Source organism: Paraburkholderia xenovorans, assembly GCF_046030735.1.
Classification (GTDB): domain Bacteria; phylum Pseudomonadota; class Gammaproteobacteria; order Burkholderiales; family Burkholderiaceae; genus Paraburkholderia; species Paraburkholderia xenovorans_A.
Genome location: NZ_JAQQBV010000014.1, coordinates 57,672 through 114,654, shown reverse-complemented (window position 1 = coordinate 114,654; position 56,983 = coordinate 57,672). Strand labels below are relative to the sequence as shown.

General features: G+C 62.1%; 55 protein-coding genes (2 of these 55 only partly in view). 23 read left to right on the top strand and 32 right to left on the bottom strand.

The window, feature by feature from the left end; genetic code table 11:
- From cuyB to oxlT, 9 genes are all read right to left on the bottom strand, one after another.
- On the bottom strand, positions 1–1,144 hold the 5' portion of the coding sequence (cuyB, locus tag PQQ51_RS15995; RefSeq protein ID WP_408497760.1) for a cysteate racemase. The gene continues 329 nt to the left of window position 1, outside the view; 1,144 of the gene's 1,473 nt are visible here — the first part of the coding sequence; it begins with the start codon at positions 1,142–1,144; its stop codon lies off the left edge, out of view.
- Complete coding sequence (locus PQQ51_RS15990) at positions 1,141–2,418, bottom strand: dicarboxylate/amino acid:cation symporter (RefSeq protein ID WP_408497759.1); 1,278 nt, start codon at positions 2,416–2,418, stop codon at positions 1,141–1,143. The genes cuyB and PQQ51_RS15990 overlap by 4 nt, the downstream gene beginning before the upstream one ends.
- 186 nt (positions 2,419–2,604) lie before the next feature.
- Positions 2,605–3,513, bottom strand: coding sequence for a LysR substrate-binding domain-containing protein (locus tag PQQ51_RS15985; protein WP_408497758.1), 909 nt, complete (start codon positions 3,511–3,513; stop codon positions 2,605–2,607).
- 57 nt (positions 3,514–3,570) lie between these two features.
- Complete coding sequence (locus PQQ51_RS15980) at positions 3,571–3,885, bottom strand: helicase (RefSeq protein WP_408497757.1); 315 nt, start codon at positions 3,883–3,885, stop codon at positions 3,571–3,573.
- A 76-nt stretch (positions 3,886–3,961) separates the two neighbouring features.
- On the bottom strand, positions 3,962–4,393 hold the full coding sequence (locus tag PQQ51_RS15975) for a PAS domain-containing protein (protein ID WP_408497756.1): 432 nt from the start codon (positions 4,391–4,393) through the stop codon (positions 3,962–3,964).
- A 71-nt stretch (positions 4,394–4,464) separates the two neighbouring features.
- Positions 4,465–5,715, bottom strand: a complete 1,251-nt coding sequence (frc, locus tag PQQ51_RS15970) for a formyl-CoA transferase (RefSeq protein ID WP_408497755.1) — start codon at positions 5,713–5,715, stop codon at positions 4,465–4,467.
- A 26-nt stretch (positions 5,716–5,741) separates the two neighbouring features.
- Positions 5,742–7,484 (bottom strand): oxalyl-CoA decarboxylase, encoded by a 1,743-nt coding sequence (oxc, locus tag PQQ51_RS15965; RefSeq protein ID WP_408497754.1) that lies wholly within the window; start codon positions 7,482–7,484, stop codon positions 5,742–5,744.
- A 396-nt stretch (positions 7,485–7,880) separates the two neighbouring features.
- Positions 7,881–8,597, bottom strand: a complete 717-nt coding sequence (locus PQQ51_RS15960) for a GntR family transcriptional regulator (protein ID WP_408497753.1) — start codon at positions 8,595–8,597, stop codon at positions 7,881–7,883.
- A 305-nt stretch (positions 8,598–8,902) separates the two neighbouring features.
- Complete coding sequence (gene oxlT / locus PQQ51_RS15955; protein WP_408497752.1) at positions 8,903–10,240, bottom strand: oxalate/formate MFS antiporter; 1,338 nt, start codon at positions 10,238–10,240, stop codon at positions 8,903–8,905.
- Between the two features lie 319 nt (positions 10,241–10,559).
- Here oxlT and PQQ51_RS15950 point away from each other — a divergent pair, with 319 nt between their 5' ends.
- The gene (locus PQQ51_RS15950) at positions 10,560–11,528 is read left to right on the top strand and encodes a LysR family transcriptional regulator (RefSeq protein WP_408497751.1); all 969 of its coding nucleotides are present in this window, start codon (positions 10,560–10,562) and stop codon (positions 11,526–11,528) included.
- A 10-nt stretch (positions 11,529–11,538) separates the two neighbouring features.
- Here PQQ51_RS15950 and PQQ51_RS15945 read toward each other — a convergent pair whose 3' ends face one another.
- Positions 11,539–13,410 carry a hypothetical protein gene (locus PQQ51_RS15945; protein ID WP_408497750.1) on the bottom strand — a complete coding sequence of 624 codons (1,872 nt, stop codon included), beginning with the start codon at positions 13,408–13,410 and terminating at the stop codon, positions 11,539–11,541.
- Between the two features lie 333 nt (positions 13,411–13,743).
- On the opposite strand from PQQ51_RS15945, the gene PQQ51_RS15940 reads away from it, so the two are divergent.
- Positions 13,744–14,121: a hypothetical protein gene (locus PQQ51_RS15940; protein WP_408497749.1), complete on the top strand. Its 378-nt coding sequence runs from the start codon at positions 13,744–13,746 to the stop codon at positions 14,119–14,121.
- Positions 14,122–14,133: 12 nt separating this feature from the next.
- On the opposite strand, the gene PQQ51_RS15935 is transcribed toward PQQ51_RS15940, so the two are convergent.
- The gene (locus PQQ51_RS15935) at positions 14,134–15,057 is read right to left on the bottom strand and encodes a LysR family transcriptional regulator (RefSeq protein WP_408497748.1); all 924 of its coding nucleotides are present in this window, start codon (positions 15,055–15,057) and stop codon (positions 14,134–14,136) included.
- 97 nt (positions 15,058–15,154) lie between these two features.
- Here PQQ51_RS15935 and PQQ51_RS15930 point away from each other — a divergent pair, with 97 nt between their 5' ends.
- Entirely contained in the window at positions 15,155–16,321 is a 1,167-nt protein-coding gene (locus PQQ51_RS15930; RefSeq protein ID WP_408497747.1) for a mandelate racemase/muconate lactonizing enzyme family protein, read from the top strand.
- 88 nt (positions 16,322–16,409) lie between these two features.
- Here PQQ51_RS15930 and PQQ51_RS15925 read toward each other — a convergent pair whose 3' ends face one another.
- Positions 16,410–16,703, bottom strand: a complete 294-nt coding sequence (locus PQQ51_RS15925; RefSeq protein WP_408497746.1) for a DUF1330 domain-containing protein — start codon at positions 16,701–16,703, stop codon at positions 16,410–16,412.
- Between the two features lie 254 nt (positions 16,704–16,957).
- Between PQQ51_RS15925 and PQQ51_RS15920 the strand changes: the two genes are divergently transcribed.
- On the top strand, positions 16,958–18,130 hold the full coding sequence (locus PQQ51_RS15920) for a glycosyltransferase family 9 protein (protein WP_408497745.1): 1,173 nt from the start codon (positions 16,958–16,960) through the stop codon (positions 18,128–18,130).
- Between the two features lie 78 nt (positions 18,131–18,208).
- On the opposite strand, the gene PQQ51_RS15915 is transcribed toward PQQ51_RS15920, so the two are convergent.
- Positions 18,209–19,273, bottom strand: coding sequence for a HoxN/HupN/NixA family nickel/cobalt transporter (locus PQQ51_RS15915; RefSeq protein ID WP_408497744.1), 1,065 nt, complete (start codon positions 19,271–19,273; stop codon positions 18,209–18,211).
- A 202-nt stretch (positions 19,274–19,475) separates the two neighbouring features.
- Complete coding sequence (locus PQQ51_RS15910) at positions 19,476–20,057, bottom strand: thioredoxin family protein (RefSeq protein ID WP_408497743.1); 582 nt, start codon at positions 20,055–20,057, stop codon at positions 19,476–19,478.
- Between the two features lie 176 nt (positions 20,058–20,233).
- Here PQQ51_RS15910 and PQQ51_RS15905 point away from each other — a divergent pair, with 176 nt between their 5' ends.
- The 7 genes from PQQ51_RS15905 to PQQ51_RS15875 all read left to right on the top strand — a co-directional run bounded on the left by PQQ51_RS15905 (position 20,234) and on the right by PQQ51_RS15875 (position 24,950).
- On the top strand, positions 20,234–20,605 hold the full coding sequence (locus PQQ51_RS15905) for a GFA family protein (protein WP_408497742.1): 372 nt from the start codon (positions 20,234–20,236) through the stop codon (positions 20,603–20,605).
- Positions 20,602–20,724, top strand: coding sequence for a hypothetical protein (locus tag PQQ51_RS15900; RefSeq protein WP_408497741.1), 123 nt, complete (start codon positions 20,602–20,604; stop codon positions 20,722–20,724). The genes PQQ51_RS15905 and PQQ51_RS15900 overlap by 4 nt, the downstream gene beginning before the upstream one ends.
- Before the next feature lie 7 nt (positions 20,725–20,731).
- Positions 20,732–21,472 (top strand): response regulator, encoded by a 741-nt coding sequence (locus tag PQQ51_RS15895; RefSeq protein WP_408497740.1) that lies wholly within the window; start codon positions 20,732–20,734, stop codon positions 21,470–21,472.
- Entirely contained in the window at positions 21,469–22,827 is a 1,359-nt protein-coding gene (locus PQQ51_RS15890) for an ATP-binding protein (protein ID WP_408497739.1), read from the top strand. Before PQQ51_RS15895 ends, PQQ51_RS15890 begins: the two co-directional genes overlap by 4 nt.
- Before the next feature lie 196 nt (positions 22,828–23,023).
- The gene (locus tag PQQ51_RS15885) at positions 23,024–23,338 is read left to right on the top strand and encodes a DUF4148 domain-containing protein (RefSeq protein ID WP_408497738.1); all 315 of its coding nucleotides are present in this window, start codon (positions 23,024–23,026) and stop codon (positions 23,336–23,338) included.
- A 77-nt stretch (positions 23,339–23,415) separates the two neighbouring features.
- Positions 23,416–24,456: an alpha/beta fold hydrolase gene (locus PQQ51_RS15880; RefSeq protein WP_408497737.1), complete on the top strand. Its 1,041-nt coding sequence runs from the start codon at positions 23,416–23,418 to the stop codon at positions 24,454–24,456.
- A 47-nt stretch (positions 24,457–24,503) separates the two neighbouring features.
- Entirely contained in the window at positions 24,504–24,950 is a 447-nt protein-coding gene (locus tag PQQ51_RS15875) for an Ohr family peroxiredoxin (RefSeq protein ID WP_408497736.1), read from the top strand.
- A 15-nt stretch (positions 24,951–24,965) separates the two neighbouring features.
- On the opposite strand, the gene PQQ51_RS15870 is transcribed toward PQQ51_RS15875, so the two are convergent.
- The gene (locus tag PQQ51_RS15870; RefSeq protein ID WP_408497735.1) at positions 24,966–25,550 is read right to left on the bottom strand and encodes a hypothetical protein; all 585 of its coding nucleotides are present in this window, start codon (positions 25,548–25,550) and stop codon (positions 24,966–24,968) included.
- A gap of 538 nt (positions 25,551–26,088) precedes the next feature.
- Here PQQ51_RS15870 and PQQ51_RS15865 point away from each other — a divergent pair.
- Positions 26,089–26,724 (top strand): LysR substrate-binding domain-containing protein, encoded by a 636-nt coding sequence (locus PQQ51_RS15865; protein ID WP_408497849.1) that lies wholly within the window; start codon positions 26,089–26,091, stop codon positions 26,722–26,724.
- A 40-nt stretch (positions 26,725–26,764) separates the two neighbouring features.
- Here the strand turns inward: PQQ51_RS15865 and PQQ51_RS15860 are convergent, their stop codons facing one another.
- Complete coding sequence (locus PQQ51_RS15860) at positions 26,765–27,778, bottom strand: porin (RefSeq protein ID WP_408497734.1); 1,014 nt, start codon at positions 27,776–27,778, stop codon at positions 26,765–26,767.
- 655 nt (positions 27,779–28,433) lie between these two features.
- Between PQQ51_RS15860 and PQQ51_RS15855 the strand changes: the two genes are divergently transcribed.
- Positions 28,434–30,614: a hypothetical protein gene (locus PQQ51_RS15855; RefSeq protein ID WP_408497733.1), complete on the top strand. Its 2,181-nt coding sequence runs from the start codon at positions 28,434–28,436 to the stop codon at positions 30,612–30,614.
- Positions 30,615–30,717: 103 nt separating this feature from the next.
- On the opposite strand, the gene PQQ51_RS15850 is transcribed toward PQQ51_RS15855, so the two are convergent.
- Complete coding sequence (locus PQQ51_RS15850; RefSeq protein ID WP_408497732.1) at positions 30,718–31,533, bottom strand: DUF2182 domain-containing protein; 816 nt, start codon at positions 31,531–31,533, stop codon at positions 30,718–30,720.
- Positions 31,534–31,541: 8 nt separating this feature from the next.
- Positions 31,542–32,306 (bottom strand): DUF899 domain-containing protein, encoded by a 765-nt coding sequence (locus PQQ51_RS15845; RefSeq protein ID WP_408497848.1) that lies wholly within the window; start codon positions 32,304–32,306, stop codon positions 31,542–31,544.
- 131 nt (positions 32,307–32,437) lie between these two features.
- On the opposite strand from PQQ51_RS15845, the gene PQQ51_RS15840 reads away from it, so the two are divergent.
- From PQQ51_RS15840 to PQQ51_RS15810, 7 genes are all read left to right on the top strand, one after another.
- Positions 32,438–33,658 (top strand): helix-turn-helix domain-containing protein, encoded by a 1,221-nt coding sequence (locus PQQ51_RS15840; protein ID WP_408497731.1) that lies wholly within the window; start codon positions 32,438–32,440, stop codon positions 33,656–33,658.
- Positions 33,659–33,667: 9 nt separating this feature from the next.
- Complete coding sequence (locus PQQ51_RS15835) at positions 33,668–34,345, top strand: Vgb family protein (protein ID WP_408497730.1); 678 nt, start codon at positions 33,668–33,670, stop codon at positions 34,343–34,345.
- A 185-nt stretch (positions 34,346–34,530) separates the two neighbouring features.
- On the top strand, positions 34,531–35,331 hold the full coding sequence (locus PQQ51_RS15830; protein ID WP_408497847.1) for a DUF3348 domain-containing protein: 801 nt from the start codon (positions 34,531–34,533) through the stop codon (positions 35,329–35,331).
- Positions 35,332–35,341: 10 nt separating this feature from the next.
- On the top strand, positions 35,342–37,720 hold the full coding sequence (locus tag PQQ51_RS15825) for a DUF802 domain-containing protein (protein ID WP_408497729.1): 2,379 nt from the start codon (positions 35,342–35,344) through the stop codon (positions 37,718–37,720).
- Entirely contained in the window at positions 37,717–38,364 is a 648-nt protein-coding gene (locus PQQ51_RS15820; RefSeq protein WP_408497728.1) for an OmpA family protein, read from the top strand. Before PQQ51_RS15825 ends, PQQ51_RS15820 begins: the two co-directional genes overlap by 4 nt.
- The gene (locus tag PQQ51_RS15815) at positions 38,357–39,001 is read left to right on the top strand and encodes a DUF2894 domain-containing protein (RefSeq protein WP_408497727.1); all 645 of its coding nucleotides are present in this window, start codon (positions 38,357–38,359) and stop codon (positions 38,999–39,001) included. Before PQQ51_RS15820 ends, PQQ51_RS15815 begins: the two co-directional genes overlap by 8 nt.
- 176 nt (positions 39,002–39,177) lie before the next feature.
- Complete coding sequence (locus PQQ51_RS15810) at positions 39,178–39,624, top strand: hypothetical protein (RefSeq protein ID WP_408497726.1); 447 nt, start codon at positions 39,178–39,180, stop codon at positions 39,622–39,624.
- Positions 39,625–39,693: 69 nt separating this feature from the next.
- Here PQQ51_RS15810 and PQQ51_RS15805 read toward each other — a convergent pair whose 3' ends face one another.
- From PQQ51_RS15805 to PQQ51_RS15790, 4 genes are all read right to left on the bottom strand, one after another.
- Positions 39,694–40,335, bottom strand: coding sequence for a DsbA family oxidoreductase (locus PQQ51_RS15805; RefSeq protein WP_408497725.1), 642 nt, complete (start codon positions 40,333–40,335; stop codon positions 39,694–39,696).
- Between the two features lie 129 nt (positions 40,336–40,464).
- Positions 40,465–42,933 (bottom strand): TonB-dependent siderophore receptor, encoded by a 2,469-nt coding sequence (locus tag PQQ51_RS15800; protein ID WP_408497724.1) that lies wholly within the window; start codon positions 42,931–42,933, stop codon positions 40,465–40,467.
- A 189-nt stretch (positions 42,934–43,122) separates the two neighbouring features.
- Entirely contained in the window at positions 43,123–44,163 is a 1,041-nt protein-coding gene (locus PQQ51_RS15795) for a FecR domain-containing protein (RefSeq protein ID WP_408497723.1), read from the bottom strand.
- A complete protein-coding gene (locus PQQ51_RS15790; RefSeq protein WP_408497722.1) occupies positions 44,142–44,678 on the bottom strand; it encodes a sigma-70 family RNA polymerase sigma factor in 537 nt (178 codons plus the stop codon). Before PQQ51_RS15790 ends, PQQ51_RS15795 begins: the two co-directional genes overlap by 22 nt.
- A gap of 431 nt (positions 44,679–45,109) precedes the next feature.
- On the opposite strand from PQQ51_RS15790, the gene PQQ51_RS15785 reads away from it, so the two are divergent.
- Both PQQ51_RS15785 and PQQ51_RS15780 read left to right on the top strand, forming a co-directional pair.
- Positions 45,110–45,694: a hypothetical protein gene (locus PQQ51_RS15785; RefSeq protein ID WP_408497721.1), complete on the top strand. Its 585-nt coding sequence runs from the start codon at positions 45,110–45,112 to the stop codon at positions 45,692–45,694.
- Positions 45,695–45,706: 12 nt separating this feature from the next.
- Positions 45,707–46,153 (top strand): SRPBCC family protein, encoded by a 447-nt coding sequence (locus PQQ51_RS15780; protein ID WP_408497720.1) that lies wholly within the window; start codon positions 45,707–45,709, stop codon positions 46,151–46,153.
- Positions 46,154–46,265: 112 nt separating this feature from the next.
- Here the strand turns inward: PQQ51_RS15780 and PQQ51_RS15775 are convergent, their stop codons facing one another.
- The 10 genes from PQQ51_RS15775 to PQQ51_RS15730 all read right to left on the bottom strand — a co-directional run bounded on the left by PQQ51_RS15775 (position 46,266) and on the right by PQQ51_RS15730 (position 56,532).
- Positions 46,266–47,333 carry a quinone oxidoreductase family protein gene (locus tag PQQ51_RS15775; RefSeq protein ID WP_408497719.1) on the bottom strand — a complete coding sequence of 356 codons (1,068 nt, stop codon included), beginning with the start codon at positions 47,331–47,333 and terminating at the stop codon, positions 46,266–46,268.
- Entirely contained in the window at positions 47,266–47,763 is a 498-nt protein-coding gene (locus PQQ51_RS15770) for a YybH family protein (protein ID WP_408497718.1), read from the bottom strand. The genes PQQ51_RS15775 and PQQ51_RS15770 overlap by 68 nt, the downstream gene beginning before the upstream one ends.
- A 13-nt stretch (positions 47,764–47,776) precedes the next feature.
- Positions 47,777–48,277, bottom strand: a complete 501-nt coding sequence (locus PQQ51_RS15765; protein WP_408497717.1) for a YybH family protein — start codon at positions 48,275–48,277, stop codon at positions 47,777–47,779.
- 104 nt (positions 48,278–48,381) lie between these two features.
- A complete protein-coding gene (locus PQQ51_RS15760) occupies positions 48,382–48,735 on the bottom strand; it encodes a MarR family winged helix-turn-helix transcriptional regulator (protein ID WP_408497716.1) in 354 nt (117 codons plus the stop codon).
- A gap of 207 nt (positions 48,736–48,942) precedes the next feature.
- On the bottom strand, positions 48,943–50,133 hold the full coding sequence (locus PQQ51_RS15755) for a porin (protein WP_408497715.1): 1,191 nt from the start codon (positions 50,131–50,133) through the stop codon (positions 48,943–48,945).
- A 139-nt stretch (positions 50,134–50,272) separates the two neighbouring features.
- Positions 50,273–51,571 carry an MFS transporter gene (locus tag PQQ51_RS15750; RefSeq protein ID WP_408497714.1) on the bottom strand — a complete coding sequence of 433 codons (1,299 nt, stop codon included), beginning with the start codon at positions 51,569–51,571 and terminating at the stop codon, positions 50,273–50,275.
- Between the two features lie 37 nt (positions 51,572–51,608).
- Positions 51,609–53,018: a M20/M25/M40 family metallo-hydrolase gene (locus PQQ51_RS15745; protein WP_408497713.1), complete on the bottom strand. Its 1,410-nt coding sequence runs from the start codon at positions 53,016–53,018 to the stop codon at positions 51,609–51,611.
- A gap of 64 nt (positions 53,019–53,082) precedes the next feature.
- Positions 53,083–54,675, bottom strand: coding sequence for a carboxylesterase/lipase family protein (locus PQQ51_RS15740; protein WP_408497712.1), 1,593 nt, complete (start codon positions 54,673–54,675; stop codon positions 53,083–53,085).
- A gap of 362 nt (positions 54,676–55,037) precedes the next feature.
- Positions 55,038–55,508 carry a septal ring lytic transglycosylase RlpA family protein gene (locus PQQ51_RS15735; protein WP_408497711.1) on the bottom strand — a complete coding sequence of 157 codons (471 nt, stop codon included), beginning with the start codon at positions 55,506–55,508 and terminating at the stop codon, positions 55,038–55,040.
- Between the two features lie 202 nt (positions 55,509–55,710).
- The gene (locus PQQ51_RS15730; protein WP_408497846.1) at positions 55,711–56,532 is read right to left on the bottom strand and encodes a LysR substrate-binding domain-containing protein; all 822 of its coding nucleotides are present in this window, start codon (positions 56,530–56,532) and stop codon (positions 55,711–55,713) included.
- 128 nt (positions 56,533–56,660) lie between these two features.
- Between PQQ51_RS15730 and PQQ51_RS15725 the strand changes: the two genes are divergently transcribed.
- Positions 56,661–56,983, top strand: the start of a protein-coding gene (locus tag PQQ51_RS15725; protein WP_408497710.1) for an alpha/beta fold hydrolase. It continues 529 nt past the right edge of the window; 323 of the gene's 852 nt are visible here — the first part of the coding sequence; it begins with the start codon at positions 56,661–56,663; its stop codon lies off the right edge, out of view.

The following is a 56,983-nucleotide window of genomic DNA, read 5'->3' as shown; positions in this document are numbered from 1 at the left end:
GGTACACCGCGCTCGTGATCGTACCGGTCGTCGCCAGCAAGCCGACTTCGCGCAGCGTCGGAAACCGCGAGCGCACATAGTCGACGGTCACCGTCAGCATGTTGACGATCGGTACGTTCAGATACGGCTGGATCCGTTCGACAAACGCATGCGCGGTATTGCACGGAATCGCGATGATGTCCGCGTCGCCCGCCTCCAGCTTCTTGCATGTCGCGTACAAGGACACTGTCGGATCGGCGCCCTCGCCTATCAGGTTTTCAGTCCTGTCCGGAATCTGCGGATTCTGCTCGATCAATAGCTTGATGTGATCCTGGTCGCGAGCGGCAGGCGTACTACGCACGACTTTTTGCACGAAATCGACGGTGGCGGCCGGACCGACGCCACCCACCACGCCCACTTTGAAAACCCGGCCATGCCGCGCGTAATCGCCGGCCACCACGTATTGCGCGTAGACCTGATTCGATTCGATCAGCGGCACGTCAAGCGGACCGATCTGTTGCGCCACCAGGCCGATTTCCGTCAGGCCCGGCACGATCACCTCGGCGCCCTGCGCGATCAGATCCGCACAAGCCTCGCGCAACAGTTTCACCGGAATCTCGCCGAGGTTGCCGGTCTTGATTCCGTCTTCGCCATACACTGCGCGCGTAACCGGATCGATCTCGCCCGGCACGCACGAGCAGGGATACAGCACGTCGAATCCAGGCGCTGTGAAATAGCGCTCGAAAAGCCGTTCGCCGCGGATATAGTCCGACGTCAACACACCGATCCTGCGCGCGGCAGGAAACCGATGCCGCAGATGAATGCGCAGACCATCGAGCATGTCGACGATTTGCAGCGAAGAGTTCTCCTGCAATTCATCGATGAACGTATGGCTCAAAAAACACGGCAGCACGACGGTCGTGACGCCTCGCTTCTCGAAGTCGCGAATCGTATCGAAGATATAGAGCTTGCGTTCCGTGGTCGCGCCGCGAGACGCGCCCACATTTTTCAGCGGATGCTGCTCGAAAAGCACATCGAAATGCTCAGCGTCGCTCTGCGCCGGCGTCGCTTTCAGGAGCTTGAAAAACACATCCGCGCCGGCGAGCGCCCCAAGCCCGCCGACTACGCCAAACGAACGCCGGGACTGCAACTGCGTCACTGTCATTGCACTTCGCCCTGGAGTTGATCGAACTGTTGCGCGGCAGGCGCAGCGCTGCGCCGCGCTTCCCATTTGGCGATGACCGCGGTGGCCACGCTATTGCCGATCACATTGGTCATCGTGCGGCCCATGTCGAGAATCTGGTCGATTGCGAGCACCATGACCACGCCTTCTGCCGGCAGATGGAACAGCGGCGCGACCGCGGCCACCACTACGACCGAACCGCGCGGCACGCTCGCCATGCCTTTGCTGCTCAACATCAGCACCAGCAACATGAAGATCTGCTGCGACACCGGCATATCGATGCCGAATGCCTGTGCGATAAAAATCGCCGCGAACGACTGGTACATCATCGAGCCGTCGAGATTGAACGCATAGCCGAGCGGCAACGTGAACCCGACCACTTTCTTGTCGACGCCGAATTTTTCCAGTTGCTCGGTCAGCCGCGGATACGCGGCTTCGCTACTGGCCGTGGAAAATGCCAGCATCGCGGGCTCGCGAATCGCCTTGAGCAGCGCGCCCACCTGGCGGCCGAGAAACAGATAACCCACACCGACCAGCAACGCCCACAGCACGGCCAACCCAAGATAAAAAGAACCGATCAGCTTGCCGTAAGTGAGCAGCACGCCAAGGCCGCGCAGCGTCACGGCCGACGCGATCGCGCCGAACACACCGAACGGCGCGGCGCGCATCACGTAGTCGGTCAAACGGAGCATCACCGGCACGAGACCGTCGATCGCCTGAACCAACGCCATCACGCGCGGATCGTGTTTGAGCGCGCCCAACCCGAGGCCGAAGAATACGGAAAACACCAGTATCTGCAGGATGTCGTTACGCGCCATCGCATCGAGCAAACTGGTGGGAAACGCGTGAGTGAGAACATCCCTGAAGTTCAGCCCGGACGTGTTGAGGCCGGTGTTCACGTCGCCGGAACCCGCAACCATGTGCAGGCCCGCGCCCGGTTGCGTGAGATTGGCCAGCAGCAAACCCAACGCGAGCGAGGCCAGCGAAGCACAGACGAACCAGCCCATCGTGCGCAATCCGATACGGCCGACATCACGCCCGCTATCCATGCCGGCGAGCCCCGAGACCAGCGTGGCGAACACCAGCGGCGCGATGATCATTTTGATCAGACGCAAAAAGATATCGGTGACGATCGAAAAATAACCGGCGATAACTTTGGCTGCGGCGGGATCGGCGGCACTGCTGTGACACGCGTACCCCGCGGCCACGCCGAGCACCATGCCGACGGCGATATAAAGCGTCAGGCGGTTTTTCATGTTTATCCTTTTCTTCGTCGACTAGCCCAGGCGTTCTTCGGACGAACGCGTACCGCGCCCTTCTGTGTCGCCGGACAAAGAACGGCGCGCGAAAGACGTGAACGGATACTAGAGGCGAGAAAAATAAACGTGATGCGGGCTTGACATTGCGTTATGCGGCAGCCGCATAACGCCAATGGAGAAGTGTCAGCTCTCCACGCGAGATTCCAGATAGTCCCAGAGCGCCTTGACGAGCGGCATCTCGTTGGTGCGATCGCGATACAGCCGCAGTTGCAGATCGAGTTGCCAGGCCCGGCCGCCCGCGGGTATCAGCGAACCGTCGTTCAATTCCGTCTCGATCAGGCTTCTCGGCAACCACGCGACGCCCTCGCCGTTGAGCGCCAGCTTCTTGAGAACATCGGCCATGTCGGATTCGAAATGCGGACTCAGCACGGCTTGTTTGTCCGCGCGATGCAGCAGCAGGTTGAGGCAGCGGCCGAAATAGGTGGTCGCGCTATAGCCGATCAAAGGTATCGGATTAGCCGAGGTGCCGGGAAGCCTGAATCGCGGCGTCGAGCGCTGATTCGGCGTACAGACCGGCAGAAAGACATCGCGGCCAACCGTGAGATGCGGATAGCGCGCCGCGTCGAGATGCAGCGGCAACTCGGGGTGCTCGTAGGCCAGCATCAGCTCGCAGTTGCCGTTCACGAGCATCAGAATCGAATCGTGGACATTGGTCGGCACGATACGCACCCGCAATTCGCTGAACTGTTTCGGCAGCGAACGCAGCCAGTCCGGCACAAAGCCCACGGAAATCGCGTGACCGGCAGCAATCTGTAACCCGCTGCCCGCCATCCGCTGCTCGCTGCGGATGATCGCCCGCGTGTCGAACAGCTTGCCGAGCATGTCTTCGGCGGCTTCGCGAAACAGTCTGCCTGCGGGTGTCAGCGTGGGCGGATACGAACTCCGGTCGATCAATTCGGCGCCGATCCACTGTTCCAGCGCCTGAATCCGGCGGCTCAGCCCGGATTGCGTGACGTTGCGAACTTCAGCCGCCCGCGAAAAGCTCTGGTGCTGGGCGAGCGCGATGAAATCTTCGATCCACTTGACTTCCACTTTGGCTCCTCCCGGAACGGGCCAAGTTCGCGTCAGGGCTCCTGGCCGACAATCCGCTTACGCGTCTTTCAGCCAGGGCATCTCCACGGGCGACACGACCAGTTGCCGCGCGTCCCGTTTCAATTCGAAGATGAAGCCGACCAGAATCATCGAGTCGGCGTAGGGGATCGGGAATACATGGGGATTGTCGGCGGAACGCAGCGGATGCGCAGGCGTATCGGCGGTGCTCGCGGCGTTCGCGCGGACGCTTTCCAGCTCGTCGGCCATGGCCTGTCCGCTGACTTTCAGCACGCGGCTACGCAGGTCGCTGTAGGGTTCGATGCGCGCCCCGTCTTCGTTGTACTCGGGCACTTCGTAGATGAACCAGGACATGTGCGTCTCCTGAGAAAGGGCGGCCATTCTAGCAGGGGACGTATTTCGACACGCGGGTACACGCGTGTGGCGGGACTTACGCGCCCGCCGACGCCTCCAGTTCAGCCAGACGTTTGCGCAACGCACGCTCTTCCTGAAAGCGACTGGTTTCGTCGCGGATCACGGCGACAATGCCGGTCAGCTCGTTCTGCGGCGAATGGAGCAACGCGACCGTAAAAGCAATCGACAGCGCATTCCCGCTTTTATCTACTGCGGGAACCCGTAACACGTCGTTGCCATAACGGGTCTGGCCGGTCGCCATCGTCTTTTGATAGCCGTCCCAATGACGGCCGCGCAAGCGCTCTGGAATGATCAGATCGAGCGACTGGCCTAGCGCCTCGCTCTGCGTAAAACCAAACATGCGCTCGGCTGCGGGATTCCACAGTGTGATGTTGCCACCCGCATCGGAAATGATCACCGCGTCGCCGATCGCGTTGACGAGTTGCTCGAAATCGATTGCTTCCTGCATCGCGCTCTCCGGAAGTAACAATCACGAATCGGATACGGCGCCGCCATCAGCGCCGTATCCGCGAGTACGAATCAGACCGCCTTGACCTCGTGCAGGTTGAAAATCTCCTGCTTGCTGTAGCCGAGGCTCGCGAGTACTTCGTCCGTATGTTCGCCGAGCAGCGGCGACGCGGTGACTTCCGGCTTCAGGTCCGAGAACTTGATCGGGCTGCCGACCGTCAGATACGTACCGCGTTTCTTGTGCGGCACTTCGACGATCGTGCCGCTAGCGCGCAACGACGGATCGTTGGCCAGTTCTTTCATCGTCAGCACCGGCGCGCACGGAATGTCGAACTTGCGCAGGATGTCGACCGCTTCGAACTTGGTCTTATCGGCGAGCCACGCTTCGATCGTGCCGAAGATCTCGAAGATATGCGGTTGACGCGCCTGCGCCGTCTTGTACGCGGGATCGTCGATCCATTCGGGTTTGCCGAGCGCCTTGCAGATCGGCTCCCACGCATGGCCCTGAATCGTGAAGTAGATGTACGCGTTCGGGTCCGTTTCCCAACCCTTGCACTTCAGCACCCACCCCGGCTGACCGCCGCCGCCCGCATTGCCGCCGCGCGGCACCACGTCGCTGAATTCGCCGTGCGGATATTGCGGATACTCCTCGAGATAGCCGACACGTTCCAGCCGCTGCTGATCGCGCAGTTTCACGCGGCACAGATTCAGCACGCTATCCTGCATCGACACGGCGACTTTCTGACCCTTGCCGGTTTTGTCTCGGCCGATCAATGCGGTCAGAATGCCGATCGCCAGATGCATGCCGGTGTTGCTGTCGCCGAGCGCCGCAGCGCTGATAGTCGGCGGACCGTCCCAGAAACCCGTAGTGGATGCCGCGCCGCCCGCGCATTGTGCGACGTTTTCGTAGACCTTCAGGTCGTCGTAGTGATGGCCGTCGCTGAAACCCTTTACCGACGCGACGATCATCTTCGGATTGAGTTCGTTCAGCCGCTCCCACGAAAAACCCATCCGATCCAGCGCGCCCGGACCGAAGTTCTCCACCAGCACGTCGGATTCGCGAATCAGCTTCTCGAGTACTTCCTTGCCTTCGGGCTTCTTGGTGTCCAGCGTCAGCGACTTCTTGTTGCTGTTGAGCATCGTGAAGTAAAGCGCGTCGGCGTCGGGAATGTCGCGCAACTGATTGCGCGTGACGTCGCCCGAGCCCGGTCGTTCAACCTTGATCACGTCGGCGCCGAACCACGCAAGCAACTGGGTGCACGCAGGGCCCGCCTGAACATGGGTGAAGTCGATGATCTTGATGCCTTCGAGTGGTTTGCTCACTTTGGTATCTCCGTGGTTGCTCTGGATCACTTTTTCATCGCCGCGCTTTGCGGATTCAGATTGGTCAGGCGGCCGCTTTCGGTGCCCGCCGCTTCGTCGATTACGGCATTGATCAGGGTCGGCTTGCCCGATGCAATCGCTTCGAGCAGCGCGCTGGTCAATTCCTCCGGCGTGGTCGCGTGACGGCCGATGCCGCCGAACGCTTCGATCATCTTGTCGTAGCGCGCGCCCTTGACGAACACGGTCGGCGCGACGTCTTTGCCGCCCGTCGGGTTCACGTCGGTGCCGCGATACACGCCGTTGTTGTTGAACACGATCGTGCACACCGGCAAGTCGTAGCGGCAGATGGTTTCGAGTTCCATCCCGCTGAAGCCGAACGCGCTGTCGCCTTCGATCGCGACAACCGGTTTGCCGCTCGTCACTGCCGCGCCGATCGCGAAGCCCATGCCGATACCCATGATTCCCCACGTACCGGAATCGAAGCGTTTGCGCGGCTCAACCATGTCGATGATGCTGCGCGCGTAGTCGAGCGTATTCGCGCCTTCATTGACGACGTTGATGTCGGGGCGCGTCTTCAGCACATCGCGGATCGCCCGCAACGCGCTGTGGAAATTCATCGGCGACGGGTTCTTGTCGAGCGTCGCGGCCATCTTCGCGAGGTTCTTGCTCTTGCGCTCGGCAATCGCGCCGGTCCACTCGGCGTTCGGCTTCGTGTACGTCGCGTCGAGCCCGGCACGCAGCGCCGCGACACACGAGCCGATGTCGCCGATCACCGGCGCGGCAATCGCGACGTTGCTGTCGATCTCGGTCGGCGAAATGTCCACCTGCACGAAGCGCTTCGGTTCCGCGCCCCACGTCTTGCCCTTGCCATGCGACAGCAGCCAGTTCAGACGCGCGCCGATCAGCACGACGACGTCCGCCTCCTGCAACACGAACGAGCGCGCCGCCGACGCCGACTGTTCGTGCGTATCGGGCAGCAAGCCCTTGGCCATTGACATCGGCAGATACGGAATGCCGCTTTGCTCGACGAACGCGCGAATCTCGGCGTCGGCCTGCGCATAGGCCGCGCCCTTGCCGAGCAGAATCAGCGGACGCTTTGCGCTCTTCAGCACGTCGATCGCGCGCTTGACCGAGTCCGGCGCGGGCAACTGCTGCGGCGCCGCGTCGACTACTTTGACCAGCGACTGCTGCGCTTTCACCGCGTCCAGCGTTTGTGCGAGCAGTTTGGCGGGCAAGTCCAGATAGACGCCGCCAGGACGACCCGACACCGCGGCACGAATCGCGCGCGCCACGCCGATGCCGATATCTTCGGCATGCAGCACGCGGTACGCGGCCTTCGCGTACGGTTTGGCCGCATTCAGCTGATCCATTTCCTCGTAATCGCCCTGCTGCAGATCGACGATCTCGCGCTCGCTCGAGCCGCTGATCAGGATCATCGGAAAGCAATTGGTGGTCGCGTTGGCAAGTGCCGTCAGGCCGTTCAGGAAGCCCGGTGCCGACACCGTCAGGCAGATGCCCGGCTTCTTCGTCATGTAGCCGGCGATCGCCGCCGCGTTGCCCGCGTGCTGTTCGTGGCGAAAGCCGATAAAGCGCATTCCTTCGGCCTGGGCGAGCCGCGCGAGGTCCGTGATCGGAATGCCGACCAGTCCGAAGATGGTGTGGATGTCGTTCAGTTTCAGTGCATCGATGACGAGGTGAAATCCGTCGGTCGTTTCGCTCGCCTGCTGTTTCAAGGTCTCTTCTGCTGCGGTGCTGTCAGCTTCTGCCATGACGTCTCTCCTCCGTGGCCGGGCGTTGTGTGATTCGTGATATACAATATTCCACACACAGTATTAGTCAAGCGTCATTTTTGAAGTGCTGAGGTTTGCTGCATTGCACTTCGTCGCGGCGGTCGGCATTTAAAGCGAAGGCAGGTTCAAATGTTTGCGTCGCACAAGGGGCGCGTAGCGGTTGAACTGAGTCGATCGCGGTTTTTTTGATCACGACTCTCGTGAGTAGCGAGCGCAAAAAAGTACTCCGCCAGCAGGAAAACGCGTTTGCGAAGGACAATAAAAAAGCACTGCAACGCTCCACGCGTTGCAGTGCTGATTCATTCTTATGACGCATGCAGGCCGGCTTTCTCCTTCTCGAGAAAACTCACGTCGCGCTACATGACTATCTGCCGCTCAGTCGAGAAAGTCGCAATTGGCTTCGACAAAAGCCGCCAGCGCAAGCGAATGCTCTCGCACGAGACTTTCCACGAGTTCTGTATCGCGCCGCTCCAGCGCTTCGATAATGCGCATGTGATCGACAATCGAGCGCGATGCCCGGTCGCTTTGCGAGATCGTCATCTTGCGAATCGCGCGGACGTGTACGAACAGATTCTTCATCGTATCGAGCAGAATTCGCGATTGCGACAATTGCACGATCGATTGATGAAACGCGATGTTCGCTTCCGAATACTCGTCGATGTGCTCAGCCGGCGTGGTATCGCGGAAGTTGTCGAACATGCGTCTCAGCGCGTCGATCTCGGCGTCCGACGCGCGCTGCGTCGCAAGGCGCGCCGCCATGCTTTCGAGCGCGGCCCACATGTGAATCATGTCGACGATTTCTTTCTTCGTTTTGCGCTGGATGTAGATACCGCGGCGCGGCACCGTGCGTAGAAACCCTTCCTGCTCGAGTAACGTCATCGCTTCCCGAACCGGCGTACGGCTGACGCCGAGCGCTTCCGTCAGTTCTTTTTCGTCGAGCCGGATTTCTTCACGCGAGCGATAGATGTCGGCCTCGGCGATCGCCTGTTTCAGTTTGGCGTACGCCTGGTCGCGCAGCGAAGCCGTTGCGCTGATCGGCACGAGCGTCAATGACGGCGCCACGGAAAAAACATCGGTTTGCGTATCAGCCATTGACTGTGCTTCCCGGTTTGAGAGGACTCGTTGAGGGCCACGCGGAGGTCACAAAATATATTCAATACCATATATCACATACACATATTCGTCCAGTTAGTGTAATCCGCTATCATCGCGGACGCGGGTATACCGCGCACCATTCGCGCTACTTCTATATGAAGGGAAGTGGAAAACGCAGAAAACGACCTGGGCGGCGCGCCACAGGTCGCAAGTCACGAGAGCGCGCCGTCGAACGCGGCGCGTGGATTGTGTTGCCGCCGCGGCAGCTTATCCCGCGACGGCAAGTCAGTTGGCTCGTCAGTTCATTCGGAGGGCCCGCCCGACGCCGGACGCAACCGCGCTTCGGCCACCACCCCGCCGCCGACCGGCACCGCGACCGTGTTCTCGATCCAGCGCTTTCGCATCGGCGCGAGCACGAACTTCGCGCACACCGCTGCCGCGATCGAGACCACCGCCGCCGAGATAAACACCGTCCCCCACCCGCCATTCGCCGACAGCACTGACGCTATCGGCACGAGCATCGAAGCGGTCCCCTTCGCGGTGTAGAGCGTGCCCGCATTGGCCGCCGCATATTTGCTGCCGAAGGTGTCCGCGCAAGTCGCCGGAAAGATCGAGAAGATCTCGCCCCAGCACAGGAACACAGCCGCCGCGAAGAACATGAACGCGTACGGATTGTGGCCGAACTGCATCAAGCCGAGCAACGCGACGCCCTCGCCGAGAAAGATCATGAACATCGTGTTTTCGCGGCCGATACGGTCCGACAGAAAACCGCACAACGGACGCGTGAAGCCGTTGCACAGATTGTCGATCGACAAGGCCATCGTCAACAGCGGCAGCGTGATGCCCATCAGGCTCACCGGCAATGTCTCGAAACCGAATTCCTTCGCGATCGGCCCGAGTTGGGCAGTCGCGATAATGCCGCCGGCCGCGACGAACACGAACATCAGATACAGCACCCAGAAAAGGGGCGAACGGATCATCTGGCCTGGCGTGTAGTCGATCTTGGTGGCAACGACGCGCTTCGCCGCAACAGCGGTAACGGGAGGCTTCGGCCGGATCAGCAGGGTGGCGAGCAGCAGAATGCAGACGCCCTGAAAAATGCCGAAGAACATGAACGTGTATTCATAACCCGAGCGCTGGATCATGTTGGCGATCGGAATCACGGTCACGGCCGCGCCGGCGCCGAAACCCGCGGCGGTCAAACCGGCGGCGAGGCCGCGCTTGTCCGGAAACCATTTGAGTGCGGTGCCGACGCAAGTGCCGTACACGCAACCCGCGCCGATGCCGGCGATCACCGCCGCGACGTAGAGCGCGACGAGGCTGCCGGCATGCGCATCGATGATCCAGCCGAGCGCCGCGCACAACGAGCCGCCGATCACGACCGGCCGTGGCCCGAATTTATCGACGAGCCATCCTTCCACGGGAACAAGCCACGTTTCGGTCACGATGAAAATGGTGAACGCGGTCTGAATCGCCGCCTGTCCCCAGTGGTGCGCATGGTCCATTGGTACGACGAACAGCGTCCACGCGTATTGCAGATTCGCAACCAGTCCCATGCAGACGATGCCGATCGCTAGCTGCACCCACCGGTTATGTATGAACGGCGTACTGCCGCCCTTGGCCGCATTGGAATAGCCCATGTCTTACGTCTCCTGGAATCTCCGTCGCGCTCGAGCGGCACGTTGGACTTACGTATTCGAGAATCGCTTTACCGCCAGCAGATATGCTGCAGTGAAGCGGCCATGGTCGGCCAGCGGGGTTTGCATCAACGTGCTAAAGCACACGCGCACTAACGAAAACCCTTAGTTCGCGATTCGCGCGACGACTGAATAAAGTAGTTGCGCGAGCAGCGAGTCTGAGGGCATGCTGCGCGAGAACGGCAATCAGTGAAAGTTAAAACATTTTATGGTTTGTATTAGGCATCCCTAATATATGGTTTGCCCTTACTGGGTACGGTCCATGAGAAATGCCACGCTGCGTCAACTGAAGATCTTCGAAACGGTGGCCCGTCACCTGAGTTTCTCACGGGCCGCCGACGAACTCTATCTCACGCAGCCCGCCGTCTCCACTCAGCTGAAACAGCTAGAAGAGCATGCAGGTCTGGCGCTCTTCGAGCAGCTCGGCAAAAAAATCTATCTGACGCCCGCAGGCTCGGAGATGCTGCACTACGCACGTTCGATCATCGACCAGTTCCGCGAAATGGATGGTGCGATGGACCGCTTGCAGGGCATTGCGGGCGGTCAGTTGAATGTCGCGGTGATTAGCGCCGGCGACTATTTCTTTCCGCGTCTGCTAGGCGAATTCGCGCGCCGCAACCAAGGCGTGCGGCTCAATCTCGCGGTGCACAATCGCGAGGAACTGCTGCACCAGTTGGCGCACAACCTGACCGACCTTGCGATCATGGTGCGCCCGCCACGCGATCTCGACACGCTCAACGAATCGTTCGCCCCGCATCCGTATGTGATCGTCGCTCCGCCGCTGCATCCGCTCGTCGGCAAAAAGCGCATCTCGCTCGCGACGCTCAGCAAGGAGCCGTTTATCGTCCGCGAGAAGGGTTCGGACACGTGGCATTCGATGCAGGAGAGTTTCGCGGGCGGCATCGGCCGGCTCAATGTGGCGATGGAGATTCGCAGCACCGAAACGATCAAACAGGCGGTGATTGCCGGCATGGGCATCGCCTTTCTGTCCGCGCATACGATCAGCCTCGAATTACAGGTCGGTAATCTCGCTGTGCTGGACGTGGCCGGTTTTCCAGCGATGCTCGACTGGTATGTGGTGCATCGCAAGAACAAGCGTCTACCTCCCGCTGCGCTCGCGTTCAAGGAGTTTCTGATCCGCGAAGGCGCTGCGCAGATCGCGGCGATCACTCATATCGATGCCGATCTGCTGCGTGGGCGGGATAAATGGGCTGAGAAAGCGCAGGTTTAGTACGGCGCCCTCACGGAAGCGCACCCGAAGCGTCCCTGCTGGCCAGCAATGCGATCAGGCTTGCGTTCTGGTTCGCCTTGAGTTCTTTCGTTATCTGACCAAGCGCGTGTCGCTGCCGGTCAAAGAACTCACGGGGACTACGCATGGTCGGATGGCGGTGGAATGCGTCAAGGAACGCGGACAAGACCGTCTTCAGGTAAAACTCGAGGTTCGCACACAGCAACGTCGCATCGACCACGCGCTGCGCGCTATGCACAATGTCGCAGCGGGCTCGATAAATTCGCTGAACATGCCAGCGCAGCCTCCGTTCGTGATTGTTCAGCGCATCGAGGATCCGATGGTGGGTTGAAATCATGGCGAGAAATCGCCTGGTACGGAACCAGATAAAAGGGTGCGTACTACACGCAGCTTCTATCGCACGCTTCATGGCGGGGTCCTGCAAGACGTTGTAGAACGCCGATAACTTCATGCTGCCCAATTCCAGCGGCTCACCCGCGGCGTCGCGCAGATCGATCTTGAGATCAACCAATGCCGAGCGCAGCGCCGTGAGGTGCTTAGGCAGATAGGACATTGCCACTGTCGGCGCCAGAGAGTTTTCAACACCCTCGCCGATGCCTCCTCCACCGCCAATGCCTTTGACGAGGAATTCCACGGCGGTCCACCAGTTAACCAGCTTGTTCTCGAAATTTGACGTCTCGGCACCGACCCGATACAGCCTGAATGTCGAATAGATGCGATCCTTCGCGTCCGCTGAAAGCGTCCCGCTGCCAACCAGTTCCTGCAGACGGCGCATGAACTCCTCCAACTGCTCAGCGGTAAGTGACGAATCGGGATTGGGAACCGTGCCCGGCAATGGCAGCAGCATATGCCGGCCTTCCTTGGCCAACAGGAAGCTGTTGGAAAGTTGGACGTTCTTCCGCTCATAGTCATAGCGGACGACATCAAGGACCTGCCCGATCCGATCACCCGCGACCGAACCGGCTATCCGCCCGTCCTGCGCGTACGCAGTCGTTGTAGCGAACAGTCGGCCTCCGCTAGCCGACGCAAACCGGCGGACATAGTTGCTTGACTTCGGGCCGATCTCGGGAGGCTGCATGCTGAACTCGATGTCGCCCACACGAGCAGGAAAGTAATCAGGCTTACTGACGTTGCTGATCGAAAACGTGACCCGGTATGGCTTCGGCTGTGAACCAAGCCGCTGGAACACCTCACCAAGAGCTTCACTGAAGACATATGCCGACGTTTCAGCCACCTTCTCAACGTTGGGCAACAACATCAGGCGGTACAACATGAACAGAGACTCAAAGCTCCAGCCCCGGTTAATCAGGGTGCTCAACAAGGTCGACGTCACCTTCTCGATTTCACCGAGTTTTGACTCGATGTTCTCAAGTTCGGGGGAGGCTTCCTGTACAGACAATTCATGTTCCAACCATGACACGCAACGGGCGATGAAATGGTCGTCGAGCGCCTTTTCCAATTCCCGTCCGAAAGCGTCGATCAGCGAATGATGTCTTGCGACCGCCGCGCCCCAAGCTTTTAGCACTTTCGATTCATCCGCGTCCTGACCGCTTTGCTTTGGCCGAGCTTCGGTCAGAATGGAAATGAGGTGGCCAGCAGACACTCGAAATACCTCATCCGACATGATGATATGGTCAGAGAGGATTTCTACCGCTTCGGCAGTGACCCGACCCACATCGCCTTCATTTGCGTGTCCACCCTCAACCATCCGAAGCAGTTCCCGCAGAATGTTCAGCGGGTTCATGGCTCGCACACGGAACGCATCCAGTGATGCTTCATGCACAAGGTTGAACCAGCACTCGCAAAAGAAATGCTGACGCGCTGTGAGGCCGTGCTGCTGCACGATCCGCTGATCAATCCGCATCGACTTGCCGCTAGAAATGAAAGCGGTTATTCTAGCGGCTCAGTCGGCTGACAGTAGCTGGCAACGGAAAAAAGGGGTCAGGGCTTGTTGGCCTGGACGTGTTCCGCAGCATTCTCCGCCCCGCCTATGTAACGGCCCGCTCAGACAGCGGGCCGTTTTTTTTCCTAGTCAGGATGCAGTTGCCCCCGGTTTCGCCCGTCTCGTTTTCATCGCAAGCGGCCTTGGCGCCCACGCATAAACAAAACACTATCGTTTTTCACAATAACTTTAACTGTCGCTTATTTGTGGCCGCTTCTATTCTTGGTCCATGCCATCTGCCTGAAGGAGACGACCATGAACCCCACACAAGCCGACGCCCACGATGCCGAAATCCACGCGCAACTGTGCGCGTACAACGCCGCATTCGACGAACTCGGTCTGCGCTTTCGCTGGGACGCCTACACGTTGGTGTCGCTCGCCGCGATCGACGGCGAGCAGGCGCGAGTGGCCGCGTACATCGAAACACATCACGCGCATTTGCTGAACGCGTATAGCGCCGAATTTCTAAGCCAGGCCATTCTCGAGAAGAAGAGCGCGCGCTATCCGGCGTGTCTGACGTTGCGTGTCGAGAGTGCGCCGCCACCGCTTCAAACGGCGCGTGCCGCGCATCAGAACGCGAGATCCGATCTCATGCGCTACGACGGGGAACTGCCGGCACTCGCAGGTATTTAAGCGCTGCCGATATCATGACGCGGCATGCACGCCAACGGCAGCGGCCGCGTTAAACCGCTCGACGAGAAAATCGATGAACGCCCTCGCCCGCGCGGACTGATTCCGCTTGTTCGGGTAGTAGACGAACAGGTCCGCCGACGGCTGCACGAATTCCGGCAGCACGACGCGCAGCCTGCCGCTTTCCAGGTACTTCGCGAGATCCCATTCCGAGCGGATCAGGATGCCGTGGCCGTCGAGCGCCCAGCCGAGAACGATATCGCCATCGTTGCTCGACAGCATCCCGCGCACCTTGATCGCTTCGTTACGACCTTTGTGCGTCAGGCGCCAGATTCCATAAGCATCGTCGTTCTGACGATGAACGATGCACTGGTGATCCGCCAGGTCGGCCAGGCTACGAGGCGTGCCGTGCTGCTCCAGATAGCGCGGCGAGGCGCACAGAAACCGGCGATTCGACATCACCCGTCGTGCGTTGAGCCGCTTGTCGGGGAGCGAGCCGAAACGGATCGCCAGATCAACCCCGCTTTCCACGAGATCGATCGGCCGGTCGGTGACATCGAGTTGCACTTCGACATGCGGATAACGCTTCGCAAACTCGGAGACGAGCGGCGCGATCGTCGTGCGGCCGAAGCCCAGCGTCGCATTCACACGCAACAAACCGCGCGGCGCCGAACGGCTCGACGACACCGCCTCTTCCATTTCCCGAATCTCAGCGAGGATCCGCGTGGCGTGATGCAGATAGGTCTCGCCTTCCGCGGTGAAGCTGATGCTGCGCGTGGTGCGGTTGACGAGCCGCACGCCGAGGCGCGCTTCCAGTTGCGCGAGCCGTTTGGTCGCCGCGGGCGGCGTCAGGTCGAGTTCGCGCGCGGCCGCGCTCAGATTGCCGTGACGTGCGAGCAGCACGAAAAACTGCAACTGCGAAGCGATATCAGTCTTCACCATAAGTTAATAAAGAAGTGATTTTCAGTGAATCATAACGCCATCTTTCGCGAATAACCTAGCGTCTCCTTCTACCGCGATGCCATCTGGAAACACCATGAGAATCGTCGAAATCCGCGAAAAGACCGTCCCGATCAGCTCGCCGATCCGCAATGCCTACATCGATTTCAGCAAGATGACGCTGAGCCTCGTCGCCGTCGTCACCGACGTGATCCGCGACGGCAAGCCGGTGATCGGCTATGGCTTCAACTCCAACGGCCGCTACGGCCAGGGCAAGCTGATGCGCGAACGTTTCATTCCGCGCCTTCTCGAAGCCGACCCGGCCACGCTCGTGAACGATGCCGGCGACAACCTCGATCCGCACAGGATCTGGGCCACGATGTTCACCAACGAAAAGCCGGGAGGCCACGGCGAACGTTCGGTCGCAATCGGCACGATCGATATGGCGATCTGGGACGCCGTCGCGAAGATCGAAGGCAAGCCGCTCTTCCAGTTGCTCGCCGGGCGCTACGGCAACGGTCAGCCCGACCGCAAGATTTTCGTGTACGCCGCGGGCGGCTATTACTACCCGGGCCAGGATCACGGCAAGCTCAAGGACGAGATGCGCAGCTATATCGACCGCGGCTATACGGTGGTGAAGAAGAAAATCGGTGGTGCGTCGCTCGACGAAGACCTGCGCCGCATCGATTCGATCCTGGGCGTTCTCGGCGACGGCCAGAAGCTTGCCGTCGATGCGAACGGCCGCTTCGATCTCGACACCGCCATCCGCTACGCGAAAGCGCTGTCGCAATACGATCTGTTCTGGTACGAAGAAGCAGGCGATCCGCTCGATTTCGAACTGCAAGCGACGCTGCGCAACTATTACGACAAGCCGATGGCGACCGGCGAAAACCTGTTCTCGATGCAGGACGCCCGCAACCTGATCCGCTACGGCGGCATGCGCGCCGACCGCGACTGGCTGCAATTCGACTGCGCGCTGAGTTATGGCCTCGTCGAATATCTGCGCACGCTCGACATGCTGCATCAGCACGGCTGGTCGCGCAGCCGCTGCATTCCGCATGGCGGTCATCAGATGTCGCTGAATATCGCGGCCGGTTTGGGACTCGGCGGCAACGAATCGTATCCGGATCTGTTCCAGCCGTATGGCGGGTTTCCTGACGGCGTCGCGGTCGAGAACGGGTACATCACGATGCCCGACCTGCCGGGGATCGGCTTCGAAGGCAAGGCCGATCTGTATGCGGAGATGCTGAAGCTGTCCGCTTGAGATGCCGCGTTCGTATCACGACGCGCGCGTGAGTCCGAACACAAGACATCGAGTGTGCCGGCCGTTCATGACCGGCACACCGTTCACATCATTCCGCGCCGCGAACGATGCGCAGATCACGGTCGGCGCCGTCGCCCAATGCCTTCAGCGCCTGCTGGTAGGCATCGCTTTCATAAGCGGCGACGGCTTCTTCGTAAGACGGAAACTCGATCACCACCGTGCGTTGCGTCAGGCCTTGTTCGCGCACTTCCTCGGCCGCGGTCCGCACGAGGAACTTGCCGCCGGAAGCGGCCACCGCGGGGGCCGCGATCTGCGCGTACGCTGCCAGCTTCGCCGGGTCCTTCACCTCACGGTACGCGGTCACCCAATATCCTTTGCTCATTCGAATCTCCTGGTTTGAAGCAAGAAAGCCCTTGCTGTGTCGAAAGCATTACTGCCGAAAACTACTCGCTGGAAACTGCTGCGGGAATTATGTCACGTGAAGGCATGCGTCGACGTTTCGAGCGAGCCGCACCCTTCACGCAGTGGCGGAATCGGCCAGCACGACCTCCACGGCTCTGTACGGACCGCCACAGACTCCGCGACAGCGGCCGGGCACAATCGGGGCGATGTCCTTCATCCCACGTCGGAGTCACAATGGGTTGGAAAAACCTGCTGATCGAAACGCCGGTCTGGGTGATGGGCCGCTTCTATCCGCCCCGCTTCGACCCGCATCGCGCGACGCCGCGCGAGATTCTGGTGCTGCGTCCGAACGACTTCGGCGAACTGCTCACCACCACGCCGCTTTTCGAAGCGCTGCGCAAACGCTTCCCGGCGACCCGCCTGATCGCCGGCGTCGGCAGTTGGGGGCGGCCGATTCTCGAGAACAATCCGTATATCGACGAAATCGTCGAAATCGATGCGCCCTGGAATAACAAACTGGTCGAAGACCGCTCGCATCGCAACGTGCTGCGCTTTCTGTGGCGCTCGCCGCAAGTCGCGGCGCTGCGTGCGCGCGGCGGTGTCGATGTCGGTATCGACGTGCTCGGCAGCTACATGGGCGCACTGCTGATGATGCGCGCGGGCGTGCGCTACCGGATCGGCGTGCGCGGCTATCGCGGCGGCTGGAGCGGCTGCCAGGCATACATCGACTTCGCGCGGCGTCAGTCTGGCCGCGCCGCGCTTGCGCAGGGAGAATTGCTCGGCGCAACGACATTGCCTGAAGCACGCCCGCAACTGTTCCTGACCGACGAAGAACGCGCCCATGCCGCGCAAATCTGGAAGACGCCGGTTGCGGGTCGCCGCACGCTACGCGTGCTGGTCGGTGTCGGCGCCGGGGTTCCGACCAAGGCGTGGGATGCCGGCCAGGTCGGCGCCGCGCTCGCGCGGGTCGCCCAGTCGTGGGAAGCAGAAGATGAGACCGGCGATATCGTGATCGTCGGTAGCGAGGCCGATCGGGCGCGCGCTGCCGAAGCGATCGCCGCAGCCGGACCGGCTGTGCCGGTGCGCTCGCTGGCGGGTGAATTGCCGATGCGCAGCGTATTCGCGCTCGCTGAAAATGCGGATCTGGTGCTGACGAATTCGTCGATGCTGATGCATGTCGCGGCCGCGTTTCGTCGTCCGACAGTGGCTGTGATCGGCGGCAGCATTACGCGGCCCGAAGTGCACGACGCGATCTGGGGCTATCCGCCGCCTTATCGAAGCGTCGCGCCCGAGCACTATGTGGCAGGCCAGCACGCGCGAAACTGGCCGGATGTCGAACGGGTCGTGCAAGCGATCTTGCAGACGCTCGGCGAGAAGCGCGTGGGTGTCGGCGCGGCGACGGATTAAAAGCTGCCCACTGCACGGTGTACGGCGGTGTACGGCCGCGCATGGCGACCAGACCGCCAGCGCCAAGCAAGCAATCAATCAAGCCTGCGTCGACCCCGCATCCATTTCGTCGAACCGCTTCCATTTGTAGAACGCCGCCGACACCAGCCAGCTCACGATAAACACGCCGACGATCACATATCCGATCACACCGAAATTGTCGTTGAGACTGCCGATCAGGTCCCAGAAGCGGCCGGTCAGTTGCAGTTTGTCCGCGACGAGACCCAGCCCCTCGATGCTGCCCACCAGCAACGCGACCACGACCGAAATCGTCGTGATGGTGATGTTGTAGTACAGCTTGCGGATCGGTTTGACGAAAGCCCAGCCATACGCGCCCAGCATCAGGATGCTGTCGGTGGTGTCGACCAGCGTCATCCCCGCGGTGAAAAGCACTGGAAACACCAGGATCGACCAGATCGGCATGCCTTGCGCGGCCCCAGCGGCGGAAATGCCGAGCAGGCCGACTTCGGTCGCGGTATCGAAACCCAGGCCGAACAGAAAGCCCAGAAAGTACATGTGCCAGCTTTGGGTGATCAGGCGGAACAGCGGCCGGAAAATGCGCGCGAGAAAGCCGCGGTCGGCAAGCAGCAAGTCGAAGTCTTCGTCCGCGTAAGGCTCGCCGCGCCGCACGCGCCGGAATGCGCGGATCACCGAGCGCAGGATCACCAGGTTCATCAGCGCGATCGCGAACAGGAAGAGCGTGGACACCACCGTGCCGATCAGGCCGCCGATTTCCTTGAAGCCGGCCATCCGGGTTTGCAACGCCATCGCGGTGGCCGCGATGCCCACCGAGGCCAGCACCACAATGGTCGAATGTCCGAGCGAGAACATCAGGCCGACCGTGATCGGCCGCTTGCCCGCCTGCATCAGCTTGCGCGTGACGTTGTCGATCGCGGCGATGTGGTCCGCGTCCACCGCGTGCCGCAGGCCGAACGAATAGGCCAGCAGGCTCGTACCCATCAGCAGCGGGTAATGGTGAAAGGCCGCGAACGCCCAGACCCACGCGCCGACGTTGAACGCGATCAGCAACAGATAAAGACCGCCGACTTTCTGGCGCAGATTGCCCTGTTCGTCGCCGAACAGGGCCTTGATGAGACCGGCCATCGAAACTCCCTGATAGATAAGGATGCATCGCGGCGGCGGAACGGCCCCGGCCACGTTACGGCCAAAGATAATACCTTTGCCAAAAAAATCACACCAAATCGCGTTCGTCCCAGACATAAACCCAGCGTGCTGAAACAACGCGTGGCATTGCTGTCAACGGCGGCAACAAAAGGGCTTGCACCGCGAACCTCGCTGCCACGATTCACGGCGTTTCCGCGAGCAACGCCTTGATCTTCGCCTCGGTCTGTTCGTAATCGCCTTCGCCGAAATGCGTATACGCCACGTGCCCCTTCTTGTCGACCAGATAGAACGCGGGCCAGTACTGGTTATCGTAAGCACTCCACGTCGCATAGCGGTTGTCCTGGGCGACCGGGAACGTAATGCCGAGGCGCTTGATCGCGCTGCTGACATTCGTCGTGCTGCGCTCGAACGGGTACTCCGGCGTATGCACGCCGACCACCGCCAGTCCCTGGTCCCTGTACTTCTGATCCCAGCTCTTCACGTACGGCAGCACGTGCAGGCAGTTGATACACGTATAGGTCCAGAAATCGACCAGCACGACCTTGCCGCGCAACTGCTGCATGGTCAGCGGATCGCTATTGAGCCATTTGTCGATGCCGGTGAATTCCGGCGCGACAGTGCTGTGATTGATCCGGCTTGACGCGGAACCGGCGTCGGCGTCCGCCAGCGGGTTGCCGACCAGACCGGAGAGGGCGGCGGCGCTGGCCGCCACGGTAGCCACGAGCAACGCGGCAGTAGTGACGATTTTGAGTCGGGAGATCATGACAGGCCTTCCTTTGATGAACATGGCCGTATTGGACCGCCCGCACGTATCTGGCTTGTGTCGCCGACGCGCCGCGGGTGCAATGTTTTGTGTCGCGCGGGCGTCCAGATACATTGCGATACAAAGCGTCGCGCGGACTGGGCTATAAAGCAGCCATTCCTATTGTGGAGAGCCGTATGAACACCGAAACGCTGCACGGGTCCTGCCATTGCGGCACCGTCAAATTCGAAGTCCGCACCGCCGTCGTTCCCGCCGAGCGCTGCAATTGCAGCCTGTGCCGCCGCAAGGGCGCGTTGATGACGCCGCCGTTCGCCGCCGGCGAGCTGACCATCTTGCAAGGCGAAGAAGCGCTGACGTTGTACCAGTTCAACACGCGCACCGCGAAGCACTACTTCTGCAAGCACTGCGGCATTTATCCGTTCCATCAGACGCGCAAGGACCCACGGCTGTGGCGGGTCAACATCGGTTGCCTGGAGGGTGTCGACCCGTATACGCTGGAGGCCGGCGTAGCCAATGGCGCCAGCTCGTCGGTCGTGGAGGACGCATGAAACGGCTGATGACGATTCTCGCCTTTCTGGCGGGCGGACTGGCTGCGGAACTGGCGCACCCGGTGCAGTGTTCATTGATCAACTCAGCCGGAGTGCGAGTCAATCGTCGAAAGGATTGAGTCATTGATGGAAAACACCGATCACGTGCTGATCGTCGACGACGATCGCGGCATCCGCGAACTGCTCGCCACCTATCTCGAGAAGAACGGCATGCGCGTGTCGCTGGCCGCGAACGGCCGGCAGATGCGCACGGTGCTGGAACAGGGCGCGCCGGATCTGATCGTGCTCGATCTGATGCTGCCCGGCGAAGACGGCCTCGTGTTGTGCCGCGAACTGCGCGCCGGCAAGTTCCGCGCGGTGCCGGTACTGATGCTGACCGCGCGCAGCGAAGAGACCGACCGGATCGTCGGACTGGAAATGGGCGCCGACGATTACCTGGCCAAACCGTTCGCCGTGCGTGAGTTGCTCGCGCGCATCCGCTCGGTGTTGCGCCGCGCGCGCATGCTGCCGCCCGGCATGCAGGTGACGGAGAGCGCGCCGATGATCGGCTTCGGCGATTGGCGGCTCGACACCACCGCGCGTCATCTGCTCGACGCGCAAGGCACGATGGTCGCGTTGAGCGGCGCCGAGTACCGCTTGCTGCGCGTGTTCCTCGATCATCCACAACGGGTGTTGACGCGCGATCAACTGCTCAATCTGACGCAAGGCCGCCAGGCCGACGCGTTCGACCGCTCGATCGATCTGCTGGTGAGCCGCTTGCGGCAGCGCCTGCAGGACACCGCCCGCGAACCGCGCTACATCAAGACATTGCGTAGCGAGGGCTACGTTTTCTCAGCAGCAGTGATCATGCTGGAAGGCGACTCATGAAAGCGAATGCAAATGCGCTGCTCAATTGGGATTGGCACTGGAACTGGCCGCGCACGCTCTTCGCGCGGCTCGCGCTGATCCTGTTCGTCAGTCTCGCGCTGGTGCAAACGCTGTCGGTCTGGCTCACCCGAACCGAGCGCGACCAGACCATGACCAACGTGATGATGGGTTACATCGAACGCGAGGTGACGAGCTCCGTCGCGCTGCTCGATCATTTGCCGGCCGACGAACGCGCCGCGTGGCTGCCGCGACTCGCGCGGCGCACTTATACGTTCGTTCTGAGCCCAGGCGTCGCCGGCGCGCCGCCGGATGCGAAGCTCTCGGAACGCGTCGCGCAATCCATCGCGGACGGCATCGGCAAACGCTATCCGCTCACGGCCAATGCGGTGCCGGGCGACCCGGACCGCTTGCAGGTTCATCTGCAATTGAGCGACGGCACGCCGCTCACGATCGACTATCACCCGATGCCGAACGCGCCGCTGTCGCCGTGGTTGTCGGTGGTGCTGGTGCTGCAACTGGTCGTGCTGGTCGCCTGCTGCTGGCTGGCCGTGCGCCTCGCCACGCGCCCGCTGAGCCAGCTCGCGCGCGCGGCCGACGCGCTCGGTCCCGACCTGAAGGCCGAGCGCCTGCCCGAAAACGGACCGGACGAAGTAGCACGCGCGGCGCGTGCATTCAACGCGATGCAGGAACGCATCAGGATGGTGATGACCGAGCGCTTGCAGATTCTTGCGGCGATCTCACACGATCTGCAAACGCCGATCACGCGGATGCGTTTGCGCGTCGACGTGATGGACGACAGCGCACAAGGCGCGCGGCTGCAACAGGACCTGCAGGAAATGGAAACGATGGTCAAGGAAGGCGTGACCTACGCGCGCACGATGCACGGCGCCAGTGAAGCGCCGTTGCGCATCGATCCGGACGCGCTGTTCGACAGCCTGGTCTTCGATTACGTCGATGCCGGCAAGGACGTCACGCTGCACGGGCGCATCGACGCGCCGTTGATCACGCGGCCTCAGGCATTGAAGCGGATCGTCGGCAATCTCGCCGATAACGCGCTGAAGTTCGGCGGCTCGGCCGAGATCCGCGTGGCCGCGGCGCCGGGCGGCGACGTGACGGTCGCGGTGCTCGATCGTGGGCCGGGGATTCCGGTGGAATCACTGAAAGCGGTGTTCGAACCGTTCTACCGGCTCGAAGGATCGCGCAATCGCGGAACCGGCGGCACCGGTCTGGGTCTCGCAATCGCGCGGCAACTCGCGCTGGCGATGGACGCCACACTGTCGCTGCATAACCGGCCCGACGGCGGCCTCGAAGCGCGGCTCGTGTTGAAGCGCGCGCAACCCACTCCTCATCCTTGAGTCGATTGCACAAACACCCGTTGTGTATCTCAATGTATCTGCGCCGTAGATAAATACATAACGTTTCACTGGCCCCTCTTTCCAGACACAAGCCAGATACGTCAGAGAGTTTTAATACTTCCACGCCAGACGGTCTGGCATCGCAAACGCCACCTGCATAAAGGCGTTTGCGCAAACTCTCTCTGAGGTGGAAATCATGAAACTCGTTCAATCGCTGATGGTCGCCGCTGCGCTCGCTCTGCCGGCTTTGTCGTTCGCACAATCCAATGCACCGCTTTCGCGAGCCGACGTGCGCGCGCAACTGATCGAACTGCAAAAGGCCGGGTACAAAGTCGGCACCGACGATCTGCACTACCCGCAGAACCTCGAAGCCGCCGAAGCGCGGCTGAACAACCGGAGCAACGCTTCCGCATCGTCGTATGGCTCGTCGAGCGCCGGCACGTCCGCATCGGGTTCACGCGCGGCCGCCACGGATGCATTCGGTCCGAACTCGATCTACGCCAAGCCCTGAGGCCGATCGGCGCTCATCGCAAGCGCGTAAGGATCGGTCGGCGTATCTGTGTAGTCAATCTTTAAGGAGAATCAACGATGTCGGATCAGATCAATCTTCGCCGTCGTCGTCTGCTCGGGACGACGGTTGCGGGTATCAGTTTGATGGAGTTGGGCCTGAGCGGACTCGCCAACGCGCAGTCGAACGGCGCGACGGCGAACGCAGCGGCCACGCATCCCACGTCGTTCGAGCATCTTCGCCAGGTCGACATCGGCACGCTCAGCATGGGCTACGCGGAAGCCGGCCCGCGCAACGGCCCGGTCGTGATCCTGCTGCACGGCTGGCCGTACGATATCTACAGCTTCGTCGAAGTCACGCCGTTGCTGGCTGCCGCCGGCTACCGGGTGATCGTGCCGTATCTGCGCGGTTACGGGACCACGCGCTTCCTCTCCGCGGACACGCCCCGCAACGGCCAGCAGGCGGTTGTCGCCGTCGACGTGATCGCGTTGATGGATGCGTTGAAGATCGACAAGGCGATCCTCGGCGGCTTCGACTGGGGCGCGCGCACGGTGAACATCATTGCGGCGTTGTGGCCGGAACGATGCAAGGCGATGGTGTCGGTGAGCGGTTATCTGATCGGCAGTCAGGAAGCGAACAAAAAGCCGCTGCCGCCGAAAGCCGAACTCGCGTGGTGGTACCAGTTCTATTTCGCAACGGAGCGTGGCTACGCCGGTTATGAAGCGAACCGTCACGACTTCAACAAGCTGATCTGGCGTCTCGCGTCGCCCAAATGGAATTTCGACGATGCGACCTTCGACCGTTCCGCCGAGTCGTTCAACAATCCTGACCATGTCGCGGTGGTGATTCACAACTACCGCTGGCGCCTCGGGCTCGCGCAGGGCGAACCGCAATACGACGCACTCGAAGCGCGTCTCGCCACCGCGCCTTCCATTCCGGTTCCGACGATCACGCTGGAAGGCGACGCGAATGGTGCGCCGCATCCGGAACCCGCGGCCTACGCGAAGAAGTTCACCGGCAAGTACCAGCACCGCAATATCGAAGGCGGCATCGGCCACAACTTGCCGCAGGAAGCGCCGAAGGCGTTCGCCGATGCGCTTGTCGACGTCGTTCGTCTTTGAGCGCACACGTATCACACGAACTCATATTTTCAGCAAAGGAATCCATCATGACCACGATCGAAAAAGTTATCTTCTCGGGCAATACTCACACCGTCGTCAACCATGAACCGGACGCTCAACGCGGCGAACACGGTGTGGTCGACATCAAGCTGTCCGCGCCTGGCGGCGAGCACTATTCGTTCATCGCCGTCGACGCGCATCCGAGCGCCGAGCAGTTGTTCGCGGGCGCATGGTCGGCGTGCTACATCGGCGCGCTCGGCATCGCGGCATCGCTGAAGAAGATAGAGTTACCGGTCGACGCTGCGGTCGATATTCAGGTCGACATCGGGCAGACCGGCTCCGCGTGGTTTCTCGGCGCGCACTTCACGGTTCGTTTGCCGGGACTCGCACAGCATGTTGCCGAAGCACTCGCGAATACGGCTCATCAGATCTGCCCGTATTCGAAGGCCGTGCATGGCAACATCGATGTCGAAATGAACGTCGTTGCGGCGTGATTCGAGCCACCCGCTTCACGGCGATGCCGGTTTCGCGCCGCTCGGGTCCGGCGGCGGCAGCGCCGGATCGAGTTTCGCGGACTCCTTCACCAGTTGCTCCGTCATCGCGGAAGCAACCGGGTTCGAGCCGGGACGGTAGGGATCGCTACGGCTCGCCTGGTAGGTGTCGGGCTGGCCAGGTTGCTCCACGACAACGCGACCCGGTAGCTCCGGCGGCGGCAACGACGGATCGAGTTTCGCGGACTCCTTCACGAGTTCGTCCGTCAACGCCTGCGCCACCGGATTCGAACTGTGGCGATACATGCCGTCACGCCGGTTTTCACCACGCGATGCGATGCGCGCTTTCACACCGGTAGACCCGTTGAAATCAGGCGGCGTTTCCGGCTTCGCCGGCAATTGCGCGGCCATGCTGGCCGGCGGCTCGGGTTGCGCGGTGACGGCCACGCTCCCCACCGTCACATGGCTATCGCCGAAGCGCGGATCGGTCGCGGCCATCACGGTGCCACGCGTCGCGCCGTCGGCGTCGTCCGAACGGCTACTCTTTTGCAGCAGCAGAAACGCGCCGAAAATCAGCTCGACGACGAGCACGGCAGCAATCACAGATGTGCGTACATTCCTCATATCAACCAACGGTTCGGTCAGGTATTGCGCTTGGATGGATGACGGCTGTCCGCTCGGAAAGCGTCGGACGGCGGATTCGCAGTTGTGAGCCTGCGATAGCGATGGGGGACGTTCTGCGCGACCCGCGCACGTTGACATTCCAGCGGCAATGGTCCGGCGAATCGGGCACCGGACGGCACTGGACATCGCTCGTATGCTAATGCGAAAAAATGGTCTGTGCCGTAGATCGCATCGCGCGAACGGAACGGTCGCGAAACTGCAACCAGGCTGTGTGCATGCGTGCCATCAAGGATGACAGCGGGAAGCGACGCGACATCCGGCTCGGGAGCGTGACTCTCCCGTCCGGCATCGTCGGATATTTGTCGGCAACGAACTAGAGGTCGCGTCGATCAGTACGCGCCTTCCACCAGATGGGTCGGTGCGCCATTCACATAATTCTCGGCGTGTAGCTCGCCATGCAGGACACCGGCTGTCGTCGCTGCCATAGGTTTCCAGTTCTTCGTCGGCGACGCGCGAGATCGGCCGCGCCGCGAAGAGCGACATCCTCACGATTCACTGCACGCCGAGTTTCGCGACGCAATGGCTGATGCCGCGTATCGCACGTTTCAGCGCCGCGCATCCGGATATCGACGTGCGCTTGAATGCGTCATCGGCGGCGGTGGATCTGATCTCGGAGGCGGTGGATATCGACATCCGCTACGGTCCGAGAAAACTGCAACCGGCCGGCACGATGGTGCTCGAACTGCCGCCCGAAACTATCGTGCCGCTGTGCTCGCCCGCGTTCCTCGAAGGCGAGCATCCGCTGCATAGCGTCGCGGATCTGCAGCACCATCCGCTGATTCATAGCGAAGGGTGCCTCGTAGGCTGGCGCGACTGGATGCGTCTTCATCGCAAGACGCGGCTCGATATCGGACGCGGCCCACGCTTCGACCGCTCGTTCATGGCGATCAGCGCGGCCGTGGATGGTCTCGGGGTCTGCCTCGAAAGCCTGCTGCTCGCGCAACGCGAACTGGAAACCGGCAGGCTGGTGGCGCCGTTCGGTCTCGACGGCTTACCGGTGCACGGCTATACGCTGAACCTGTTGAAGTCGCGCGCGGAGTTGCCGAAGCTGCATAGTTTTCAGGACTGGTTGTTCGCGGAACTCGCGAAGTGATGCATCAAATGTTGCCCGAAGCGAAATCGAAACGCGCGGGTTAGAACCGCTGCAGGAGTCCGAGCTGCATTCCCTTGACTGGTGCGCCGGGATACGCAACCGGCAAACCCGTCACGTTCACACCGCGTAGCGTGAAACTCGCCTGGTCGTGATTCGCGAGATACGCGGCGCTGAAGTAGAACATCAGCTTCGGCGACATGTCGTATTCGAGCGCGGCACTGAACTGATCGGCACTCGCGCCCGCGCCGGAATAATCCCGCACATGCGCATAACCCAGCGAGGCCCGCGCGCGCGGCGAAAACGCGTATTGCGCGGACAATGCGCCGCCTGCGCCGTGATAAAACGGGCTGCCGCCGTCGCCGTTGAAAAATGCGAGCCAGACGCGGAACCGGTCCACCGCATACGTCGCGCCGCCAAGATTCGCACGCAACGCGCCGGCGCCATGCGTTTGCTGACGCGCATATAAAACCTTGAACGACTCGATCCGATAGGCGGCGGTGACGAAGTAGCCGTCGATACCGCTGCCGTCGTTCTCCGACGCATCGCGCGTCGACATCATCACCGTCGCATCGAACCCACCGATCGACGGCGACAGATACGCAATCGCATTGTTCGCATACGGGGTGATCTTCGACAGATTGTTGAGTCCGGATGCGATCGTGCCCGCGCCGAATGCATCGAGATTGCCTTTGAACGGAATGTAGAGCGGCGAGTATTGACGGCCCACCCTCACTTCGCCCCACGTGCTGCGCGTGCCGATCCACGCCTGCCGGTTGAACAGCACGCCTGGGGTTTGCAACGTGCCGTCGGCACTGCTGAAGCCGTTTTCCAGCGTGAACACGAGGTACGTGTCGCCACTCAACTGTTCGCTGCCGCGCAGTCCGACACGCGAGCCGCGATACGCGCCCGAGTCGACGCGCGCGGCCCAGCCGGAACCGGGGTTGGTCACTTCGACACTGGTATCGAACACGCCGTAGAGCGACACGGTGTTGGTGCTGGCTTCGTCCGCCCATGCGCCATGCAGGCCGCCGAGCATTCCGGCACACAGGAACATTGGGCGGGTCCACCGGATGCGGCGCGTCACCGGAGCCCGTTCGTGCGAGGTTCGCGCCGCACCCGCCGCGCCGCCGACGACACCCTGCCGCGCACGGAGAAAGTGTGCGCGTGGAGGTGATGGGAAGGTAAAAGTCCGATGAGCATGCGGACAGTCTAAACGGACATTTCTCGCAGTGGCGCGATCGGTTTCGAGTTTGACGGGCTCTCACGCTTTCAACAGGGAGATACCTCACTTGCCATTTTCAATGAGATATGATCTCCTACGACTTACAGAATATTTCCGTAATCGAAATTGAAACAACGCGAAAGTCGTCGCGGGGTATTCCTTTGCCTGTCGATTCGTTGAAATAACCGTCCAGTAAAGCGTAAACCCGAATGGATGGATTTTAAGGCGCGACTCGACACTGAGTCGAATACACGCACCGCAGCAAATTTCGCGACTTTTGTTGTATGACAACTGATAAATAAACGATCAAAAGCTGTTTTACACCACGAGAAAACAAGCAAAAGCCGCAAACGTTTTCGAGTGAAAACCCATCGCCCCAGGTTCTAGTCGCCGGTTCGCCAAAGGAGGAGACAACCAGAAACAGAACGGCTTCAAAACAAATGATGCTTTCGACATCGATCAAATCCAAAATTCGGAGACAACACAGATGCTTTCGTCAAAAAGAACGACCCGTGCCTTCGTGCTCAGCACACTCGCGACTGCCCTTCTCGTCAGTGCATGCGGCGGCGGAGTCAGCGACCCGGCCGCGCCTACCCAACCGGTCGCGGACGACCCGTCCCACGGCGGCGCCGTTTCCCTCAACGGAATTGTTTATGGCGCGCCGGACACGAGTGTTCAGGCAGCAGCGGGCGTCCCCATCACGATGATGGGACAGATGAGAGCGCTGTTCGATCTCATCAAGAAATCCCCTGATTTCACGCAGGTGGTGATGGATCTCGGCGACGGCACCCCCGTCCACGTACTCGACACGAACACCGGCGACAAATTCCTGCCCGGCAAGCTGGCACTCGGCCTGTCGTGGATACTGATCGACATGAAAGCGAAGGGCGATCCGAAATACGCGGACTACCTCGCCACGTACCAGAAAATCACGACGGCGATGATGGCGCCGAACGGCGCCAATTACCTGTATGCCAACACGTCCTGGGGCGAGTACTACTACCTCGTCGCGCTGAATAACTTCAAGGCGCACGGAATGCTCAACGAAGTGTTCAGCGACGCGATGCTGACTACGTTGCAAAACCGTCTGACCTTCTGCGACATGTTCGGCCCCGACGCCAGCGGCAAAACGAATACGTGCCCGGCTGCCGGCGTGCCGATCGACGTCGCGTCGCTCAATACCGCGCAAAACTACTATGCGGTCTCGTACGGGATTGCCGGACTGCGTCAGAAGCTCGGCTGGAGCAACCTGAGTTTTTCGTCGACGACCGACCCCAAGGTTGCGTCGATGGGTGCGCGCGACGCGCTGCTGTACACGCTGACCAACCACATTCGCAACGACTCGTCGGGCGGCTTTTCCGACGAAGCGTCGAACACGCACACCACCTATTACGATCAGGCGCGCTTCGATCGCTACAGCACGTTGCTGATCGGCGAAGTGACCGAGCGGACCCTCGAGATGGGCAACGAAGCGAATTTGACGCCTGAATTGAAGGGGTATTTGCGCAAGTCGGTCGATCTGATCCTGCCGCAACTGAACGCCAACGGCCAGGGCTTCAATTACGGCCGCTCGATCGGCCCGTACGGCGATTCGGCATTCATGGAAGTGCTGACCGCAGCCGCCAATGCGGGCGTGTTGACGCCGCAGGAAATGCAGGTCGCCTATGCGTTCATCTACAAAGCGGCTTATCGCTTCGACACGTACTGGTACGACCCGACCTTGCCGACGCCGTCGGTGAACATGTGGGTGAAGGGTCGCGGCACCGATACGTATCGCGGCAAACCGCGCGTGATGGGCGAGAACTTCAGCCTGTTGCATCAGTACATGTATGTGAACGCATGGTGGAGCAAGCTCGGTTTCGGCGGCAAGGCGCCGATGTCCGACACCGATCTGCAGACTTACCTGAACGCAAAACCGCATTACACGCTCACCTGGTACAACCAGCCCGGCGATACGGCGCACCCATATAACGCGGCGCTGATCACCGTGCGCGACGGCAAGCGCGTGATCAACCTCAATCTGAGCCAGGCACCCGACTACAACTCGTTCACGCCGTACTATCCGGTGCCGTTCTCCGACAAGCTGATCTACGGCACGACGGATCTGGGCTACGCGTTGCTGATTCCGCAGGTCACCTATAACGGCAAAACCTACATTCCGGTCACGTACTACAAGAATCTGAATGTGCAGGAGAGCAATGGCCAGGTCGTGGTGTCGTTCGATACGGCCAAGTTCAGACAGGCCACGAAGAATGCGGCTTACACGACGGACCTCGATCTGCAGGTTCACACGGTGCTGACCTTCGCGAAAGGCACGATCTCGCGAACCGATACGCTGAGCTCCGCCACGCTCGCCGGCAACCTCGCGGTCGAGACGGACTTCACGTCGTTCGCCGATTTCGCCAACACCAAGGCAAACGGCGACGGTGTGTCGGTCAGCTATGCGAACAGCAGCGCGAGCAGCAGTGCGACGGGTTACGGCACGACGGGCTTCGACAACTGCGCGCTGTCTAACTTCGAGATGGCGGGCGGCGTCACCAATCCGTTGTCGACAACGCCGATCGGGCAACTGCACTCGAATTTCGCTTGCACGACGCTGCCGTTCGCGTTGACGGGCGGAGCGAATCGCACGTTCAGCTGGACGTTGAAGTACGCCGACGCGAGTTAATCACGCGGATGAACATGCCGGCCTTCTATTCGACGAGGGCCGGCATGCGGATATCAGCCGCGTGGTTGGTTTTCGTTTCGATAAGCCGTGTCCGCAACGAAGCTTACAACGCTCGCACGAGCATCAACATGGCCGCCGCGATCGCTATACCGCCGATCGCTCGAGCAACCCGCTCGCCGTGCGGCAGAAGACGCTCGGCAGTAATCGCGGCGGTCACCGCGCCCATGATCCGCAAGTCCATCACGCCGGTGACGAGCAGAATCGTCGTCAATCCAGCGCAGCAGTAGCAGCAATGCAGCCCGAGTTGCACGCCGTGTCGCCAGGCCGCTGCCGACGTCGGCAGCATGTGGTCGCCACACATCGGCGATGCACGGCAGCATGCGAGCCGCCGCGCCTTCCACGCAGTGAACTGCAACACGCCACACACTACGACGACCACGCCGACCGCAAACGGAACCTCACGCGCCAACGCGGCCATCCGCATTTCCATCGACGCCAGCGCGGCGCCCAGCGGAAAGGCGAGCACACCGAACGCCGTCCACACAGCGAAGTAACCTGCACCCACGATCACGGTGAGCCACGCAACACGCGACTCGCCCGCCGCGCTTACGGCCTTGCGATAACGCCACAGCATCGGCATCAACGACGGCAGCATCATCGCCACCGTCATCACGACCCACATGCCGACGAACGACGCCGCGACGTCACGCCACGTCTGTCCGCACATCCGCAGCCACGCCATCGACATGGTCCAGCCGCCGGGCATCGGCATGCCGCTCATCGTCGACATCGACGTGCAACATAAGACCGTCGCCGCGACGCCGGTCACGAACAGCAGACCCGATACGCCGACGAAACTGCGCTGCGAAGCCCCGCGCCGCGAAGCCATCCGTTCGCCGATTGCGCTAACGCCGCTCATGATCCGCCTCAGCGCCGTTCGTATTCGTCGTGACGCTTCCACCAGACACCCGTCTCGTTGCGCCCTTTCGGCGCGCGGTCGAGCCATTGATACATGCCCCAGATGCCATCCACGCCGCGCGCGTAAGTGGAATACGCGTGATAAACCACGCCGTCTTCCAGCACGAACGTGCTCAGGCCCGGCCGGTCGCGCGAGTACGTTGCCGGATCGGTGCCGCAGGTGTCCGCGAACTGCGCGACGGGTTCGGGCACCTCCGCCGCGTCCATCGCGTGGCCGCCGCGCTCGTAGTTGTATTCGATGCTGCCTTCGCGCTGCTGCGCTTCGGTGAACGAGATGTTGAAGTCGAAGTTGAAATCGCTGCCGTTCGACGAAGCCCACGGAAACGTCCAGCCCATCCGCCGCTTGTAGTCCTGCAACTTCGGCAGCGGCGCGCGCGAGATCGCCATCAGCGTAACATCGTGATTCGCCAGATGAATCGCGAGTCCGTCGAAGCCGTCTGCGATCGACGAGCACGACGGGCAGCCCGCCTTGTAGTCCGGCCCGAACATGAAGTGATACACGAGAAGCTGCGAACGTCCTTTGAAAAGCTCGGCGAGCGACGCGCGGCCCTCGTCGGTCTCGAAGCGGTACGACTTGTCGATCCGCACCCACGGCAATGCTTGCCGTTGCGCCACCAGTTCGTCGCTCCGACGCGTGAGCGCCTTCTCCGCTTTCAGCAGATCGAGCCGCGCCGTCAGCCATTCTTCGCGCGTGCCGGTTTTGTGTGTCGTCATCATGATCGCTCCTTAGGTGTCCTTCGCCGTCTGCTGGTTTGTCAGGACGACGTTGGGGTTGTCGGTCGTGATAGATTAGTTCCGGACCTCGAACGGTGGGAGTGACAAGTGTGGCGGGATTCGAAACGGCCATGGACGCGCTAGTCACAGCGGCTGCCCGCGCGCTCGCCCAAGGCGATCCGCTCGGCGCGCTGAAGCGGGTCGCACTGCGCGACGACGCTTCCTCGCTCGCGCTGCGCGGCATCGCGATGGCCCAGCTCGGCGACTTCGTGCGCGCGCGGGCGCTGATGCGCGACGCGGCGCACGCGTTCGGTCCGCGCGACGCGGCGGCTCGCGCCCGTTGCCTCGTCGCCGAAGCCGAAATCGCGCTCGCCTCGCGCGACCTCGCGTGGCCGCCCACCACCCTCGACGCCGCGCGTGCGACGCTCGAAGCACACGGCGACCGCGTGAATGCCGCGCATGCAAGCTACCTCGAAATACGCCGTCTGCTTCTGCTCGGCCGCCTCGACGACGCCGAACGCAAGCTCGCCGCACTCGACCCGATGCGCGTGCCGCCCGCGCTGCGAGCCGCGCATGAACTGATCGTCGCGGGGATCGCGCTGCGGCGTTTGCAAACCGGTCTCGCCCGCACCGCGCTCGCGCAGGCCGGCCGCGCCGCGCGTCAGGCCGGCATTCCCGCCTTGATCGCCGAAGTTGAAAGCGCGGCGCGTCTGCTCGAAACGCCTGCGGCGCGCCTGATCGAGCGTGGGCACGAACGCCCGCTTCTGCTCGAAGACGTCGAGGCATTGCTGCGCTCGACAACGCTGGTCGTGGATGCATGCCGCTATGTCGTGCGCAATGCGGACACCGTGATTGCGCTTGCGAGCCGCCCGGTGCTGTTCACACTCGCTCGAACGCTTGCCGAGGCATGGCCGCACGATGTGTCGCGCGACACACTCGTCGCACGTGCATTCCGGGCCAGACATGCCGACGAATCGCATCGCGCGCGTTTGCGCGTCGAAATCGGCCGGCTGCGCGCGATGCTCGGCACACTCGCCGAAGTCAGCGCGACGCGGAGCGGCTTCGTACTGGCGGCACGCGAAGGGCTACACGTGGTGGTGCTGGCGCAGCCGGTCGAAGACAAACACGCAGCGCTGCTCGCGTTTCTCGCCGACGGTGAATCGTGGTCGAGTTCGGCGCTCGCACTCGTGCTCGGCGCGAGCCAGCGCACCGTGCAGCGCGCGCTCGACGCACTGGCCGCCGCGGACAAAGTGCAATCCTTCGGCCGCGGCCGCGCGCGCCGCTGGATGACGCCACCGATGCCCGGATTCGCGACGACTTTGTTACTCCCCGCTGTCTTGCCTCGCGATTAGGATCGCACCATGAAACGATCAGCCGCCAACATCCTCCGTGAATATGGGCCTTTTCCAGGTATCGCCAGCGTGCATGGCGTCACCTACGACGGCCAGCAAGTGTGGTTCGCCACGGGCGACAAACTGAACGCACTCGACCCGGCAAGCGGCAAGATGCTGCGCTCGATCGACGCCGCGTCGCACGCGGGCACCGCCTTCGATGGGCAGTACCTGTACCAGATTGCCGGCGATCGCATCGACAAGATCGATCCGGCCAGCGGCGACGTGCTCGCGACGATCCGCGCCCCCGGCGGCGCAGGCGGCGACTCGGGCATGGCATGGGCCGAAGGGACGTTATGGGTCGGTCAATATCGCGAGCGCAAGATTCATCAGATCGATCCGCAGACCGGGGCGATCCTTCGCACGATCGAATCGAACCGCTTCGTGACCGGCGTGACATGGGTCGACGGCGAACTGTGGCACGGCACCTGGGAAGACGACGCCAGCGAGTTGCGGCACATCGATCCGCAAACGGGCGACGTGATCGAAAGTGTCGAGATGCCGGCAGGTGTCGGCGTGTCGGGACTCGAGTCCGATGGCGGCGAGCAGTTCTTCTGCGGCGGCGGCGCCAGCGGCACGTTGCGCGCGGTGCAGCGGCCGGCGCACAGCAGCGGATCGGACGTTACGGCGGACTCGGCCAGCGAGTAACCCTCGCACTAGCAAAGCAGCAACCCGCCACCGCCTGAATCCAACCGCTTACCCTCGCCGCGTCTTCTTCAACCCAATCGTCTCGAACACCTCGAAATAACGCCTGTGCACGCCGTCCCGATCGGCAATCCGACGGCCCCCGGTCCGCCGACGTGTAAACTGCTGACTTTTTCGAATCTGGTGGTATCGTGCAAGCCCCCCAGCGCACAGCTCTCAGCGGCCCGGCGCTCATACGCATACTGGCTCGCCTGACGGATAACGACGCGACCGAATCCAGCCAATCGCTGTCGGACCGGCTCAGCCAGTGGCTTGGCTGGACCGACGCGATTGCGTTGTCCACGGTGCTGAGCGGCGCGCCGCCGGCCGTCGCCGCCTCCGGCGCACGCGCATTCGGCCCGGAGCAGGAAAGCGAGTGCGCCCGCGTGCGTACCACGCTGGTGAATGCGATTGCCGGGGACAGCGTGCTCGGCGCCGCGAAACGGCGCCCAGGCGCGCGCGTGGCGCCGCATGCAAACGTGGCCGCCGCGCCGGCGGATGCGCCGGTCGATTATGCGGTGTTCCGTCAGCGCTACACCGCGCTCCAGCAGTCGATGGAAACCGCGATCGGCAACCTGCGCGGCCGTCTGCGCGGCATGTTGGCGACGAAGACGCCCGGCATGGCCCGGCTCGCGGTGGTGGACGCCGTGATGGAGCGCGCGCTGGCACCACGCGAGCAAAGCCTGCTGGCAGCCCTGCCTGGCCTGCTCGCGCCGCACTTCGAGCGGCTGCGCGATGCCGAACAGGCGTCGCTCGCGGCCTATGAAGCCAGCGCAGATGCGGAAGCCCCGGCAGACGCACCGGACACGGCCGCGAAAAGCGCCGCCGCGCCGACACCCGGCGCGTGGCTGGACGCGTTTCGCAGGGATATGCAGAGCGTGTTGCTCGCCGAACTGGATGTTCGCTTACAACCGGTCGAAGGGTTGCTTGCCGCCCTTCGCACCAGCTAATTGAGACGTTATGTCCAAGCATTTGACGAATTGGGTTGTTTTTGTTGTAGGTCTGGCCGCTGCGGGCTGGATTGCTGTCGGTTATATCGGCTCGAATACGTTGGCGCTGGCCGTCACGCTGTTGATCGGCGTCTGCTATCTCGCCGGCGCGTTCGAATTGAAACGCTATAGCGAGGCCACCGCCACGCTCACGCATGCCGTCACGGAGCTGCCCGGCCCGCCGCCGAGCCTCGGCGCGTGGCTCGATCGCCTGCATCCGAGTCTGCGCAATGCGGTGCGTTTGCGCGTCGAAGGCGAGCGCGTCGCGTTGCCGGGACCGGCGCTCACGCCGTACCTGGTCGGCTTGCTGGTGCTGCTGGGCATGCTCGGCACGCTCCTCGGGATGGTGGCGACGCTGCGCGGCACCGGCATCGCGCTGGAAAGCGCGACCGATCTGCAGGCGATCCGCGCTTCGCTGGCCGCGCCGGTCAAGGGCCTGGGTTTTGCGTTCGGCACGTCGATCGCCGGTGTGGCCACGTCCGCGATGCTCGGGTTGTTGTCCGCGCTGTGCCGGCGCGAGCGGATCGACGCAGCGCAACTGCTCGACGTGAAGATCGCGACGACGTTGCGCATCTACTCGCAATCGCATCAGCGCGAAGAAAGCTTCCGGCTCCTGCAACGGCAGGCCGACGCGATGCCCGTGCTGGTCGATCGTCTGCAGGGCATGATGGCCGCCATCGAACAACAGAGCCTCGCGCTGAACGAACGGCAGATCGCGAGTCAGGAGGCTTTTCATGGCAAGGCAGAGGCGGCCTATACGCGGCTCGCGACGTCGGTTGCGCAGTCGTTGAAGGACAGCGTCGCCGAAAGCACGCGCACCGCCGCGGAAGGCGCCCGCACCGCCAGCGCGACCCTGCAGCCGGTGATGGAAGCCACGATGGCCGGGCTGGCCCGCGAGAGCGCCGCGTTGCACGACACGGTCACGCAGGCCGTGCAAAAGCAACTCGACGGGTTGTCGAACGGATTCACCGCGGCCACGACGAACGTCGCCGAAATCTGGAATCAGGCGCTGGCCGGACAGCAACGCGCAAGCGAAGCGCATGCCGACCATCTGCGCGGTTCGCTCGAACGATTCACCGAGAGTTTCGAACAGCGTTCGACCAGTCTGCTCGACGGCGTCTCCACGCGTCTCGAAGCGACCGCGGGCAATCTGACGCAAGCATGGAACGACGCCTTGTCGCGTCAGCAGAGCGTCGGCGAGACGCTCGCGGCTCATAACGAGCAAGCGCTTTGCGCCGCCGCCGCGACGTTCGAAGGACATGCTGCTGCGCTATTGAGCACCGTCGGTCAGTCGCATGCGAACCTGCAGACGGAACTTGCCGCGCGCGACGAGCAACGTCTAGCCGCGTGGAGCGACACGCTGGGCTCAGTCACCGCCGCGTTGGGCCGGCAGTGGGAGGAATTCGGCACCCGCACCGCGAACCGTCAGCAGGAAATCTCCGACATGCTCGCGCAAACCGCGCGCGATATCTCCGCGCAAACACAGGCGCACGCCAGCAGCACGGTCGCCGAAATCGACCGCCTCGTGCAAGCCGCCGCCGAAGCGCCGAAGGCTGCGGCGAGCCTGCAAGCCGAACTCGCGGAACGCGACCAGCAACGCCTTGCCGCATGGACCGAAGCCCTCGGCTCGATGGCCACGACGCTGAGCAAGGAATGGGAGCAAGCCGGCACCCGCACCGCGAACCGTCAGCAGGAAATCTGCGACACGCTCGCCCAAACCGCGCGCGACATCTCGGCGCAAACGCAGGCGCACGCCGGCGCGACGATCGCCGAAATCTCGCGGCTCGTGCAGGCCGCGTCGGAGGCGCCCAAGGCCGCGGCCGAAGTGGTCGCCGAATTGCGTCAGAAGCTCTCCGACAGCATGGTCCGCGACACCGCGATGCTGGAAGAGCGCAGCCGTCTGCTGGCCACGCTGGAAACACTGCTCGACGCCGTCAACCATGCATCGACCGAACAGCGCACGGCGGTCGACGCGCTCGTGTCGACGTCCGCAGATCTGCTCGAACGCGTAGGCGCCGGCTTCACGGCCAAGGTCGAACTCGAAACCGGCAAGCTCGGCGCCGTGGCGGCGCAGGTGACCGGCAGCGCGGTCGAAGTGGCGAGCCTCGGCGAGGCGTTCGGCATCGCCGTGCAATCGTTCGGCGAATCGAACGACAAACTCGCGGCGCACCTGCAACGCATTGAAGGCGCGCTGGACAAGTCCCTCACCCGCAGCGACGAACAGATGGCGTACTACGTCGCGCAGGCTCGCGAAGTGATCGACCTGAGCATGATGTCGCAGAAGCAGATCGTCGAAGACCTGCAACAGCTCGCCGACCGGCGCGCGTCCGCCGGAGCGGATGCGGCATGAGCGAGGACATCGACGGCGGCGTGGAAACAGTCGCGCCGATATGGCCTGTGTTCGGCGATCTGATGTCGGTGCTGCTCGGGGCTTTCGTGCTGATCCTGGTGGGCGTGATCGGCGTGCAGATGGAACTGTCGACGCGGCTCGAACAGGAGGTCAAGCAGCGGCAGATGGAAGCGCAACGCCGCAAGACGCTCGAACAGGCGCTGGCGGGACCGCTCGCGGCCGGACGCGTGACGCTGGTGAACGGCCGCATCGGTATCAGCGGCAACGTGTTGTTCGCGCTGAATTCCGACCAATTGCAGCCCGAGGGCCGCGACGTGCTGAAGAGCCTCGCCGGTCCGCTGTCCGCCTATCTGCACGCACGCGACGAAATCCTGATGGTGAGCGGCTTTACCGACGACCGCCAGGTGCGCGAAGCCAACCGTCGCTTTGCGGATAACTGGGAGCTGTCCGCCCAACGCGCATTGACCGTGACGCGCACGTTGATCGACGACGGCGTGCCCGCCGGCTCGCTATTCGCCGCGGCGTTCGGCTCGCAGCAGCCGGTGAGTTCGAATGCCGACGACCAGGGTCGCGCGAAAAACCGGCGCGTGGAAATCGCGCCGATTCCGCGGCCGTCGAATGCAGCGGTGAAGCCTCGTGAATAGCGGTGAGACAAGCGGTGAGGATCGCGTGACGGACGCCGCCGCGCTCACCACGGCAGCGCGGGCGACGCTCGAAGCATGGCGCGAGCGCGGCGCCGATCGGCTGAATCCGGTCCGCTTCCATTTCATCGACGCGATGGAGCGACGCACGGCCGCTCACGAAGGCGAAGCGCGCCGCCTGCTGGACGCGAAGCTGGATGCATTGCTCACGGCCTATGCCAACGACCTGGAACGCGCGGCCGACACTCACCACGCGCCAACGTCCACCGAGCCCACCGACAGCGCGCTCGCCGGCCTGATCGACTACATCGCCAGCCAAACCACCGCGCCCTCCGCGTACCCGGAAATGGCGCTGCTCGAATACTTCCGCGAAATCTCGTCGAAGGTCCGCATCGAGCGACAGTTCCGCCAATCGCTGGAGCAGGTGCCCGGCAACGCGGGTCCGCTGAACTCCAACAGCCTCGTGCATCGCGCGTTGTCGCTGATGCGCGAGTCGTCGCCCGACTATTTGCAGCAGTTCTTGTCCTACGTCGACACCTTGTCGTGGCTGGAACAGATGAACGGCGGCGGCGCCGTCGCGGGCAAGGACGCGCCGCGCACAGCGGGCGCAAAAAAGAGCAGTCGCGGCAAAGCGCGCTAGCGTCGGCGTTCCGGCCAGCACCGCGCACGGCCTCTTTTTACCGATCTGATCGTCACCGAACAGACTGAGCGAATCCGCCGTAGGATGGTGGTATCTCGGCCTGTCCGTACCAGCGAGCTTTCTGGATCGCTTTCCCGGCGCAGGCTCCTTCAGGAAGACCCTTGCACGCGACCACGATGAAACAGCCCGTTCTGAACATGCTGACCGTCCTTGCATCGCTGGGCGTGGGGTTCGTCCCGGCCTCCTGCCATGCCGGCCCGCTCGACCCGCAACTGGACTGTCAATCGAGTCCACATGACTTCATCGGGCCGCTGCTGGACAACCAGTCGATCGATTCGAAGCCGATGCGCATCGAGGCAAACTCGGTCAACGCGTTTCGGCCCACGCGCGGCAGCAATCTGACCGCGTTCGGGTTTCACGTGTATGCGGTCTTCGGGTATCAGCAGAACGATCCAATGTTCAAACCGGGAAGCGGCACGCCGATCAAGTCCGCGACTTACGGTGTGGTCGTGTCCGGGCCGTCTTCGTCGGTCGAGACGCGTGTGCGCGGCGCGGGCAGCGAGGCCGGCGTGCGCGATGTGGTGCCGCTGATTCTCACCGCCATCTACTGCAACGGGCATTGATCCGGCTGATGCACGCGCTATCGTTTCGGTGGCTGCGTCCAGCCCGCACCGCGAGCTGAACGCCATTCGTTACGCTTCGGCCAGAACCTGCTGGACGATCTGCTCGAAGGCTTCCACCGGCTGTCCGCCGGTCACCAGATAGCGGCCGTTGAAGATGATCGACGGTACCGACTGAATCCCCATCTGCTGGTATTGGCGTTCTTCCGCGCGAACCTCCTGCGCGTAGTCGCCGCTTTCCAGCACGGCGCTCGCCTTGTCCGCGTCGAGTCCGACTGAGCGCGCCGCCTCGATCAGCACAGCGGGGTCGCTCGGGTCCTTGCCCTCGCCGTGATAGGCGCGCAGCAACGCCTGCTTGAGCGGCAACTGCTTGCCTTCTATGCCCGCCCAATGCAACAGCCGGTGCGCGTCAAACGTGTTGTACACATAGCTACGCGGACCGAACTCGAACCCGACGCTCTCGCCGCGCTCGCGGATCATCGCCTGGGTTTCGGCGATCTGCTCGGGCGTGCGCCCGTATTTCTTGCCGAGATAATCGACGATCGCCTCGCCGCCCGGCGTCATATCCGGATTCAGTTCGAACGGATGCACGGCAATCTGCGCGTCGACCGCGTCGCCGAGACGCGTTAGCGCAAGTTGAAGCGAGGACAGGCCGATCGCGCACCACGGGCACGCGATATCGGAAACGAAATCGATTTTGAGCGGTTGAGTCATGGCGTTCCTGACGACGAAGTTCGGTGGCACGGTAGTCGCGTCAATACGCGACGGTTCGCACAGGTTAGCGTGAAACGCCATGACGTGCAGAGCGCCTGGCAGGCCACTTCGGCATCGACGTGACGCATATCACCAACGGTAGTTGGCCCCGGCAAACACCTGCCTGCCGTAACCGAACGCGCACCACGTCGAGTAATAGCACGACGCAACGTAGCGTTTGTTCAGCAGGTTCTGCGCGTTCACGTAAATTTCCGAACCCTTCAGACGCGGCGCGAGATGACCGAGGTCGTAACGCAGCGTAGCGTCGACGAGCAGAAAGCTGCTGAGCCTGTACGCGTCGTCGTATGCGTAGGTCTGCCCTGTGTAGCGCACGCCGGCGCCGGCCGACAGCCCCGCGAGCGGGCCGCGACGCTCCGTGTAGTAAGCCCACAGCGAAGCCTGATTCTGCGGCACCGATGGCAGGTACTGCCCTTGCAAACCGCTGTTGTCCTTCGTGTACTTCGTATCGAGGTACGTGTAGCTCGCCGTGACATTCAACGAATCGGTCAGGCTCATCTTCCCTTCCAGTTCGACGCCACGCGAACGCGCCTCGCCGGCCTGAGACTGGAAATTCGGATTGTTCGCGTCGGTGGTGAGCAGGTTCTTGCGCGTCAGGTCGAACAGCGCGACGGTGAACATCGCGTCGTAGTTGTTCGGCTGATACTTGATGCCGATCTCGTACTGTCGCGCGCGTTCAGGATCGAACGCCTTGCCGGTCGCGTCGACGCCGGCCTGCGGCGTGAACGACTCGGTATAGCTCGCATACGGCGCAATTCCGTTGTCGAATACATAAGTCAGGCCCGCGCGCTTCGTGAAAGCACGTGCGGACTGTGCGCTCTGCGTGCCGCTGCCGCTGTCGTGCGTCAATGAACTGGAATGGGTCCAGTCCTCGCGTCCGCTGAGCGTCAACACCACGTGGTCGAACCGCATCTGGTCCTGCGCATACACGCCGAACTGGTTGCTGCGGACTTGCGTGAGCGTGCGCGCCGGATCCGTGATCGACTGATAGTAGTCGGGAGCAAGAATGTCGAGCGACGGCGCGGCCCCGTAGCCGAGCAGGTAGGAGCTCGCCATGTGCTGATAGTCGAAGCCCGTCAACACCGTGTGTTGAACCGGACCCGTCGAGAACCTGCCTTCGAGCTGGTTATCCAGCGCGACCGTGTTCATCTGATCCGTCGACCCGATCGCGGCCCGGTCCAGCGTGCGGTTGTCCGCTTCAAGACCGTTGCTGTAGACGCTCGCGTAGTCGTTGCCGATATGGTAGTAGCGGCCGTTCGCGCGCACCGTCCAGTTCGGATCGAGCTTGTGTTCGAACTTGTAGCCGACCGACTCCTGAGTACGGCTGAAGCGCTCGAAATTCACGTCGCCGTCGTAGAAGTCGCTCGGCAACTTGCCGTACGGACTCGGCAGCGTCGAGCCCTGCGGCGGCACGCTGCCGTATGACGTGCTGCGCGGATCGCGCTGGTAAAGCGCGAGCAGTGTCAGCGACGTGTTCGAGTCGGGCCGCCACGTGAACGACGGCGCGATCGCGATGCGTTCGTTGCGTGTCGTGTTGACCTGGCCATCCTCGCTGCGAGCGAGCGCGGTCAGCCGGTAGAGATAGCGGCCGTCGGCATCGAGCGGACCGGAGAAATCGAAGGTCGCCTGCTTGTGGCCGTAGTTGCCGAATTCGATACCCACTTCGTGCAGCGGCGCGCGGGTCGGCAGTTTGCTTTCCTGATCGAGCACGCCGCCTGCCGACGCCTGACCATACAGCACGGAAACCGGTCCCTTCAGCACTTCGATCCGGTCCAGCAGATAGGGATCGAGTTGCGGAGTCGCATACATGCCGTTGCCGATCTGCTTGAGTCCGTTCCAGTACGCGTCGGCGTCGAAACCTCGCACGGTCAGCAGGTCGTAGCGCGTGGCGACGCCGCCGCGCGTTTCCGCCGTCACGCCGGACGTGTAGCGCACCGCCGCGTTCAGCGTTTGTGCGTTCTGCTCGGTCATCTGGTCGCGCGTCACCACCGACACCGATTGCGGCGCCTCGAGAATCGACGTGCCCGACTTGGTCGCCGAGCTTGTCGTGTAGGCCACGTAACCGGCGGTCGGGCCATACGGATTCTGCTCGCTCTGCGCGGATACATTGACCACGGGAAGCGTGGTGGCATCCGGTGCATCGCTCGTGACGGCAGGGTGCGAGCGGACCAGGAACACGCCGGGGCTGCTCTCGCTCACGTCGAGGCCGGTGCCGGCGAGTAGCGCCGCAAAGCCGCCACGCACCGTGAAGCTGCCGTCGATACCTTGCGTCTTCATCCCTTCCACGAGCCGCGAGTCGAGCTGCACGGTTACGCCGGCCTGGCTGCCGAAGTCGGCGAGCGCGGTGCCGAGCGGGCCGGGCGATACCTTGAATGCGGTTTGCGGCGCGGTGGGTGAGGCCATCGGTGCTACCGCGGGTGCGGCCGTGGGCGTGGCTACGGCGGACGGCGCGTCGGCGGCATGGCTGGTGGGCGCAACCGCGACGCTCGACAGCGCGATGCCGGCTGGAACCCCGCGCAGCACAATGGCAAGAGCGTTCATGGAAAACAATGCGGGACGGCTACGGGAAGTTCTACGGCGGGCATTCATCAAGGGCTTGCGAGGACGACTTTCAGACATGGGTGTTCCTGATCGGGCGTTAGCGTTGTGCTGCTCCTATGTCCATGACACGCGAGATCGGGAAAGGGGACACGCGAACCACAAAAAACCGCGCACCGCGCGCGAAAGCGCTCAGACGCGGCCGTTCTCGTGATCGGCGACGATCGTCACCCAGTAGCGGGTTCGATAGATGACGCGCACCGGCAATGTCTGCGGCAACGCGGCGAGGATGTTGTCGGTGTTGCCGATCTGGAAGGCGCCGGTGATGCGCAGCGCGGCAGCCGCCGCGTCGCAACGCAGCACACCGGGCCGATAGCGGCCGAGTTCCGCGGCGAAATCGCCGAGACGCATGCCGTCGGCGAATAGCACGCCGCGCGACCAGTCGGGGATATGCGGATCGGCAAGCGACACCGGATCGATCGAGGTCGCCGTGAAGCGAGTCTGCTGGCCGGCGTCGATCACGCGGCGCAATGCCGGCGACGCCGCCAGCGTCACCTCCACCGCGCCGTGCAGGACAGCCACACGCGTCGCGCCATCCGGTTCCCCGCGCACGACGAAGCGCGTGCCCAACGCCCGGATCCGGCCTTGCCCGGTCTGCACGACAAATGGCCGATAGACGCCCGACGCGTTGTCCGCATCGCGGCCGGTCTCCACCAGAATCTCGCCGGCATACAGCACGAGCCGGCGTTCGCGGGCGCTGAACGCGATGTCGAACGCCGTCGCCGTGTTGAGGTCGACGCGGGTGCCGTCCGCCAGCACCACGGTTCGCCGCTCGCCCGTCGCCGTGCGTTCAGCCGCGGTCCATTCGCGCCAGGGCGTCATGCGATACGCGATGTAACCGGCCGGCCCTGCCACCAGCAACGCACTCAGCACCTTGAACGCGGCGCGCCGGTCGACGTCGACACGGCGTTCGCGCCCGAGCGCCGACATCCCGACACCGGGATGCAGCACGCTGAACTTTTCGTCGACCTTTCTCGCGCGCTGCCACGCGCGCTCGTGTTCAGGGTCCGCGGCGCGCCAGCGCGCGCACGCAAGCACATCCTCCGGGCTCGGATTGTCATGCAGGCGCACCAGCCACCCCGCCGCCGCCCGCGCGACCGCACGATCGAGTGGACGCGCGTCGTCGGCGGAGCCTGCGGCGCTCGCGGCGCTCAGATCGTCAGCAGGATGCATTCTTCGTAGGCGGCCGCCATGTAGCGTTTGATCGTGCGCACACTCACCTGCAACCGCTCGGCGATCTGCGCGTACGTCAGCCCTTCGAGTTGCGCGAGCAGGAACGTCATGCGTGCCTTCGGTGCGAGGCGATCGAGCATCGCATCAATTTCATGCAGCGTTTCGAGGATGATCAACCGGTCTTCCGTCGACGGCACGAGACTCTCCGGCAATGCAGCTAGCGCATCCAGATAGGCGCGCTCCAGCGAGAGTCGGCGGTAATGGTTGAGCAGCACGCGGCCAGCAACGGTGGTCAGATACGCGCGCGGCTCGCGAAGATCGAGATCGGGCGTGCCTGGGTCCGGCGTGCCTGTCTTTTCGCGCGCGCTGAGGATTCGCAGGAAGGTGTCGTGCGCCAGATCGGCGGCGTCGAAGGCGTTGCCCAGTTTTCTGTGTAGCCAGGCTTGCAGCCAGCCGTGATGATCACGGTACAGCGTACGCACTCCGTGTTGCCCGTCGAGTTGGACGGCAGACATTGATAACCCCTTTGCTTCGAACGTCGCATGCCGAATGGTATGGATAAGGCATGAATAAGAATAATTCTCATTTATAACCCAAACGGGTTTTTTGCGCAACGCGGAAAAAGCAGACAGGCTGGACGGGAACGGGGAGGCTGGAGCGCCTGGACAACCCAGGATGCACTCGGAATGCTGGCTGCGCTGAATGACAACCGAAGCCCTATAGACTCCTATAGCGGACCGGTTTGGTCAATAGAGAGGTGTGCCCGGTTGCTCAATACAAACTCCGGTCGGATACTCGAAGCATCGCCCCTTAGCCGACTGCTTCATCACAAAAGTCAGGCATGGGAGCAGAACGATACGCCGCGACCCCTATCGGCTTTGCCTGTACTTGCCGGAAGGTCCCGGACCCAGGAGACGAAGTACACGCGAGACTAAAGGGGGCCTGCATGATGCACGCCGATCTGGCTGTACTCGGAGGAGTGGGAATTCTCGCGCTGGCCTGTCTGGTCGTGTGCGGAATTCATGTGTATTGGAGCAGCGACAGTTACCGCGACCGGCAGCGGCGACCCGGAACCCACAAGAGCGACGCACAAATAACCGGTAAAAACGACGAACTGTCTTCCGAAGCCGAGGTCACGATGGGCACGCAACTAGGCGACCGCTGCAAAACTTCACTGTATCGGGCCGTGTTCAGCCACGCCCACAACGAAAGCACCGTGTTCCTGATCGCCGGCAGTCGCGACGATGCCCGCCAGCGCGCGAGCAACGCGCTCGCCGCGATCCACAACATTGCGCCGCACACGGTGCAGCTCGCCAATCTTGCTTCGTTTCGCGAACTCGTCGACATCGGCGTCAGCGAGGACGAAGACATGCGGATCTTCGAAATGGCGTGGAAAGGCGCGGATGTCAGCGCATGGGCCGAACACCCGCTTTTCCTGACCGACGACCCCGGCTTGCTCGGCAAATGGGCCGAGTTGTACGCGGACCTTGCGCGGGAATTGGCGGTCAGCGCGATCGACCGCGCGCGCTGATGCATTGACGCCATGACAACCGGAACCGTTCGTCTCCACCGCGTGCTGCGCGCGACGCCCGAGCGCATCTATCGGGCTTTTCTCGAAGCCGACGCCGTTGCGAAATGGCTTCCGCCGTACGGCTTCACCTGCCAGGTGCATCACATGGATGCGCGAGTCGGCGGGACTTACAAGATGTCGTTCCGCAACTTCGGCACCGGCAATAGCCACTCGTTCGGCGGCGAGTACGTCGAACTGGTGCCGTTCGAGAAAATCCGCTATTCGGACCGCTTCGACGACCCGAACCTTCCCGGCCAGATGCACGCCACCATTTCATTGCGGCAGGTGATGTGCGGGACCGAACTCACGATCGTGCAGGAGGGCTTGCCCGATGTGATTCCGGTGGAGATGTGTTATCTCGGCTGGCAGGAGTCGCTTGCCCAGTTGGCGAAGCTGGTGGAACCTGTGATTCCGGACTGAGAGCAGGCAGGCGCAACATCACTCGTCACGCCCCCCACCGACCACGCAGCGCACACCGCCAACCTATCCGGACAGACGCTGCGTGAGCGTCACGCCCACGATCTTCACAACCTCACGGACGCAGCAATACGCGGCCAAACGCGCGCCGGCTCAACACATAGCGATGCGCCTGCTCTGCGTCCTGCAGCGAAAACACCTGATCGATGACGACGCTCAGTTCACCGCGAGCGACAGACGCGAGAATCTCCTGCACCTGACCATGCGCGCGTTCGTGATCCCTATCGAGGATGCTGGGAAAGTAGACGCCGTGCAAACTGTTATTCCCCCGCCAAAGACTAACGGGGTCGAGTTTTTCACTGTCGCGTCCTGAAACGCCCACGGTGATCGCACGTCCACCATACGCCAACGATTGAATGCTGCGAACGAGGTTCTTTCCCGCGATGCTGTCCAGAACGACATCTGCACCTCGACCGTCGGTATCGGCCAATACCTTTTCGACGAAATCTTCGTTTTTATAATTGATGCCTACGTCCAGACCGAAAGGCTTGAGTCGCTCGAGACGGGAATCGTCGGAAGCCGTGGCGAGAACGTGCGCTCCGGCGCGCTTCGCGAGTTGAATCGCGGCCAATCCCAACGCGCCAGCTCCGGCGTGAATCAGCACGGTTTCGCCCTTCTTCAGTTTGCCCGCGGAAAACAGGCATTCATAAGCGGTGCCCCATGCAACAGGGATTGCAGCGGCCGTATCGAGAGCCAGGCCGTCCGGCACAATCCATGTGTCCGCAGCGGGCGCCGCTGCAAACTGTGCGTGAGAACCCCAACTCAACACGGCGACGACCCGGTCGCCGACGTGCCGGTCGCGCACGTTGTTACCTGCCTCGATGACAGTACCCGCGCATTGGTATCCGACAATATGAGGCACGCGCGCAAGCGGACGAATCTCGCGATTGACGAGATCGCCGCCTTCAATCGAAATCGCCTCGACGCGTATTACGACTTCGTCGGGTCCGCATTCCGGCTCCGAGATATCTTCATAGCGGAAGACTTCAGGTCCGCCGTTCTGGTAGTACACGGCTGCTTTCATTCGTTTGCTCTCCTTGAATACGTAAATAGGATTACTGCGCCGGCACCGGCACGATCGACGCAATACGCCAACCTTCCGGGGTTCGCACAGCCACTTCATAGACGAGGAACGGCGCGGTCTTCGCCGTCGCTTCCGACGCACCGAGCGTGATCTGTGTGGGGGCGTAGATCTGCGCAACGTCCGCAGTCAGCGGAATGATCCGGATGTCGTCGACTTTCGGCTCGAACTTCCATACGCCTTTGAACGTTTCCTTGAAGTGCTCGATGAGTGCGGGCTTGCCCCAGAACTGGTAAGCACGCGCGACGAATGCAATGGGGTCCGGCTGGTCGGGCGGCGCGGACGCCAGCACATGCTCGAACGCCACGATGTCGTGCGCCGTGGCCGCCGCGGCCTGACGGAGAAAGACGTCTTTAACCGCTTGCGTGTCCGCGTCGGTGAACTGATGCGGGGGCGCGGCGTACACGGGTGCATTACCGGCGCCAAGGATCGCAGCGGCTAGCAACGAAAAGAAAACTCTCTGAATGGACATATGCATCTCCTGATCACTCGGCCGGCACCGGAATGACGGAAGCGATTTTCCAACCCGCCGGTGTGCGGATCGCAAACTCGTTGATCAGAAAGGTCGAGGTTTTAGCCGGCTGCCCCGCTGTTCCGATCGTCACGCGAGTGGGCGCGTAAATCTGCACGGTGTCGTCGTTGAGCGGGATGATGCGGATGTCGCTCTCGTTCGGCTCGACGCGCCACGTGCCCGCAAAGGTCTTGCGAAAGTGTTCGGTAACCGCCTCCTTGCCCCAGAACCGGTATGCACGAGCGACGAACGACACAGGGTCCGGCTGACCTTGAGCGGATGACGCGAACATGCCCTCCAGCGCGTCGATGTCGTGCGCCGTCTCGGCAGCGGCCTGACGCAGGAACAGGCTGCGAATCTCCTGGGTATCGCCGGCGCTAACCGGCGCTGCGTGCGCGGAAGTGACGGCGGCGAGCAAAGAAAAAGACAGCGCGGCAACAAGGTTGAAGCGCACCAGCAAAGATCGGTTAGTCATAAAAATAGTCTTATATACCCGTATAGGGAAGTTCTCTGCGTAAAGAGCACGGGACGCTCTTTACGCCTTCTGTATGAAATATCAGGCCGGTGTTTAGCGCACGATTAGTCCGCGACCAGATCGAGGTGCGCGATTCGAACCATCAAGCGCCGCATCGCCAGTGCGTCTTCCTTGCCGAATTGCTTTTCAAACCTTGCCTGCGCCTTTTGCCACGACGGCTTGCTTTGCGCTTCCAGTTTGGCGCCTTCATCCGACAGCGCGACTTCACGCTCCCGGCGATCTTCTCGCCCGACCTGAATCGTGACCAACCCGTCGCGCTCGAGCGGGCGAAGGTTATGCCCCATCGTTGCCCGATCCATCGACAATGAATCGGCAAGCGCAGCCATCGTGGTGGGTCCACGCGTGGCAAGGAGACTTAGAATCGTGTACTGCGTGGCCCGCAGACCGGTATCGGCCATGCATGCATCGTAAAAGCGGGTCAGCCGCCGTGCGGCTTTGCGCAAAGCGGTGTTGTTGCAAATGCCAGGGTTGAGTTCCGGTCGGGCCACGGTGATGTGATCGGTAGTGAGGGTGCCAGGTAATATTATGGGCATATAAAACTATCGTCAAGCGATTTCCGGCCGCTGAAGCGGCCGGTCGAGCACGAACTTTTCCCTGTGCCGCAGTTAAAACTTATGACGAATCCCCACACGCACGAGGCCGACGTGATTGCCGCTAGCCGGCGTCACATTGTTGATCGCGGCAACTGCGATCACACCGCGCGAGTCGACTCCCGATGCTTTCTGATAGATGCCGGTGAGATAAAGGTCTGTCCGCTTGGAGAGAAAATAGTCGGCGCCGATAGCGAACTGGTGATACCTGGCATCGGGCTTTTCTCCGCTCTTCGATTCGACACTGCCGCCCACCGTATAGTCGTACGCCGCGCCGACGAGAAACGCCGGAGTCAATTGATACTTGCCGTTGACTTCCACGTTGTTGAAACTCGCCGCGCCGCGATAGCCGAGCGGGTTGGTCCCCGCGGACAGGTTACCCAGACCGGAAAATCGCGTGTTCGAATACGTAAAGCCGACAGACGTCTGAGCAAAATCGTACGATGCCGCCACCGCTGCAACGCCATAGTCATGCGCCGATATAAATCCCGACGTAACCGGCGATGAAAGCGAAGCCGATGCCGACGTCAGCGCAGTCGCACTGCTGTTGCCGAACAGGCCTTGATTGGGCGTTCTCGCATTGAGATATGCCGCCCCCACACGCAGGCCCGCGCCCGCATAGTTTGCACCCACGGCCCAGATCTGATTGCCGGTGACATCGCCTGCTATGCCACCCGGCGCGTAAGTAGCGCTGAACGAAAATCCGCCGTAATTCGCACTGGCGTACTTGATCGCATTGTTGACGCGAAACGTGTTGTTGAAGTTGTCGAGATCGCCCGGGTGAGCGGCGATATAACCGCCCCACTGATCTCCCACCGCAAAGTCGCCGATCGACGTCACCAGAGAATCGTATTGCCGGCCTAGCATGATCGAGCCATAACGGTCCGACGACAATCCCACATACGCTTGACGACCAAACATGCGAGAACCCTGCCCCAACGCTCCGGTATTCACGTCAAAGCCGTTTTCGAGCACGAAGATCGCCGCATAGCCGGAACCGAGATCCTCCTTGCCTTTCAAGCCCCAGCGGCTGCCCTGCAACACACCGCTCGCCAGCGAATAGCGTGCGGGACCGCCGGCATTCGACTGATAGTTGAGTCCTTCGTCGATGATGCCGTACAAGGTCACCGAACTTTGCGCATGTGCCAATGCGGGAATTGCGACAGACAACGCCAAAAGACTTTTACACGGAAACTTCAGTTTCATTGCAGATCTCCATTCCTTACATTTAGCAGGATGACTAACTTAATTGACAACGTGATGGTTTCTATTCGATGATCCGGCACCCCAACGGCGTGCCCGAATTCAGTACCGATTGCCAGATGCCATCGGCGCCGAGGTCTCGCTACGCTGCCTCAGCCGGACGCCTGATGATCAGAAGCGAAAGCGTCGAGAGTGCGACGCAGAACGTCATTGCAATAGCCGGCGACATCTGGTTTCCGGTCACGCGTATCAACCAGAGTGCCGCAAGCTGCGTCAGGCCGCCGAATATCGCGACGCCCAGGCTATAGATGCTGCCGGTCGCCGTAGCGCGAACTGCTTTCGGAAACAGTTCCGGTATCAGCGTGATCGACGGCGCGCCCTGGATCGTGAAAAGAAGGGTAAGTCCGACGAGAACGGTAAACAGCCGGGCAATACTCGGCGAACCCGTGAGCCATGCATAAGCCGGATAGACCGAACAGATGAGAACCAGGCGGGCAAGCAGAATCGGCAACATCCGCCCGTACTTATCCGCGATACGCCCGGTCATCGGTGCGAGGATCGCCATCACGAGACCGCTCGCGACTGCGCACGCATACGACGCCGACTCACCCAGCTTCAGATCCCGAATCGCGTAAGTGGGGATGAAAAACAGCACCATATACGCGGTGACAGTGCCGCCCATCAGCAGAAGGATGCCGCCCGCAACGTTGCGTCCATGCACGCTCATCAACTGTGTCAGCGACGTATGCTCGGCAACAGGCACGCCACTGCCGGCCGCAGCTTCGAGATCGCCGAGCTGTCTACGCAGCATGATTCCGACCGGCAGGATCGCCACGCCGCACAGAAACGGAATGCGCCAGCCCCACGCCTGAAGCGCATCCGCGGGAAGCAGCCAGGTCAGCGTGGCCGCAAACAGCGCGCCCACGCCGATACCGATCCCCTGGCTCGCAAGCTGCCAACTGGTGTACCACGCCTGCGATCCGGACGGCGCCTGCTCCAGCAGCACCGTCGTTGCCGGTCCCACCTCGCCGCCCGCCGAAAATCCCTGAATCAGCCGCGCAAGAACCATGATGATCGGTGCGGCGATACCGATCTGCTCATAGGTCGGCACGAGGCCGGCCATGCATACGCCGATCGCCATCAGCGTAAGCGTGAGCGTCATCGCCGCGCGCCGGCCGGCCCGGTCCGCGTAGATGCCGATCAGAACCCCGCCGATCGGACGCATCAGAAACCCGACGCCGAACGCGGCCACCGATGACATCAATTGCCCCTGGCTGCTCAGCGGCGAAAAGAACGCTTTGCCGATGACGAGCGCGAAATAGCCGAATACGGTGAAGTCGAAAAACTCCATCGCGTTGCCAACCGTCGTCGCAAAGAGAAGCCGGCTACGCGAAATGCGCGCACGGTCGTAGGGCATTGCATTCAAGGACTGTTCGATCATTTTTGTCTCCATGACTTCTGGCGCGCAGCCTCATTGGCTACGCGGCGGTATGCCTGCCTGCCCCGAATTCCGCGGGAGTGGTGCCGCCAAGCGCGTCGAGCAAACGTGCCCATCCGCGCGTTCCTTCCCTGATCGACGCAATCCGGAAGAACTCATTGGGCGCGTGAACGTCTTCGTCGGGCAGGTTATAGCCGAACATCAACGTGTCGATGCCCAGCGTTTCCTTGAAGACAGCCGTGATCGGCACGCTCGCGCCCAGTCGGACGTGAATCGGTTCGCGTGCTGTTTCCTTGCGCAAAACGGACTCCACGGCCAGCACCAATGGATGGTCGGCTGATAACGTCGACGCCGACGCCCCCGCAAAACGGCTCGTGATATCGAGCTTCACCTGCGCTGGGCAGCAGCGGTTCAAATGCCTGACGATCGCATCCAGAACGGCCTCCGAGGTCTGCCCTTCGACGATGCGAACCGTGAGTTTCGCGGTAGCCTCGTTGGGAATGATGGTCTTTCCACCGTGGCCGATATAGCCGCCCCACATGCCGTTGATATCGAGTGACGGTCGCAGCGTGACCTGCTCCCGCGTCGTATAGCCCGGCTCGCCGCTTGCCGACGCGCCGACATCGCGGAAGAACACGTCGGCGCTGAATGGAAACGCAGCGGTGTCTGCGCGCTGACGCGCAGAAGGCGGCACTACGCCGTCATAAAAGCCATCGACAGCGACAGCACCTTCGGCGTCATGAAGCGACGCGACGAGTTTTGCCATCTCGTGAAGCGCATTGCGAACGCTGCCGCCGTAGCGACCCGAATGGAGATCCTTATCCGCTGTCCGCAATCTGAATTCGAGTTGTCCGCAGCCGCGGGCACCGGTGTTGACGGTCGGCACCTCGGCGCTGGCGCGGCCACCGTCCGCCGACAGCACGGCATCGGCGCTAAGCAGTCCGCGAAAACGCGCGATGATCTCCGTCAACGTCGGGCTGCCCGTTTCCTCTTCCCCTTCGATGAATACCTTCACATTTACCGGACACCCACCGGTTACCGATAGAAATGCGGCAACCACTTCGAGCGCGACTGTCGTGGGGCCTTTGACGTCGGACGCACCGCGCGCGTACAGGCGTCCATCGTGCAGCGTAGGCTCGAAAGGCGGACTACGCCACAGTTCGAGCGGCTCCGCAGGCTGCACGTCGTAGTGTCCGTAGATCAGGATCGTCGGCTTCCCTGGTGCGCCAAGCCATTCACCATAAATGGCGGGCTCGCCGCCGCCGTCGAGTTGCTGCACATTCGTGAGCCCGATTTCATCCAGACGTCGCAGGAGAAAGTGGCGGGCTTCTTCCATCTGCGGTGCAAAGCGAGGATCGGTGCTGACGCTTTGAATGCGCAAATAAGCATCGAGCCAGGACACGATGTTCTCGTGTGCACCGTCGAGATAGTCGATTACATTGTCAGTCATGCGGGGTTCCAATTGATAAGCGCGTGATGCACGGGCCGCACGAATGCGCCCGCGTCTGAGAACGTCAGTAGATGGGCGGGAACACGCCTTTGCCCCACAGCGTGTTGCACTTGTGCGTGGTTTCGAATGCGGTATTCGAGACCGTGATCGACGGAGCGGTCAGTTCGACCATCGAGCGATCGGCCGGACCCGCGTAACGCGGCCAGTGCGGCAGCGAAGCCGTGGTCCCGCTGCCGTTCGGATCGCCGTACGCCGCGAAGTTGCTCAGGTATTGCTTCATCTTCACCGCCAGCGCCTGCATCTGCGGATCCGTGCTCATCGTCGCGACGTCCGTTGCGCCGAACCAGTACGTTGCGTCGAGTCCGTGTTGCGATCCGAAATAGAACGCGGTCGGATTCGTTGGAAACGACAGGTTCGGGTCGGTGAACTCCCATCCGAACACCGGCACCCACGCCGCCAGTTCGTCGCGCCGCGAACTGTTCCCGCAGCCGTACATCGCGTCGCCCATCGCACGCGCGAAACCCTGCGCGGGCACCGCGTAATTCGCGAGCGGATAAGCGGCGTCGATCGCGGTCATGTCATAGCCCGATGGCGCAAGCGACGCGAGAGCCGGAAGGTAGTTTGCTGCGGGCAGTGTCGGCGGCACGAACAGCGTGCCTTCGTCGTAGACGCCGCCGATCATCACCGGAACGCGATTGAACGTCCCCGCCTGGAACGCGAGCGACGGCACTTGCGTGACGACCTGGCCGTCGACCGTCGGGCGCCACTTGCCATTCCCTTGGGCCGCGACGATGTCGGTTGCCGACTGTGATCGCAGGCACGCGACCACGTCCGAAGCCGAGTTGCAATTGAGCGCCTGAATCAGCGTATCGGCCTGCGCCGTCGCCGTGGCCGGCGCGAGATTCGAATACGGACCGCCGCCGCCGCTTTCCAGAACCGCCTTGCTGAACAGTCCCTTCGATTGAGGCGATTCAAGCAGCGTGAACGTGGACGTTGCACCCGCCGACAATCCCCACACAGTCACGTTCGACGGATCGCCGCCGAACGCGGCGATGTTGCCCTGCACCCAGCGCAATGCGGCTTGCTGGTCCAGCACGGCGAAATTCCCCAGATTGCTGTCGCCGGTACTGCTTTGCAGCGCGTTGTTCGCGAGATAGCCTAGCGCGCCGAGCCGATAGTTGAACGTCACGAAGATGAGGTTGCCGTCGGTTGCAATCGTGCGGCCGTCCACCTGAGCGCCGGAACCCTGGACGAACGCGCCGCCATGAACATAGACCACGACCGGCAGCTTCGAACTCGCCTTCGCGGCGGAAGGCTTCGTGACGTTGATGAACAGGCAATCCTCCGACATCTGGTTCGCCGGAATATCGTTGTTCGCCACGGCTTGCGGGCAAGCGTTGCCATAGGCCGTGGCGGGCAGCGTGTTCGCATGCGTGGCCGGAGCTTGCGGAGGACGCCACCGCAACGCGCCAACAGGTGCCGCCGCATACGGAATGCCAAGGTAAGACGTGACAGCGGCGTTCTGTACGCCTTTGACGACGCCTTGCTGCGTCGACACGGCCAACGGATCCAACGCGATGCCGCTACCGCCTCCGCACGCACTGACTGCAATGGACAGCAAAACGGCAGCGGCCGTCCTGAACTGGAAGGCTTTCATGTCTCTCTCTCTTGTCTCAGCATTGCGACTCATCACCACGACGCGCGCCCGGATCGAACAGGCCGAGTCGGGAAACCTGTGGATGCGCGATGGAGGCAATGCTAGGAATCCGAAAATCATGTGTCCAATGCATTGTTTTTCTAATAATCATTACATTGTCTGATACCACGCGACTGCGGAGGTCCATCCCTGACGCAATCAGCGTTGAGAAACAGCCTGCACATGCTCGAGGACGCGCTGGGGAGGTCTGGACGATTCAGGATTTCTGCTCGCGTCGGGTGGCGAGCAGTGGATGGCGTTGCAGGGCTGAGGTATTCCGCGGCTTTTCCACGGCTGCGGCAGCCGTGCCGCATTCGCACACGCTACTTGCGGCCCGAGGCTTTCACCGCGTTCGCGTTTGCGTTCGTGGCGCCTGCGCCCGGCTTCACGCTGCCGTCGGCCTGCGGCACTTCCACCGGTTTCACTTCAACAGGCGCGGTGCCGTTCTCTTTCAAGCCGAGCTTATCGGCGGTCTTGGGCGACACGTCGACAATCCGATTCTTCACATACGGCCCGCGGTCCCTGATTTCGACCACGTCGCTCGCGCCGGTTTCCAGATTCGTCACCTTGGCCTTGGTGCCGATCGGCAGCGTTTTGCTCGCGGCGACATTGGACTGAGGATTCATCGGCGTGCCGTCGGCCATCTTTTTCTTGTAGAACTTCTTGCCGTAGTACGAGGCCGTGCCTTTGCGCGTCTTGCCGGAGCGATCCAGGGGAAGGTTGTTGGCGCCTTTCGCATTCGCTTGCGCGGCCGGACTGGAGGCCGCCTGTTGCGCGAAAAGCGCAGTGCTCACGCCGCACGACAGGATCAAAAATAGACCCGCTCGAAGAGCGCACGGCAGCCGGCTTCTGTTGGTATGAAGATTCGCTTTCATTCAGCACTCCTCGTCAGCCTGTCAGAAGCAACCGTGCAGGCATGGCCTATGACGCAATATACGAGAAGTGGAAGTCCGCCAGGTGCCGATATCTTTCGCGCTGCAACACATGGACCGGTATTTAGCGCCTCAATTCGGAGAGGATTTTCTCCGCGAGGAATTCGCACGGTGGCCGCTTCGATGTCGTGCTGCGCGCCAACACCATTTCAAGCGCGTCGATTTTCGGAAGGCCTTGCGCCTGCCCGAGCAACACGAAGTGCGCCGGCACCGCGCAGCGCGCCAGCGGCACGACAGCAAGACCCGCCTCGGCCATCGAGAGCAAACCGAGCAGACTCGGACTTTCGTACGAAGTCCGGTAAGGAATCTTCGCGCGCTCGAGGCTGCGGATAGCATTCTCGCGCGCGACGCTGCCCGGCAGAAACACCGCGATCGGCAGCGGCCGTTCGCGCCATATCTCGTCGGCGCTCGGCGCCGCCGCCCATTCCATCGACTCGAGCCGGATGAATTCCCCAGACAATCCCTTGACCCGCGTCGCGCACACGAGATCGACCGAGCCGTCCTTCACCATCGGCGCGAGCGCGACACTCGGCAAACCCACCACCTGGATTTCGACTTTTGGATAGGTCGCGGAAAACTTCTTGAGAATCGGCGGCAGCAGCGACGACGCGTAATCGTCCGGCACGCCGATGCTCACGCGCCCGGTCACGTCCGGCCGCACCACGGCGGCCCACGCCTCGTCGCGCAGCGCGAGCATGCGGCGGGCGTAGGTCAGCAGGACTTCGCCGTCCTGCGTCGGCACCACATTTCGCGGCTTGCGCACGAACAGCGGTTTGCCGAGCGCGGCCTCGAGCGTCTTGATCTGCATGCTCACCGCCGATTGCGATCGATGCACGACTTCCGCCGCGCGGCTGATGTTGCCGGTGTCGGCGACAGCCACGATCATCGTCATCACGTCGAGGTCTAAAGCTTTCAATTGGTTTGATATCAGAAAAATAGATAGATTCGATCAATATTACGCGATTTTCCAAAGCAGCGACTTCGTGCATAGTGCATGCAAAGGAGTTTCCCCCCATGAACGCCCGTACCGATATCTCCGTGCTTGCCGTACCAGAAGTGTCCTTTGCGACGATCGCATCGGGCATCTCCGTGCCGTACGTCGAATGCGGAGAAGGCGAACCGCTGTTATTCGTGCACGGGTCGCTCTGCGACTATCGCTACTGGGACGCTCAAACAGCCGCGCTCTCGCAGCATTTTCGTTGCATCTCGGTCAGCCTGAGCCACTACTGGCCCGCGAGCGAAGCGGTGATCCAGAGCGAATTCGGCTGGCAGACCCATGTGGCCGAATTGGCCGAGTTCATCGAGGCGATCGACCTCGGGCCGGTGCATCTGGTCGG

Coding starts and splice junctions, on each gene's coding strand:
- PQQ51_RS15950 (WP_408497751.1), top strand. CDS start 10,560: ATGAGAAATGCCACGCTGCGTCAACTGAAGATCTTCGAAACGGTGGCC.
- PQQ51_RS15795 (WP_408497723.1), bottom strand. CDS start 44,163: ATGCATCCTGCTGACGATCTGAGCGCCGCGAGCGCCGCAGGCTCCGCC.
- PQQ51_RS15960 (WP_408497753.1), bottom strand. CDS start 8,597: ATGGCTGATACGCAAACCGATGTTTTTTCCGTGGCGCCGTCATTGACG.
- PQQ51_RS15745 (WP_408497713.1), bottom strand. CDS start 53,018: ATGACTGACAATGTAATCGACTATCTCGACGGTGCACACGAGAACATC.
- PQQ51_RS15835 (WP_408497730.1), top strand. CDS start 33,668: ATGAAACGATCAGCCGCCAACATCCTCCGTGAATATGGGCCTTTTCCA.
- PQQ51_RS15805 (WP_408497725.1), bottom strand. CDS start 40,335: ATGACTCAACCGCTCAAAATCGATTTCGTTTCCGATATCGCGTGCCCG.
- PQQ51_RS15780 (WP_408497720.1), top strand. CDS start 45,707: ATGACAACCGGAACCGTTCGTCTCCACCGCGTGCTGCGCGCGACGCCC.
- PQQ51_RS15980 (WP_408497757.1), bottom strand. CDS start 3,885: ATGTCCTGGTTCATCTACGAAGTGCCCGAGTACAACGAAGACGGGGCG.
- PQQ51_RS15750 (WP_408497714.1), bottom strand. CDS start 51,571: ATGATCGAACAGTCCTTGAATGCAATGCCCTACGACCGTGCGCGCATT.
- PQQ51_RS15945 (WP_408497750.1), bottom strand. CDS start 13,410: ATGCGGATTGATCAGCGGATCGTGCAGCAGCACGGCCTCACAGCGCGT.
- PQQ51_RS15910 (WP_408497743.1), bottom strand. CDS start 20,057: ATGATCTCCCGACTCAAAATCGTCACTACTGCCGCGTTGCTCGTGGCT.
- PQQ51_RS15975 (WP_408497756.1), bottom strand. CDS start 4,393: ATGCAGGAAGCAATCGATTTCGAGCAACTCGTCAACGCGATCGGCGAC.
- PQQ51_RS15775 (WP_408497719.1), bottom strand. CDS start 47,333: ATGAAGTGGCTGTGCGAACCCCGGAAGGTTGGCGTATTGCGTCGATCG.
- PQQ51_RS15880 (WP_408497737.1), top strand. CDS start 23,416: ATGTCGGATCAGATCAATCTTCGCCGTCGTCGTCTGCTCGGGACGACG.
- PQQ51_RS15920 (WP_408497745.1), top strand. CDS start 16,958: ATGGGTTGGAAAAACCTGCTGATCGAAACGCCGGTCTGGGTGATGGGC.
- PQQ51_RS15875 (WP_408497736.1), top strand. CDS start 24,504: ATGACCACGATCGAAAAAGTTATCTTCTCGGGCAATACTCACACCGTC.
- PQQ51_RS15730 (WP_408497846.1), bottom strand. CDS start 56,532: ATGATCGTGGCTGTCGCCGACACCGGCAACATCAGCCGCGCGGCGGAA.
- PQQ51_RS15850 (WP_408497732.1), bottom strand. CDS start 31,533: ATGAGCGGCGTTAGCGCAATCGGCGAACGGATGGCTTCGCGGCGCGGG.
- PQQ51_RS15755 (WP_408497715.1), bottom strand. CDS start 50,133: ATGAAACTGAAGTTTCCGTGTAAAAGTCTTTTGGCGTTGTCTGTCGCA.
- PQQ51_RS15930 (WP_408497747.1), top strand. CDS start 15,155: ATGAGAATCGTCGAAATCCGCGAAAAGACCGTCCCGATCAGCTCGCCG.
- PQQ51_RS15790 (WP_408497722.1), bottom strand. CDS start 44,678: ATGTCTGCCGTCCAACTCGACGGGCAACACGGAGTGCGTACGCTGTAC.
- PQQ51_RS15740 (WP_408497712.1), bottom strand. CDS start 54,675: ATGAAAGCCTTCCAGTTCAGGACGGCCGCTGCCGTTTTGCTGTCCATT.
- PQQ51_RS15810 (WP_408497726.1), top strand. CDS start 39,178: ATGAAACAGCCCGTTCTGAACATGCTGACCGTCCTTGCATCGCTGGGC.
- PQQ51_RS15785 (WP_408497721.1), top strand. CDS start 45,110: ATGATGCACGCCGATCTGGCTGTACTCGGAGGAGTGGGAATTCTCGCG.
- PQQ51_RS15925 (WP_408497746.1), bottom strand. CDS start 16,703: ATGAGCAAAGGATATTGGGTGACCGCGTACCGTGAGGTGAAGGACCCG.
- PQQ51_RS15905 (WP_408497742.1), top strand. CDS start 20,234: ATGAACACCGAAACGCTGCACGGGTCCTGCCATTGCGGCACCGTCAAA.
- PQQ51_RS15895 (WP_408497740.1), top strand. CDS start 20,732: ATGGAAAACACCGATCACGTGCTGATCGTCGACGACGATCGCGGCATC.
- PQQ51_RS15940 (WP_408497749.1), top strand. CDS start 13,744: ATGAACCCCACACAAGCCGACGCCCACGATGCCGAAATCCACGCGCAA.
- PQQ51_RS15765 (WP_408497717.1), bottom strand. CDS start 48,277: ATGACTAACCGATCTTTGCTGGTGCGCTTCAACCTTGTTGCCGCGCTG.
- PQQ51_RS15845 (WP_408497848.1), bottom strand. CDS start 32,306: ATGACGACACACAAAACCGGCACGCGCGAAGAATGGCTGACGGCGCGG.
- PQQ51_RS15855 (WP_408497733.1), top strand. CDS start 28,434: ATGCTTTCGTCAAAAAGAACGACCCGTGCCTTCGTGCTCAGCACACTC.
- PQQ51_RS15885 (WP_408497738.1), top strand. CDS start 23,024: ATGAAACTCGTTCAATCGCTGATGGTCGCCGCTGCGCTCGCTCTGCCG.
- oxlT (WP_408497752.1), bottom strand. CDS start 10,240: ATGGGCTATTCCAATGCGGCCAAGGGCGGCAGTACGCCGTTCATACAT.
- oxc (WP_408497754.1), bottom strand. CDS start 7,484: ATGGCAGAAGCTGACAGCACCGCAGCAGAAGAGACCTTGAAACAGCAG.
- PQQ51_RS15820 (WP_408497728.1), top strand. CDS start 37,717: ATGAGCGAGGACATCGACGGCGGCGTGGAAACAGTCGCGCCGATATGG.
- PQQ51_RS15825 (WP_408497729.1), top strand. CDS start 35,342: ATGTCCAAGCATTTGACGAATTGGGTTGTTTTTGTTGTAGGTCTGGCC.
- PQQ51_RS15840 (WP_408497731.1), top strand. CDS start 32,438: ATGGACGCGCTAGTCACAGCGGCTGCCCGCGCGCTCGCCCAAGGCGAT.
- PQQ51_RS15860 (WP_408497734.1), bottom strand. CDS start 27,778: ATGTTCCTGTGTGCCGGAATGCTCGGCGGCCTGCATGGCGCATGGGCG.
- PQQ51_RS15890 (WP_408497739.1), top strand. CDS start 21,469: ATGAAAGCGAATGCAAATGCGCTGCTCAATTGGGATTGGCACTGGAAC.
- PQQ51_RS15770 (WP_408497718.1), bottom strand. CDS start 47,763: ATGTCCATTCAGAGAGTTTTCTTTTCGTTGCTAGCCGCTGCGATCCTT.
- PQQ51_RS15990 (WP_408497759.1), bottom strand. CDS start 2,418: ATGAAAAACCGCCTGACGCTTTATATCGCCGTCGGCATGGTGCTCGGC.
- PQQ51_RS15900 (WP_408497741.1), top strand. CDS start 20,602: ATGAAACGGCTGATGACGATTCTCGCCTTTCTGGCGGGCGGACTGGCT.
- PQQ51_RS15800 (WP_408497724.1), bottom strand. CDS start 42,933: ATGAACGCTCTTGCCATTGTGCTGCGCGGGGTTCCAGCCGGCATCGCG.
- PQQ51_RS15760 (WP_408497716.1), bottom strand. CDS start 48,735: ATGGCCGATACCGGTCTGCGGGCCACGCAGTACACGATTCTAAGTCTC.
- PQQ51_RS15915 (WP_408497744.1), bottom strand. CDS start 19,273: ATGGCCGGTCTCATCAAGGCCCTGTTCGGCGACGAACAGGGCAATCTG.